Source organism: Micromonospora sp. NPDC018662, from assembly GCF_044391475.1.
GTDB lineage: Bacteria > Actinomycetota > Actinomycetes > Mycobacteriales > Micromonosporaceae > Micromonospora.
Window position 1 is genome coordinate 170,190 of the sequence record NZ_JBISAC010000001.1, and the last position, 56,489, is coordinate 226,678.

Genomic DNA, 56,489 nt, shown 5'->3' on the forward strand with positions numbered 1-56,489 from the left:
CATCCTCTTCGCGCGTCGGGGTTTCACGTGAAACGTACGTGTTGGCCGCGGCCTCGTCCGGGTAGCCCGAGACCGATGGCGTGTCGGCCGGTGTCGCCGTCGCCTCCACGGGTTCGGGGGTGGGCTGGTGCGGTACGGCGGACACCGGTGGCTGCGGTTCGAAACGGGCGGGGATCGCGACGTTCGCGCGCGCCGACGCCGGTCGCGGAGCCGGTGCGTTCACCGGTCCGTCGCTCGGGTCGTGCGGCTCACGGGTCGGCGGCACATTGGCCGGTGCGGACGAGACCGGCCGTACGGCACCCGTCGCCGGTGCCTGCGGTCGGCGGGCCGGGTCGACGGGATGGTGCGGGGATACGTCTCGGGGATCGTCCACCGCCCACTCCTGGTAGCTGGTTTCACGTGAAACGGAACCGTCCGAGGCTCGCCCGCCGGCGCCGGTCAGCCGTGGATCGTCGTACCTGCCGTCGTCATGCACCTGTCATCCCTACCCGCTCCGGATGGTCGGTCCGCATCGTCGATCGGGCCTCCGCTGTGCGCGGTGTCACCGGCCGGCGAGAACGGTCGGGTCGGGTGCCGCCCGGCACCGCCGCTCCACACTATCGACGCGCGGTCAGCCTACGGCCGACGGGCGTGGCGGGTCCATGTCGGGTTGTGATCGATCCGGTCACGTCCCCTGGGGTCCAACGATCGGCCGGGCGTCCGGAAAGCCTTGCCCGATCAGCGGTCCCGATTCCGGTCACCGCGTCGACGACCGCCACGCGAGCGCTTCGGCGCCTTCGGCTTCTTCGGGTTGACCACCCGTTCCCGGACCACCTCGACCACCGTTGCCGCCGGCTCGATCAGCCCGGTCCCGCAGCGGTGCAGCGTGGGCTCACCGCCGCCGAGGCGGGCCACCGCGGCGCCGTGCTCGGTGATCTCCTCGGCCGCGGAGGCGCCCTTGAGTGCCAGCAACCGGCCACCCGGAGCCGTCAACGGAAGGCACCAGGCGGCGAGCCGGTCCAGCGGGGCGACGGCACGTGCGGTGACGATGTCGGCGGAGATCGGGTCGCGGTCCCGAGAACCGGCCGCCGCCTCGTCGGCCCGCCCCCGGAACACCCGGACGGACCGGGTCAGCCCGAGCCGCTGCACCGCTTCGATCAGGAAGGAGACCCGCCGGGCGAGCGGTTCGACCAGGGTGACGGTGAGGTCCGGCCGGGCGATCGCGAGCACCAGGCCGGGCAGCCCGGCACCGGAGCCGACGTCGATCACGCTGGCGCCCTCCGGAATCCGCTCCGCCACCACGGCACAGTTGAGCAGGTGCCGGTCCCAGAGCCGTGGCGTCTCGCGGGGCCCGATCAGGCCCCGGAGCACGCCCTCCGTCGCCAGCAGTTCGGCGTACGCGGCGGCGAGGTCGAGCCGGTCGCCGAAGAGCGCACGCGCGGCTTCCGCCAGGTCCGGCGGCAGCGTCGCGTCGGCCGGATCGGGCGCCGCCACCACGGCGGGCGCGTCCGGCATGGACGGCTCGGTGACGTCCGCCGGTTCCGCGAAGGCCGGTGCGGCCACCACGTCCGGCTCGGCGAAGATCGGGGCGACCGTACCGGCCGGGGCGTCGGAACCCACGGGCTCGGCCTCCGCCGGCGGTTCGCCGGAGAAGGTCGGTGTCACCTCGACGGCGGCGGGTTCGACGCCGTCCACCTCCGCGGGCTCGCCGGAGAACTCGGGGTCGGCCGCACCCCCGGACGCGTACGTCGGGTCGGCGCGGAACGGGTCGGGAGTCGCGTCGGGCCGCACAGCCGGCGGCCCGGGCGGCGTACCACCCGGGCCGGCCACGGCGTCCGCCGTCGTGTCGTCGGAGACCACTGACCTCAGTCCGTAACCGGCCGGACGACGATGCGGCGGTTCGGCTCCACGCCCTCGGACTCGCTCTCCACACCGCTCATCGCGTTGACCACGTCGTGCACGCACTTGCGCTCGAACGCCGACATCGGCTCCAGGCGCACCGACTCGCCGTGCTCCTTGACCTTCTCGACCGCGTTCTTGGCGACCGCGGCCAGTTCCTTGCGCCGCGCGGCCCGGTAGCCGCCGACGTCGAGCAGCAGACGGCTCGGCGTGCCGGTCTGCCGGAACACGGCCAGCCGGGCCAGTTCCTGGAGCGCCTCCAGGGTGGCGCCGCGCTGGCCGACCAGGCTCTGCAGTCGGCCGCCGACCACCTCGACGACCGGCCGGCCGCCGGAGACCAGCTCGTCGATGTCGCCGTCGTAGTCGAGGATGTCCAGCAGACCCTCGACGTAGTCGGCGGCGATCTCGCTCTGCCGGAACAGGTCGCTGTCGGCCGGAGCCTTCTTCTCCCGGGTCCCGGCCGGGGCCTCCTCGGTCTCGGTGGCGTCAGCCGCGGGGTTGTCGTCGTCCACGGACTGGTCGGCGCTGGGGATGCTGGTGTCGGTCACGGTCTCATCTCCGTACTCGCTCGGCCGGACCGTCGAGGTCCGCTTGTCTCCCGGGGGCCGGCGGGAGGTTCGCCGGATGCCCTCGGGCACGTCCGTACGGGCCAGTCTCGCCCGTGATCGCGCGTCGCGCGGTGGTTCCGGCCCGGCGCCGACTCCTCGGGTGGCTGCTCGGGGGACCGGAGGGCCACCGCCGGTCGCGGCGGTGGCCCGGTGGGCTCAGCCCTGCCGCTTGGCGGGGCGGCTGCCGCCCTTCTTCGGGTTGGTCGGCTTGGCACCCGGCTTGGGGCCGGCCACCTTCGGCGCGGCGGCGGGGGCCTTGGCCACCGGCTGGGCGGCCTTGCGGCCGAGCAGACCGCCGGTCTTGGCCGGCTGGGCGGTGGTCTTGCCGGCGGTGGCCTTCTTCGGGGGCACCAGCGGCGGGAACTTCCGCAGCACCCACTGCTGCTGGCCGAGCGTGAAGAGGTTGTTGGTGACCCAGTAGATGATCACACCGATCGGGAAGATCGAGCCCGAGACCAGCAGCGAGACCGGGATGCCGTAGAGCATCAGCCGCTGCACCATGCGCTGCTGCGGGTCCTCCGCCCAGCCGGTCTTGAGGATCATCTGCCGGCTGGTGAGGTAGGTCGTGGCGATCATGATGAGCACCAGGACGCCGGCGATCAGCTTCACCGTGCCGGTGTTCGCGCCCAGCGGGGCCAGGTCGGCGGCGGTGGAGCCGAACCGGCCGGAGATCGGGGCGGTGAAGAGCTTCGCGCTGGACGCGCTGTTGAACTGGTCCGCGGTCCAGCCGTAGAGCGTCTTGCCCGGGTTCGTGGGGTTGAGCCGCTTGAGAGTGTGGAACAGGCCCAGGAAGACCGGGATCTGGAGGAACATCGGAAGGCAGCCCATCAGCGGGTTGGCCTTTTCCTTCCGGTAGAGCTCCATCATCTCCTTCTGGAGCGTCTCCCGGTCACCCTTGTGCTTCTCCTGGAGCTCCTTCACCTTCGGCTGGAGCGCCTGCATGGCCCGTTGCGACTTGATCTGCTTGACGAAGACCGGGAACAGGATCACCCGGACGGTCACCACCAGGAAGATGATGGCGAGGATCCAGGCCCAGTTCGTGCCGATGACCGCGCCGACGGGCACCCCGATGGCGTCCCAGGCCGAGTGCCAGGTCAGCAGGATCCACGAGATCGCGTAGTAGATCCAGTCGAGACTCAATTCTCAGGCTCCAGTCACGTCGGCACGGCGGCGTCCGCCCGGCTCCGGCACCGGGTCGTGTCCACCTGGGTGAAAGGGGTGGCAGCGCGACAGCCGCCGGACCGTCAGCCAGGCTCCCCGCAGCGCACCGTGCCGGGACACCGCCTCCACGGCGTAGGCACTGCACGACGGGTAGAACCGGCAGCGGGCCGGCAGAGCCGGACTTATCCACCGACGGTACGCGATGATGGGTACCAGCAGCATGCGGGCACCGGTAGTCGGCGATGGGGTCGCGGTGCCACCGCTCATCGCGACCGCCGTCCCCGGGGGGCGCGAGCGGCGGCGAGGGCGGCGTCCAGGTCGGCCCCGAGTCGGGCGTACGCCGCGTCGGCGGCCGGAGGCAGGGCGCGTACCACCAGGGTGGTGCCGGCGGGCAACTCGGCCAGGCGTTCCCGGACCAGGTGCCGCAGCCGGCGGCGGACCTTGTTGCGCACCACCGCGCCGCCGACGGCCTTGGACACGACGAAGCCGGCGCGGCGGGGTGCGGAGGTCTCCGCACCGCTGCGCGCCGGCTCCGGCGAGGGTGTCGCGGTGGCGTCGGCCGGCCCGGGGAGCGTCAGGTGAACCACGACGGCGCCGCGGCCGACGCGTCGGCCACCACGAACCGCTGCGGCGAAGTCGCTACTGCGCCGCAGTCGCTGTGCGGCGGCCAGCACGACTGCCCACGTCCCCGTACCGGACCGGTCGGCCTCAGGCCGCCAGGCGGGTGCGGCCCTTGGCGCGACGGGTCGAAAGGATGGCGCGGCCGGCACGGGTGCGCATGCGCAGCCGGAAGCCGTGGGTCTTCGCGCGCCGGCGGTTGTTCGGCTGGTAGGTGCGCTTGCTCACGTCAGGCTCTCCGTTGTCGTACGCCCCGCGCGGCGGATCGCCCGGGGTCCTGTGCTGGTCCAGATCACCTCGACGGTGACCGCTGATCGACGCTGCCCGGTGAGCCGGCCCCCGGTCGTGCGGGGAGGTGGCCACGGGCAACGAGCATCCATCACCCTAGCAGAGGGCGAGAGAGCATCCGCTCCAGCCTACGCAGCACCACAATGACCGTCAAACCTCACCCGCCGGCCCCCGACCTGCGCCGGAACGACGGTCGGCGGGGCCGTTTCCACTGATGTCGTCACCGCCTCCCGGGTGTCGACGGTTGATGGCGCGGGGTTCCCGCTGTTAGCGTGCGCGATTGCGGTCGGCGTCGGGAGCCCGGGTTTGTCGCCGACCGGCAAGACCGGACAAGCTGTTGAATCGTTCGGCACGGTGAACCCGCTTCAGCGCCTCCGCGAATCAGGGGGCAGGTCCGACCCGCGTCCGGTGGGCGGCCACAATCGGTCGGTACACAGGCTGTGGATAACTTGTGGATGACGACCGGTCAGCCGTCCGGGCGGGCGTGAGGATCAGGCGAGGGGGTGGCACGACGTGACCGGAGCGACAGACCTTGCCGCGGTGTGGGCGGCGGCCACCGAGGAACTCGCCGACGAGATCATCTCCGCGCAGCAGCGGGCGTACCTCCGGCTCACCCGGCTCCGGGCGATCGTCGAGGACACCGCACTGCTCTCCGTGCCGGACGCCTTCACCCGGGACGTGATCGAGTCCCGGCTCCGCCCGGCCATCACCGAGGCGTTGAGCCGCCGGCTCGGCCGGCCGATCCAGGTGGCCGTCACGGTGCGCGTCGCCGAGGATCCGGGCGGGCGACCGGCCGGCACGGTCTACCGCAGCGGCCCGGAGCCGCTCCCCGACCGGGACGGCGCGGCCGACCTGCTCCCCGGGTTCGACCGGACCGGCCCACCGCCCTCGTCGGCCTATCCCGCTCCCCGCCCGGAGCCCCAGTACGCGGACACCCGGCCGGAGCATCCGATGGAGGAGCCCGCTCCCCGCCAGCGCACCACGGACGGCGGTCGGCCCCACCTGATCCCGGCCGGCCGGGACGCACAGGACACGCTCTTCGGCGCCGCGTTCGTCGAGCCGCTGCGCGCCGCCCCCGATCGCCGTTCCTTCGACGACCGCCCGGACCTGGCGCCGCCCGTCCCGGACCCGGTCGGGTACGAGCCCCGCTACCGGGAGGCCCCGGGACCGGTCGACTCCACGCCGCTGCGCGGACTGCCCCGCGACGGCGCCACCGACAACGGTCCCGGCCGGGGCGCCCCCGACCACCACCGGCCGGGCGGGCAGGCCGACCGCCGGCTGCCCGGCGGCGTGGAGAGCGGCGGCAACCGGCTGAACCCGAAGTACATGTTCGAGACGTTCGTCATCGGCTCGTCCAACCGCTTCGCCCACGCGGCGAGCGTGGCAGTGGCCGAGTCGCCGGCCAAGGCGTACAACCCGCTGTTCATCTACGGCCACTCGGGGTTGGGCAAGACCCACCTGCTGCACGCCATCGGGCACTACGCCACCACGCTGGGCAACGCCCGCTCGGTCCGGTACGTCTCGACCGAGGAGTTCACCAACGACTTCATCAACTCGTTGCGGGACGACAAGACCAGCGCGTTCCAGCGCCGCTACCGGGACGTGGACATCCTCCTGATCGACGACATCCAGTTCCTGGAGAACCGGGAACGGACCCAGGAGGAGTTCTTCCACACCTTCAACACGCTGCACAACGCCAACAAGCAGATCGTGATCACCTCCGACCGGTCGCCGCGCCAGCTCGCCACGCTGGAGGACCGCATGCGAACCCGGTTCGAGTGGGGGCTGCTGGCCGACATCCAGCCGCCGGACCTGGAGACCCGGATCGCGATCCTGCAGAAGAAGGCGGCGCAGGAGCGGATGTACGCCCCGCCGGACGTGCTGGAGTTCATCGCCTCGCGGGTGTCCAACTCGATCCGGGAACTCGAGGGCGCGCTGATCCGGGTCACCGCGTTCGCCAGCCTCACCCGGTCCTCGGTCGAGCTGTCGCTGGCCGAGGAGGTCCTGCGGGACTTCATGCCGGACGGCGCCGGACCGGAGATCAACGCCGACCAGATCATGGCTTCCACGTCCGAGTACTTCGGGGTGAGCCTGGAGGACCTGCGCGGCCATTCCCGGTCCCGGGTGCTGGTCAACGCCCGCCAGGTGGCCATGTACCTGTGTCGGGAGCTGACCGACCTGTCGCTGCCCCGGATCGGCCAGGCGTTCGGGGGGCGCGACCACACCACGGTGATGCACGCCGATCGCAAGATCCGGCAGCAGATGGCGGAGCGGCGCTCGCTCTACAACCAGATCGCCGAGCTGACCAACCGGATCAAGCAGAACACCTGAGACGCTCGTCTCGTACCCGTCACGACAAGCCCGGCCGGACGACGTTCCGGCCGGGCTTCTTCGTACCCGCCGGGGCGCTCCGGGCGGCGCTCCGGCCGTCCGTGCCCCCCGCTGGTTGACCCTCGACCCGGTGGAGGGCCCAGGATCGGCGTCGTGGTTGTCCACAACTCGTACCGGTTGTCCACACCCCCTGTGTCACAGGCGGTGGACAACCACCCTGTGCACGTGGCCGGTTACCCACAGACTGTGGACAACTCCTGGGGACGAGCCTGTGGACGCCTGGGGACAACCGGGGCGTTGTCCACCGGCGACGGTCCGCCTGTGGGCAGCCTGTTGAAGGTTCTGGGGATGACGGGGGTCGGAGCCGTTCGCGTTGTCCACAGCACTGGGGAGAAAACCGGTGGATTACCGGTGGACAACCGGTGGACAGCGGTGGAAAACCCGGCAGCCGGCGGGGCCTGTGGACCGGGACACGAGTTTTCCCCCTGGTTCTCCACAGCAAAGCCACCGGTGGATAACGGGTCTGACCTGGGCAGACGTAAGTTCTCCACAGTTTGCACAGGTGCGATGAAGACGATGAGTTATCTCTTCTAAACAACAAAAACCAATCATCACCGTTGGACTTCCTGTGGATCGGGCCGGAGCGCTGCCGTCGGCAGTCGACCGGGCACCTGGATCCACGGGGTCGGGCGCACAGCCGATGCCCACGCGCCCTAAGGTGCGATGGGTACCCGCACGGTCGGGCGGGACGGGTGGCAGCGGTCGGCATGAGAGAGTTGTCGCTGACGTCGACGCGGAGGCATTGATGAAGTTCCGAGTGGAGCGCGACGCGCTCGCCGAGGCGGTCGCGTGGACCGCCAAGAGCCTGCCCAACCGACCCTCCGTGCCGGTGCTGGCCGGGGTGATGCTCCGGGTGACCGACGGCAACCTCCAGGTCTCCGGCTTCGACTACGAGGTCTCCAGCCAGGTGACCGTCGAGGTGCAGGGTGACGCGGACGGCGCGGCCCTGGTCTCCGGTCGGCTGCTCGCCGAGATCACCAAGGCGCTGCCGGCCAAGCCGGTGGACATCGCCGCCGTCGGCGCCCACCTGGAGCTGGTCTGCGGCAGTGCCCGCTTCACGCTGCCCACCATGCCGGTGGAGGACTACCCGACCCTGCCGGAGATGCCGGAGAGCGCCGGCACCGTCGACGCCGCCGCCTTCGCCGCCGCCGTGGCCCAGGTGGCCGTCGCCGCCGGCCGCGACGAGACGCTGCCGATGATGACCGGCGTCCGGATCGAGCTGTCCGGCAGCACCATGGCCATGCTCGCCACCGACCGCTACCGCCTCGCGCTGCGGGAGATGGAGTGGCACCCGGACGACCCGGAGATCAGCCTCAACGCGCTGGTGCCGGCCCGCACGCTCAACGACACCGCCAAGGCGCTCGGCCCGCTCGGCGGCCACGTCACCATGGCGCTCTCCGCCGGCGGCGCCGGCGAGGGCATGATCGGCTTCTCCGGTGGCACCCGCCGGACCACCAGCCGCCTGCTCGACGGCGCAAACTACCCGCCGGTGCGGTCGCTGTTCCCGGCCGACCACAACGCCGAGGCCCGGGTGGCGGTCGCCACCCTCATCGAGGTGGTCAAGCGGGTGGCGCTGGTCGCCGAGCGCACCACCCCGGTGCTGCTCAGCTTCAGCTCCGACGGCCTGGTGGTGGAGGCCGGCGGCACCGAGGAGGCCCGGGCCAGCGAGGCCATGGAGGCCACCTTCAGCGGCGACCCGCTCACCATCGGCTTCAACCCGCAATATCTGATCGACGGCCTGTCGAACCTGGGCGCCCAGTTCGCCCTGCTGCGCTTCGTCGACGCCTTCAAGCCTGCGGTCCTTTCCCCGGCCGGCGAGGATGGCGAGGTCATTCCGGGGTACCGGTACCTCATCATGCCGATCCGCGTGTCCCGCTGATCGCCGGTAGCACCACCCTGACGTACGGAGGTAGCAGCACATGCAGCTCGGCCTGGTAGGACTCGGCCGGATGGGCGGCAACATGCGCGAACGGTTGCGCGCCGCCGGGCACGAGGTGGTCGGCTACGACCGCAACCCGGAGCTCAGCGACGCGGCGAGCCTCGCGGAGCTGGCCGAGAAGCTCGACGCACCCCGCGCGGTCTGGGTCATGGTGCCCGCCGGCGTCACCGACGCCACCATCGACGAGCTCGCCGGCGTGCTGGGCGAGGGCGACATCGTCATCGACGGCGGCAACTCCCGGTTCAGCGACGACGCCCCGCGCGCCGAGCGCCTGAACGAGCACGGCATCGGCTACGTCGACGTCGGCGTCTCCGGCGGCGTCTGGGGCCGGGAGAACGGCTACGGCCTGATGGTCGGCGGCGCGCAGGAGCACGTCGACCGGCTCATGCCGATCTTCGACGCGCTCCGGCCCGAGGGCGAGTTCGGCTTCGTGCACGCCGGCCCGGTCGGCGCCGGCCACTACGCCAAGATGGTGCACAACGGCATCGAGTACGGCCTGATGCACGCCTACGCCGAGGGCTTCGAGCTGCTCTCGGCGTCCGAACTCGTGACGAACGTCCCCGGTGTGGTCAAGTCCTGGCGCAAGGGCACTGTCGTCCAGTCCTGGCTGCTCGACCTGCTCGACCGGGCCCTCGACGAGGACCCGGAGCTGGCCGAGCTGAGCGACTACACCGAGGACACCGGCGAGGGCCGGTGGACGGTCGACGAGGCGGTCCGGCTCGCCGTGCCGCTCAACGTGATCACCGCCGCGCTCTTCGCCCGGTTCGCCTCCCGGCAGGACGAGTCACCCGCCCTGAAGGCCGTCGCCGCGCTGCGCCAGCAGTTCGGCGGGCACGCCGTCCACAAGCGCTGACCGGTATCCACAGGCTGTGTACGTCCGCCGGCTCGAACTGGTCGACTTCCGCTCGTACGAGCGGGTCGGCGTCGACCTGGAGCCGGGTCCGAACGTGCTCGTCGGCGCGAACGGCGTCGGCAAGACCAACCTGGTCGAGGCGTTGGGCTACGTGGCGACCCTGGACTCGCACCGGGTCGCCACGGACGCCCCGCTGGTGCGGATGGGCGCCACCGCAGCGGTGATCCGCTGCGCGGTGGTGCACGAGGGTCGGGAACTGCTCGTCGAGTTGGAGATCGTGCCGGGCAAGGCGAACCGGGCCCGACTCGGCCGGTCCCCGGCCCGCCGCGCCCGGGACGTGCTCGGCGCGCTGCGGCTGGTGCTCTTCGCGCCGGAGGACCTGGAACTCGTCCGCGGCGACCCGGCCGAACGCCGCCGCTACCTCGACGACCTGCTGGTCACCCGCCAGCCGCGCTACGCCGGTGTCCGCGCCGACTACGAGCGGGTGGTCAAGCAGCGCAACGCGCTGCTGCGCTCCGCGTACCTGGCCCGCAAGACCGGCGGCTCACGCGGGGGCGACCTGTCCACGCTCGCCGTCTGGGACGCCCACCTCGCGCAGCACGGGGCCGACCTGCTCGCCGGGCGGCTGGAACTGGTCGCCGCGCTCACCCCGCACGTCGCCAAGGCGTACGACGCGGTGGCGGCCGGGCGGGGCGCGGCCGGAATCACCTACCGGCCGTCGGTCGACCTGCCCGATCCGGCCGCCGACCGGCCGGCGCTGGTCGAGGCGCTGACCGCCGCGCTCGCCGCGAGCCGCGCCGCCGAGATCGAACGCGGCACCACGCTGGTCGGCCCGCACCGCGACGACCTGGCCCTCGCCCTCGGTCCGCTGCCCGTCAAGGGGTACGCCAGCCACGGCGAGTCCTGGTCCTACGCGCTGGCGCTGCGGCTGGCCGGGTACGACCTGCTGCGCGCCGACGGGATCGAGCCGGTGCTGGTGCTGGACGACGTCTTCGCCGAGCTGGACACCGGCCGGCGGGACCGGCTGGCCGAGCTGGTCGGTGGCGCCAGCCAGCTCCTGGTCACCTGCGCGGTGGACGACGACGTGCCGGTGACGCTGCGCGGTGCCCGCTACACGGTCGGCGAGGGGACGGTGCGACGTGCCGGATGACGGCGAGGTGCGACTGCCGCCCGCGCGGCTCGGGCCGGGGCGCGACGGTGGGACGGCCGCACGGGCGGGGCGGGGCGAGTCCGCCGCGCGTACCCCCGGAAAGCCGACGGGCGGCGAGCGGGCCGCGGCGCGTACTCCGGGGAAGCCGGCGGGCGGCGAGCCGGGCGCGGCGCCGGAGGGCGCGGCCGGGCCGGAGCTGGCCCGGGCGGTGCTGGACGCGGCGAAGGCCAAGCGTCAGGCCGCGGCCGGCACCCGACGACGCAGCGCGGTCCGCGGCGACGGCGAGAAGCGGCTGCGCGGCTACTCGGGGCCGGGCCCGGATCCGCGCGACCCGCAGCCGCTCGGCGCGGTGCTCGACAAGCTGGTCAAGGCGCGGGGCTGGCAGCAGCCGGCCGCCGAGGCGACCGTCTTCGGCGCCTGGGAGAAGGTGGTCGGCCCGGAGGTCGCCCAGCACAGCCGCCCGGTGAAGCTGGAGGACGGCGAGCTGACCGTGGAGGCCCGGTCGACGGCGTGGGCCACCCAGCTGCGGCTGCTGGCCGGCTCGCTGCTCAAGCAGATCGCCAGCGAGGTCGGCCACAACGTGGTGCGCAAGCTGCACATCCACGGCCCGGCCGCGCCGTCCTGGTCGCGGGGCCCGCGTCGGGTGCGCGGCCGTGGACCGCGCGACACCTACGGCTGACCGGGCGACTCAGACGTCGGCGTAGACGGCGAAGCCGCGCTCCGCGCAGCGCCGGTAGAACGCGGCCAGCACGCTCAGCTCGGCGCAGGTGAAGTTCCACTGCGGCGGATCGCCGCTGTCGTCCCGCAGCTTGTCGAGCCGGCTCTCCAGCCAGCGGAGCTGCTGCTCGGCCAGCCGCCCGTCACCGAGCAGTGCGCGCAGCACCTCGCTGACCGACTCGAACGTCACCGCCTCGCCGTGCGGTCGGTGCCGGGCGACGAACTTCTCCACGCCCTCGGCGATCCAGGAGCAGCCGTCCGGGTCGATCACGGGGTCCTCGTCCTCGGCCGCGTTCTCCGTGGCGTAGAGCACATTCTCCAGGCCGAGGATCAGGTCGACCAGTTCGGTGTACGCGGTGGCCCGCACCGTGCCCGTCTTCGCGATCAGCTCGGCGAGCGCGGCGGTCGGGGCGGAGATGCGTGGCACGTCCACGATTTCGCCGAAGTCCACGAACTCGGCCGGTGCGACCGGATCGTAGAAGCGGCCGGTACGCGGCCAGTGCACCGCGACGTTGTCCAGCCCCATCTGGCGTCACCTCTCACCAAGCGTCTGTCGGACCATCTCAGCGATGGTCCCCGGTCCGGGCGCGAAAGATCAAGACCGCAACGGCGGCGTCGCAAAAGGTACGGCACGTCGCGTTCCGCCGCGACCCCCGGTCCGCGAACCACAGGTGACCGACCCGGGGACCCGGACCGGTCACGGTGGCCGGTGGCACGGCACGGCGTCGGTGGCGTGTAGGGGGAGTCGCGGGCAGCGAGGTTCGTCCGGCTACGGCATTCTCAGCCGCCTCTCCAGGGGTGCCGAGTGGCGGTTTGGTCGGCTGCGCACAGTAAGATTGGAGGCGAGACGAAAGACCCGACACGGAGCGACCGACATGGGCCCCCAGGGCCCTTGATCATTGTGCCGCATCGGGTCCGAGCCGATCGCGATCCGCGGGCAACCGCGGCGCCCGGCGTACACGATCCGTGACCTGGTGATCCCGGGGGCGGCCCGGGCACGCCGACGTCGCGTCCTGTCCGCCGAACCCGCGCCCCGCGCCCACGCGCGGCCGGTGCGAGAAAGTGGCCGAGCGTGGCAGCGGAGGACAACAAGAAGTACGGCGCCGAGTCCATCACCGTGCTGGAGGGCCTGGAAGCGGTCCGCAAGCGGCCCGGTATGTACATCGGGTCCACCGGCGAGCGCGGTCTGCACCACCTGGTGTGGGAGGTCGTCGACAACGCGGTGGACGAGGCCATGGCCGGCTACTGCGACACCATCGACGTGGTGCTGCTGGCCGACGGTGGCGTCCGGGTCACCGACAACGGCCGGGGCTTCCCGGTCGACCTGCACCCCAAGCTGAAGAAGCCGGGCGTCGAGGTGGCGCTGACCGTGCTGCACGCGGGCGGCAAGTTCGACGGCAAGGCGTACGCGGTCTCCGGCGGTCTGCACGGCGTCGGCGTCTCCGTGGTCAACGCGCTCTCCACCCGGATGGCGGTGGAGATCCACAAGGACGGCTTCGTCTGGCGGCAGCGCTACAACCAGTCGAAGCCGACGCCCCTGGAGAAGGGCGAGCCGACCGACCGGACCGGCTCCGCGGTCTCCTTCTGGCCCGACCCGGACGTCTTCGAGACCGTCGACTTCGACTTCCACACCATCTACCGGCGCCTCCAGGAGATGGCCTTCCTCACCCGCGGCCTCACCATCCACCTGCTCGACGAGCGGGTGCCGGAGGACGAGGACGGCAAGCTCCGCGAGGTCACCTTCCACTACGACGGCGGCATCGCCGACTTCGTCCGGCACCTCAACGCCTCCAAGAGCCCGATCCACAAGACGGTGGTCGAGTTCGGGGCCGAGGAGACCGGCATGTCGGCCGAGATCGCCATGCAGTGGAACGAGTCGTACGGCGAGTCGGTCTACACCTTCGCCAACAACATCAACACCCACGAGGGCGGCACCCACGAGGAGGGCTTCCGGGCCGCGTTGACCAGCGTGGTCAACCGCTACGGCGCGGAGAAGAAGCTGCTCAAGGGTGACGAGCGGCTCTCCGGGGAGGACATCCGCGAGGGTCTGGCCGCGATCATCTCGGTCAAGCTGACCGACCCGCAGTTCGAGGGGCAGACCAAGACCAAGCTGGGCAACACCCCGGTGAAGGGCTTCGTCCAGCGGGTCTGCAACGAGTCGCTGGTCGACTGGTTCGACCGCAACCCCGCCGAGGCGAAGATCATCATCACCAAGGCGTCCCAGGCCGCCCGCGCCCGCATCGCCGCCCAGCAGGCGCGCAAGCTGGCCCGGCGCAAGTCGCTGCTGGAGTCCGGCTCGATGCCGGGCAAGCTGGCCGACTGCCAGTCCACCGACCCGCGCGAGTCCGAGGTCTTCATCGTCGAGGGCGACTCGGCCGGCGGCTCGGCGAAGCAGGGCCGCGACCCGCGTACCCAGGCGATCCTGCCGATCCGCGGCAAGATCCTGAACGTGGAGAAGGCCCGGATCGACCGGGTGCTGAAGAACAACGAGGTCCAGGCGCTGATCACCGCGCTCGGCACCGGCATCCACGACGACTTCGACATCGAGAAGCTGCGCTACCACAAGATCGTGCTGATGGCCGACGCCGACGTCGACGGTCAGCACATCCAGACGCTGCTGCTCACCCTGCTGTTCCGCTTCATGCGGCCACTGGTCGAGCTGGGCCACGTCTACCTGGCCGCCCCGCCGCTCTACAAGATCAAGTGGAACAAGAAGGGCGACGACGCCCAGTACGCGTACTCGGACCGGGAGCGCGACGGGCTGATCGCGCTGCGTCAGCAGAAGAAGGCCAACGCCAAGCCGGACGACATCCAGCGGTTCAAGGGTCTCGGCGAGATGAACTACCCGGAGCTGTGGGAGACCACGATGAACCCGGCCACCCGCACCCTGCGCCAGGTCACGCTCGACGACGCCGCCACCGCGGACGAGCTGTTCAGCGTCCTGATGGGTGAGGACGTCGAGGCGCGCCGGTCGTTCATCCAGCGCAACGCCAAGGACGTGCGGTTCCTGGACATCTGACGGACGCGTGCCCGGGCCGGCCGGAGATCCACCGACCGGCCCGGTGGTCCACAGAGTTATCCACAGCCTGGCCGCTTTCCACAGCCGTTATCCACAGCTAGATCACGACTCTGAGTCTGATAAGGGTTAACAGTGACCGATCTTCCCGAGTCCACCCCGAACGAGCCGGAAGCCCCGGAGACACTGGCCGCGGTCGTCCAGCACGACCGCATCGAGCCGGTCGGCCTCGAGGTCGAGATGCAGCGCTCGTACCTCGACTACGCGATGAGCGTCATCGTCGGGCGCGCCCTGCCGGACGTGCGGGACGGGCTCAAGCCGGTCCACCGCAAGATCCTTTATGCGATGTTCGACTCCGGCTACCGGCCGGACCGGGGCTACGTGAAGTGCTCCCGCGTGGTCGGCGACGTGATGGGCCAGTTCCACCCGCACGGCGACTCGGCCATCTACGACGCGCTGGTCCGGATGGCGCAGCAGTGGTCGCTGCGCTACCCACTGGTGGACGGCAACGGCAACTTCGGTTCGCCCGGAAATGACCCGGCTGCGGCCATGAGATACTGCATTACCCCAGATGTCCGCATTCGTACCGCTGACGGCAGCGTGCGGATCGGCGACGTCGTGCCGGACGTCGCGCCGAGCAGCGAGACCGACGTCGAGCTGAAGGTCCGCGACCGCAACGGCGACCTGGTCCGCGCGTCGAAGTTCTTCCACTCCGGCGAGCACCCCACGCTGCGGCTGCGCACCCGTGAGGGGTACGAGCTGACCGGCACCCACAACCACCCGGTGCTCTGCCTGGTGAACGTGGCCGGCGTGCCGACCCTGCTGTGGAAGCTGCTCGCCGAGGTCTCCCCGGGCGACCGGGTGGTCCTCCAGCGCAGCGTGCCGGACGAGATCGGCTACCCGATGCTGGAGCACGTCGAGGCGGCCGTCCTTGCCGGCGCGTTCGTGTCCGAGGGGTGGGTGTCCGAGAGCCGGGCCGGATTCGACAACGTGGACCGGGAGTTCTTCGTTCGGGTCCTCGCCGCCTACGACCTCGCGGTGGGCGGTCCCCGGTATGTCTCCGAGCGGGTCATCGCCTCCGGCAGCACGCTGCACGAGCTCGACGTGCAGAACCTTTCCGCGCTGCGCGCGAGCGTGCTGGGCGAGCTGGTCGGCGCGCGCAGCGCCGCCAAGTTCGTGCCGGAGTTCGTCTGGCGTGGGCCGGCCGCGGTGAAGCGCGCCTTTCTTCAGGCACTGTTCGAGGGCGACGGATCGTCGTCGTTGCTGCCGCGCCACACCATCCAGGTGTCGTACTCGACGCGCAGCGAGCGTCTGGCCCGCGAGGTGCAGCAGCTCCTGCTGGAGTTCGGTGTCATCAGCCGGCAGTGCCGGTACGACGACGGCGAGATCAAGGTCGTGGTCACCAACCGGCGGGACGTGCGGATCTTCGCCGCCCAGGTCGGTTTCCTCGGCCGTAAGCAGACCAAGCTGGAGTCGGAACTGGCCCAGGTGCCGGCGAGCAGCACCGCGCTCTCCGGCGACATGGTGCCGTTCGTCGGTGACTTCATCCGCGAGCACGGCGCCACGCGGTGGACCGAGCGCGACTGGCTGCGCCGGCACAACGTGGACCGGGTGGAGCGGTGGGAGCGGGACCGCGACGAGATCGCCGCCCGGATCACCGAGCCGGGCATCCTCGACGTGGTCGAGCCGTTGGTCGACGGCCGGTTCTACTACGCCGAGGTGACCGAGGTCACTGATGCCGGAGTTCAGCCGGTCTACAGCATCCGGGTCGACACCGACGACCACTCCTTCGTCTCCGACGGGTTCGTCAGCCACAACACCGAGTGCAAGCTCGACCCGCTGGCCATGGAGATGCTGCGGGACATCGACGAGGACACCGTCGACCTCCAGGACAACTACGACGGCCGGGCCAAGGAGCCCACCATCCTGCCGTCGCGGATCCCGAACCTGCTGATCAACGGCTCCGAGGGCATCGCGGTCGGCATGGCCACCAAGATCCCCCCGCACAACCTGCGGGAGATCGGCGCGGCGGTGCAGTGGTGCCTGGAGCACCCGGAGGCCGATGAGGCGACCACGCTGGAAGCCCTGCTGGAGATCGTCAAGGGCCCGGACTTCCCGACCTACGGCCTGATCGTGGGCCAGCAGGCCATCCAGGACGCGTACCGGACCGGGCGCGGCTCGATCCGGATGCGCGCGGTGGTCGAGGTGGAGGAGGACAAGCGGGGCCGGCCGGCACTGGTGGTCAGCGAGCTGCCCTACCAGGTCAACCCGGACAATCTCGCCGAGCGGATCGCCGAGCTGATCAAGGAGGGGAAGCTCGCCGGCATCGCCGACATCCGGGACGAGTCCTCCGGGCGTACCGGCATGCGGATCGTGCTGGTGCTCAAGCGTGACGCGGTCGCCAAGGTGGTGCTGAACAACCTCTACAAGCACACCCAGCTCCAGGAGACGTTCGGCGCCAACATGCTGGCGCTGGTCGACGGCGTGCCGCGCACGCTGAACCTGGCGCAGTTCATCCGCTACTACGTCGAGCACCAGATCGAGGTGATCCGCCGGCGGACCGCGTTCCGGCTGCGCAAGGCGGAGGAGCGGGCGCACATCCTGCGCGGCCTGAGCAAGGCGCTGGACGCGTTGGACGAGGTGATCGCCCTGATCCGGCGTTCACCGACGGTGGAGGACGCCCGGCAGGGCCTGATCCGGCTGCTGGAGATCGACGAGGTCCAGGCGACCGCGATCCTGGACATGCAGCTGCGCCGGCTGGCCGCGCTGGAGCGGCAGCGGATCCTGGACGACCTGGCCAAGCTCGAGGTGGAGATCGCCGATCTCAAGGACATCCTGGCGAAGCCGGAGCGGCAGCGGAAGATCGTCTCCGACGAGCTGGGCGAGATCGTCGCGAAGTGGGGCGACGAGCGGCGGACCAAGATCGTGCCGTTCGACGGCGAGGTCTCCATGGAGGACCTCATCGCCCGCGAGGACGTGGTCGTGACGATCACCCGCACCGGGTACGCGAAGCGGACCAAGGTCGACCTGTACCGGTCGCAGCGGCGTGGCGGCAAGGGCGTGAGCGGGGCGACGCTCCGGCAGGACGACATCGTGAGCCACTTCTTCGTATGCTCTACCCACGACTGGATCCTGTTCTTCACGAACAAGGGTCGGGTCTACCGGGCGAAGGCGTACGAGCTTCCCGAGGCCAGTAGGGTGGCCAAGGGCCAGCACGTGGCCAACCTGCTCGCGTTCCAACCGGACGAGCAGATCGCGCAGATCATCGAAATCCCGAACTACCAGGTGGCGCCCTACCTGGTACTGGCCACGAAGAACGGCCTGGTGAAGAAGACGCGGCTCGAGGAGTTCGACTCCAACCGTTCCGGCGGCATCATCGCGGTCAACCTGCGCGATGAGGACGAGCTGGTCGGTGCGGTGTTGGTGGCTCCGGAGGACGACCTGTTGCTGGTTTCCAAGAACGCGCAGGCGATCCGCTTCAACGCCACCGACGAGGCGCTGCGTCCGATGGGCCGGGCCACCTCGGGGGTGATCGGCATGCGCTTCAGCGGCGAGGACGAGCTGCTCGCCGTGGAGGTCGTCCGGGAGGGCCTGGACGTGCTGGTCGCGACGAACGGGGGGTTCGCGAAACGTACCCCGATCGAGGAATACCCGGTCCAGGGCCGGGGAGGTAAGGGCGTGCTGACTGCGAAGATCACCGAGCGGCGCGGTGGTCTGGTCGGCGCGGTCGTGATCGATCCGGAGGACGAGCTGTTCGCCATCACGAGCAACGGCGGCGTCATCCGGACTCCGGTGAAGCCTGTACGCCGTACGCGTGACCGGAACACAATGGGGGTCAAGCTGATGGACCTCCCGGACGGCGTGACTATCGTGGCGATTGCTCGCAATGCCGACGAGCCTGACGAACAGGACTAGTTGATGACGGAGACACAGGCGAAGTCGGGGAACAAGGGGACCTCGGCCACCCCGGTCGACGAGGAGGCCGCGCAGGGCGGTACACCAGCGACCGGCCGTGCGGCCGTGGGTCGGGCCACGGTCCCCGCCGACGCGCCTGCCCCGAAGTTCACCCGGGCCCCCGGCATGGCCCCGCCTCCCGACAAGCCGGCCGAGGGTTCGGAGTCCCGCGACTCGACCGAGACCAAGGTCGACGCGCCGACGTCGGCCGAGGGCTTCGCTGCTCTCGGCGCGCCGAAGCCCGCCACGAGCACACCGCCGACCAGGCCGACAGCGACCGCCCGTGCCTCCACCGGCACGACCGGCACGCAGCCGCGCATCGGCGCCGGCCTGGGCACCGCCCCGAAGGGGGCACCCGAGGCCACCGGCCCGGCCGGCGGCGCCCCGGGGCGCCCCGCCAACGGGGGCGGCCTGCCGCCGGGCATCAGCGGCGCGGCGGCGGTCGGCGCCGCGCGCGTGGGTGAGGCGGTACGCGCCGCGCGTACCTCGGTCAGTTCGGCCGCGTCGCGCGGGCCCCGCCGGGCCCGGTTGAACCTGAAGCGGATCGACCCGTGGTCCGTGATGAAGTTCGCCTTCGCGGTCTCGGTGGTGCTCTTCATCGTGGTGGTCGTGGCCACGTCGGTGCTCTACCTCGCGCTCGACGCGATGGGCGTGTTCAAGAGCGTCAACGACAGCCTGACCGATCTGGTGAACGCCGGCGGCGGTTCGGGGGGCGGCGGGTTCCGCATCACCGCGAAGGGCGTGATCCTGACGTCCGCGCTGATCGGCCTGGTCAACGTGGTGCTGTTCACCGCGCTGGCCACGCTGAGCGCGTTCGTCTACAACGTCTGCGCCGACCTGGTCGGCGGGATCGAGCTGACGCTCGCCGAGCGGGACTGATACAGACCGACGCCGGGGCGCCGCGTAAAGCGGTCGCCCCGGCGTCGTGCGTCCGGGTAGGTTCGAGACGTGATGGCGCGGGTGTTTCCGCCAGGGGACCCCGATTTGGGCGCGCTGACGGGGATGGGTTAACCTTGCTCGTCGCCACGCGGGGCTATAGCTCAGTCGGTTAGAGCGCAGAGCTGATAACTCTGAGGTCGCTGGTTCGATTCCAGCTAGCCCCACCGCACATCGTCCGACGGTCGTCGAGCGCGAGGGGTCAATCCCATGTTCAAGAAGCTCCTGATCCTGGCCGGCATCGTCGGGGTGGCCGCCGTCGTGGCCAAGAAGGTCAAGGCGTCGAACGACGAGCGCGCCCTGTGGCACGAGGCCACCACCGCCCCCGACCTGCGCTGAGCGCCGTCTCGGGGCCCTAGCTCAACTGGCAGAGCACTGCCTTTGCAAGGCAGGGGTTAGGGGTTCGAGTCCCCTGGGCTCCACCAGCACTTTCCTCGGTTGATCTCGGGTCCGAGGACAGCCATTCGTACAGCCAAGCGTTTCACGCTGTCCAGTGACCAGCCCGCGCCGAGCAATGTGCTCATCTGCGAAGCACCTCGTTTCGCAGATGAGCAGGCGTCCCCGGCCCAGGTGAAGGCAGGGGTAGGGGTTCGAGTCCCCCGGTTTCCACCCGAAACGGATACCCGAACGGAGGGGTGCAAGGTCGCGGAAACGCAGGCCACGGCCGATGTCGTGGTCGCGCTGCCGGACGGCGGCCGGACCATGCACCGGGTGGTGGATTTGTGGATCAGTTCTGGCCGGGGCTTGCTACGGGTAGTCCTGCTTCCTTGGCGCATTCGAGTAGCCGCCGGTCGTAGGTGACGAAGGCGGTCAGTGCCGTGCCTGACTCGTTGGTCAACACCTGGGCGGTGGCCAGGTGGATGGCGTCGAGGCTGCGGAGCGTCGGCTCGGCGAACGCGGCTGCGGTCGCACGGATCGTGCTGTCGATCTCCAGTCGGAACAGCCGGCCGACGGCAGCCGGCACTCCGATCAACGCTTGCGGAGCTGAACGGCGCAGCGCTCGGGGCACTTCCACCTCGACGAGGGCGGAGGAGACCAGCGGCACGTCGTCGTGCGAGTTGAGCCAAGAGACAAGGTCGGCGCTGTAGATCTCCTGCCGAACCAGCTTGACGACGGCAGCTGAATCGAGATAGATCACCAGCGCTCCTCGTCGCGCATCGCAGCGAGCGAAGCTGCCACGTCCACCTTTTCGTCACCGAGCTTCGGTGGAAGTGGCACAGAGCCGCCGCCGGTGGGGGCGACGGCTCGTCCTGCCGCTACCAACTTGGCCAGTATCGACCTGTCGTCGCCTACCGGAACAAGTCGCGCGATCGGGTGTCCCCGGTCGGTGATCTCGACGGTTTCGCCGCCACTCACGCGAGCCAGCACCTGGCTCGTGTTCTGGTTCAGCTCTCGGACACCGATGCGTTCCATGACACGAGTGTAGAACTAAATGTTCTACGGTCCTAGCTCCTGGCGTCACCCGGGCTGCCTGTTCGCCGACCAGAGAGGTCAACGAGTTCCAGGTCATGGCGAATGGCCGGCGGTCCGGTGGAGTCGTCTCGGAACCATCGCGCAAGCCGTCACGCCGTCTCTTCCTCGCCCGACACCTGATCGACGACCGCGGCAGCCCGCCGCGGGAAGATCAGCCGTTGTCAGCCCTCGGAATCGGTTGTCCCGCGCAACCACAGCCCCACACCTGCCAGGCCGCAGGCGGCTCCTGCGATCGCGATGGCAGCTTGCGCCACGTCTGGGATGTCGTCCCGGAACGGGAAAGCGCGCGAGGCGACCAGCGCCAGGAACGCTACGACCAGAAGGACGGCGGCAAGGGCGCGCTGACGAGTCATGGATGCCTTCCGCGGGCGAGGTTGGCGATGGTGATCTCCATTCGTATCAGGTGCAGTGCGTTCGCCGCCTCATGGACATCCCCATTGTAGGCAAGTAATGACTTGCCTATAGTGGCTGACGTGGGTGATCTGTACCAGGCGCTGGCCGACCCCACCCGCCGGCTGATCCTCGACGAGCTGACCGAGCGCGACGGTCAGACGCTGTTCGAGATCTGCGGCCGGTTGGCCACCCGGCACCAGGTCGGCTCGTCCCGGCAGGCGATCTCCCAGCATCTCGACGTGCTGGAGGCCGCCGGCCTGGTCGTCACGCGCCGGCAGGGCCGGTACAAGTTCCACCACCTCGACACCCGGCCGCTGCGCGCCATCGCCGAGCGGTGGCTCAGGCCCGAACCCACCCGGGAGACCTCATGAGAATCAACCTGACCAGCGTGTACGTCGACGACCAGGAGAAGGCCCTGCGCTTCTACACCGACGTGCTGGGCTTCGTGAAGAAGACGGACGTGCCGACCGGCGAGCACCGCTGGCTGACCGTCGTCTCGCCGGACGCCCCCGAGGGGGTCGAGCTGCTGCTGGAGCCGGACGCCCACCCGGCCGCCAAGGCGTTCAAGGAGGCCCTGGCGGCCGACGGCATCCCGTTCACCCAGTTCGCGGTGGACGACGTCGCCGCCGAGCACGACCGGCTGCGGCAGCTCGGCGTGCTGTTCACGCAGGAGCCGGTGGACATGGGCCCGGTGGCCACCGCCGTCTTCGACGACACGTGCGGCAACCTCATCCAGATCGCCCAGTACAGGTAACGTCCGTGCCCGTCTGGCGAAGTCCGCTGCTGGCCGACACCGTGGCGGGGCTGGAAAGAGAGATCCGTGGTGCCTGGGAGCTGCTGCTGCGCGAGCTGGACGTGGCTCCCGGGTCCCCGGAGGAGACCGAGCTGGCCTGGCTGGTCGTGGGCGATCCTGCGGCGTACGACTGGCGGACGGTGGACGGTGCGCTCGACCGACTGACGTGTCCCGCCTGCGGAGCCCGGTTGACCGGCGGGCCGGTGACCTGCGAGCAGTGCGAGTTCCACCACCGGATGCGGTTCGGGGCGCGGGAGGTCGACCGTCCGCACGTGACGCCCGGCAACGAGCATGCGGTACGGGTGGCGACCGCGGTGGTACGCACCCGGGAGCGGTACTCCCCCCGGGCGCGCGTGGGCTACGAGCTGGCGCTGCCGGAGCTGGTCGCGGGCGCGTTGCCCACCACTCCGCAGGCTCAGGCGGCCAAGGCGCTGATCAACAGGCTGACCGATGACGAGTGTGACCGGGTGGCGAGCTTCGCCGAGGTGGAGGCGCTGGCGAAGGGGCGCTGAGTTCCGTTGGTCACCCCAACCGGTCGAGGAGGTCGCGGCTGCGGGTCACCACCAGCGCGGTCGCCTCGGCGTCGTACGACGGGAGCGAGCTGTCGGTGAACAGGTGCCGGTCGCCGGGATAGACGAACAGCTCGGCCCGGTCCGGACCGACGATCGAGACCAGTTCGCGGGCGGCGTCGACGTCGCCCTCCAGCCCGAAGAACGGGTCCCGCTCCATGCCGTGCACCTGCACCGCCACGCCGTCGGGCCAGGGGCCGAGCGCCCATTCGCCGGTGACCGGCAGGCAGGCTTCGTAGAGCAGGGCGGCCCGCGCGCCGGGTCGGGTCTGGGCGAGTCGCTGGGCGATGGCGGCGCCCCAGGAGACGCCGGTGTGGACCAGGTCGGGGCGCAGGTCCGCGGCGATCTGGTCGGCGCGCTGGTCGAGGACGTCGGCGCCGATGCGCTTGACCAGCGCCGAACCCTCCTCGACGCTGGCCGGACGCTCGCCGTCGAAGAGGTCGGGGACGTGCACGGTGTGCCCGCCCGCACCGAGGGCTTCGGCGAGGGCGCGTACGCCGTCGGTGAGCCCTTGCAGGTGGTGGAAGAGGAGGATCTCGGCCATCTCTAGACTCCTGATTGTCGGACCAGAATCATCGAACGAACCAGAATGTTAGAACGGTCGAGAAATGTCGGTCAATAAGCGGGTCCCGGACTACGACCTTGACGACCTGCTCGTGGTCTCCGCACCCGAGCAGTTGCGTGCGCTCGCCGATCCCCTGCGGGGCACCCTGCTGGAGTTGCTGCTGGAGCGCGCGGCCACGGTCAACGAGCTGGCCCGGGCCGTGGGCCGGCCGAAGAGCAGCGTGGCCTACCACGTGAACCAGCTCGTCGACGCCGGGTTGCTGCGGGTGGTGCGTACCCGCCGGATCCGGGCCATCGAGGAACGCTTCTACGGCCGGGTCGCGCGCACGTTCTACGTCGGCACGCTCAACCGGCCGGAGGACCGGCAGGTCGTCGCCCGGATCAACGGTCTGGCCGAGGCCGCGGCGGAGGCCGCCGCCGCACACGCCGCCGACGAGCTTCGGTGCACGCTGGTGCACGCGCGCATCCCGGTCGAGGACGTGCGGGAGTTCTGGGCGGAGGTGCAGGCGCTGGCCCGGCGGTTCGCCCAGATTCCCCGCGCCGGCGACCAGGTGTACGGCTTCGCCGCCGGCCTCTACCCCACCGACGCGCCCACCCTCCCCGATGCGGAGCACCCCGCCGACTGACGGTGCGGCGGGGCCGGGACGGGGCGGCGAGCGGGGCAGGCTAGCGTCGCAGCGTGAGCACCGGAACCCCGCGCGTCCTGCCGGCCGGCAGTGGCATCGACGAGGCCGCCGCCGTCCTGCGCGCCGGCGGGCTGGTCGCCTTTCCCACCGAGACGGTCTACGGGCTGGGCGCGAACGCGCTCGACGCCCGGGCCGCGGCGCGGATCTTCGAGGCGAAGGCCCGGCCCAGCTTCGACCCGCTGATCAGCCACCTGGCCGACGCCGCCGACCTGCCCGGGCTGGTCGGCGCCGTGCCGCCGGCCGTGGCCGCGCTGGCGGAGCGGTTCTGGCCCGGCCCGCTCACGCTGATCGTGGACCGGCCGGCGGCGATCCCGCCGATCGTCACCTCCGGCCTGGACACCATGGCCGTCCGGGTGCCCGACGAGCCGGCCGCCCGGGCGCTGATCGCCGCCGCCGGCGTGCCGGTGGCCGCGCCGAGCGCCAACCGGTTCGGGCAGCTCAGCCCCACCCGGGCCGAGCACGTGGTGGCCGGGCTGGGCGGCGCGGTGGACGTGGTGCTCGACGGCGGGCCCACCCGCTGCGGCATCGAGTCGACCATCGTGGACGCGCGGGGCGAGCGGCCGGTGGTGCTGCGGCTGGGCGCGCTGCCGGTCGAGGCGCTGGTCGAGGCGGTCGGACCGGTCGACGTACGCCAGGGCAGTTCCGGCCAGCCGGTCGCGCCCGGGACGCTGGCCGCGCACTACGCTCCGCGTACCCCGTTGCGGTTGGGTGCGGCGGGCGCGCGCGACGGCGGCCGACGGGGATTCCTGGCCTTCCGGGAGCCGCCGGCGGACGGCGACTGGGCGGCGGTGGAGGTGCTGTCTCCCGCCGGTGACCTGCCGGCGGCCGCCGCGCGCCTCTTCGACGCGCTGCACCGGCTGGACGCGGCCGGGGTGACCGAGATCGTCGCCGAGCCGGTACCCGACGAAGGGGTCGGGCGGGCGATCAACGACCGGCTGCGCCGGGCCGCCGCCACCTGGCAGTAGGGCGTCCGTCAGGACGAGCCGGGCTGCGGCAGGCGGTCCACCAGCCGGGTCAGCGCGCCGTTGGCGAACGTCGCGCCGAGCGCCGAACCGGTGGCGATGGTCCAGCCCACCGGGCCGAGCGGTGTGCAGCCGAAGAACTGGCTGACCCCGGGCGTCTGCACCACCAGGACCAGCACGCCGACGGACGCGGCGGTGGCGGCCAGCACGGTGGGGCTGGTGCCGCCGGCCAGCACGGTCTGGCCGAGCTGGGTGCCGATCAGCGAGGCGAGCGCGACGGTGCCGGCCCGGCGTTGCGTGCCGGTCCACCGGGCCAGCGTCCAGCCGGCGGTCGCGCCCAGCGTGGTCGCCGCCGCGCGCAGCCCGATCTCCCGGGTCATGGTGGCGCCGAGCGACGAGTCGGGGCCCTCCCGCAGCAGGTGGTCGGCGCGGTCGTCGGCCGGCGGCCGGACCGCGATGGCCAGCGCCGGCGCCAGGTCGGTGAGCAGGTTGACCAGCAGCAGTTGCCGCCCGGTCAGCGCGGACCGGCCGGTCGAGGCGGCGGTCAGCACGCTGAACGCGATCTCGCCGAGGTTGCCGCCGACCAGGATGCTCAGCGCGTGCCGTACCGACGACCACATGGCCCGCCCCTCGACCAGCGTGGCGATGATCGTCTCCAGCCGGTCGTCGGTGACCACCAGGTCGGCGGCGGCGCGGGCGGCCGGGGTGCCGCGCTGGCCGAGCGCGATGCCGACGTCGGCCAGCCGGATCGCCGGGGCGTCGTTGGCGCCGTCGCCGGTCATCGCCACGGTCCGGCCCTGACGCTGCAACGCCTGGATGATCCGTACCTTGTGGGCGGGCGTGCAGCGGGCCACCACGTCGGTGGCCATCAGCCGCTCGGCGAGCGCGGCGTCGTCGAGCCGGTCCAGGTCGGTGGCGGTCACCACCCGCTGCTCGCCGTGGTCGGGACTGATGGTGGCGGCGATCGCCTCGGCGGTGGCCGGATGGTCGCCGGTGATCATGACGGTGTGCACGCCGGCGGCCCGGATCCGCGCCACCGCCGGCCGGGCGCTCTCCCGCACCCCGTCCGCGAGCGTCAGGAAGCCCACGAAGACCAGCCCGTCGACCTGCTCGTCGGTGACCGCGTCGGTGGACACCTGACACTCGGCCACGGCGAGGATGCGGTGCCCGGCGCCGGCCCGGCCGGCCAGCATGGCCTGCACCTCGTCCCGGCCGGCCGCGTCCAACGGCCGGTCACCGGCCGCCGTCCGCCGGGACGCGCAGCGCGGCAGCACCGACTCGGGCGCGCCCTTCACGCTGAGCAGCGACCCGTCGGCGGTGCGGCCGACAGTGGCGCTGTAGCCCCGGGACGGCTCGAACGGCAGCCCGCCGGTGGCGGTCCACTCCGCCGCCCCGGTGCGCTCGGTCACCCCGGCCGCGTTCGCGCCCCGACGTACCGCGCGGTCGGTCTGCTGCGGCAACTCGTCCGGGTCCGCGGCGGCCGGCGTGGCCCGCAGCGCCGCGGCCAGCGTCGACCGGAGGGGCTCGTCGTCGAGGCGGTCCGCCGGGGCGTACCGGTCGTCGCCGGTGCCGACGCCGGCCAGCAGCAGCTTCCCCTCGGTCAGGGTGCCGGTCTTGTCGAAGCAGAGCACGTCGACCCGGCCCAGCGCCTCGATGGTGCGGGGGTTGCGGACCAGCGCGCCGTGCTCGGCCAGCCGCCGCGCCGCCGCCAGCTGCGCGGCGCTGACCAGGAACGGCAGCCCCTCCGGCACCGACGCCACGGCCAGGTTCGCGGCGGTCGCCGCCGTCTCGGCCAGGGGTACGCCCCGCAGCAGCCCCGCCCCGGCCACCGCGATCGCCGACCCGGCCGCCAGCGGTACGGCGGTGCTGGTCAGCTTCCCCAGCCGCGCCTCCACGCCGCTGACCGGCGGGGTCTGCCGGGCCAGCGCCAGGCTCCGCCCCGACTCCGTCGCCGCGCCGGTGGCCACCACCACGGCGGTGCCGTGCCCGGCGGCCGCGGTGGTGCCCTCGAACAGCATCGAGTGCCGCTCGGCGATCGCGGCCGCGACCACCGGGTCGGGGCTCTTCGCCACCGGCAGCGACTCACCGGTCAGGGACGACTCGTCGGCCTCCAGCCCGTCGCTGGTCAGCACCCGGCAGTCGGCCGGTACGGCGTCACCGGAGGAGATGCTGATCACGTCACCGGGCACCAGGTCCTCGGCGGGGACCACCCGTTCCGCGCCGTCGCGCCGCACCCGCGCGGTGACCGCCGAGCGGGACAACAGTTCGGCCAGCGAGCGTTCGGTGTTGCGCTGGTGCACGGCGCCGATCAGCGCGGAACCGCCGACTAGGCCGCCGACCAGGGCCGCGTCGACGAGTGAGCCGAACGTGGCGGAGAGCACCGCGCCGGCGGCCAGCACCGGGGTGAGCGGGTTCGACAGCTCGTCGACGAACGCGCGGAGCAGCCCGGCCGGCCCGTGCGCGTCGCCGGCCGCGGCGCCCCGGCGACGGTCCGCCTCCTCGTCGGTCAGCCCGCCGGGGCGGGTGCCGAGCTGGTCGAGGACGGTCTCCACCGGCATGAGGTGCCAGGCGGTGAGCGCGGGCACCGGGGTGCCGGTACGGTCCGGCAGCCGGTGTGCCCGGAACACACCGTGCGCGAACGCGACCGCGGCGGCGCCGTTCACCGCCGCCATGGTCCGGCCGGGTAGCTGCCGCCGGTCGGCGGTGAACGCGCCGAGCGCGCCGAGCCCGCTGCCGGCCATGGCGATCCGGATGTTCTGCCCGGTCATCCGGCGCGCGACCCCGGCGGCGTCGACGAGCAGGGCCGGGATGCGCAGGTCGTCGCCGACCAGCAGGTGTGCGCCCCACGGGGGCAGGTCGTCGGGCGCGGACACGCCGAGACCGCAGTCGGCGGCGGCGAGCGCCGGCCGGTCGCCGGAGACCACCAGCACCACCGCGCCCTCGCGTTGCAGGTCGCGTACCGCGCCGGCGAGCCGGGCCCCACCCGGCACCCGCCGGTCCGCGTCGTCGTGGCCGCCGTCCGCGGCGCCGCCGATCACGAGCCGGAAGCCGGCCTGGCGGGCGGCGGACATGAGCGCGTCCACCCCGGGGGCGGGTTCCGGCTCGACCCGCAGCACGGCGGCGAGCCGGCCGCCCTCGGCCAGTCCGAGCAGCCGTCCGCCGTCGGCGCGCAGCCGTTCGCTGTCCGGGGTGTCCCCGGGATCCTCGACGTCCAGGTGGTCCAGCGGCCCGATCCGCCAGCCGCCGTCGGCGCGTACCGCGTCCGGGTCGGCGGGGTCGAAGAGGGCGAACGCCCGGGCGGCCACCTGGCCGGTGTCGGCGCCGGGCAGCGGCGCCAGGTCGGCGAGCACGCCCCGGTCGGAGCCGAGCACCGCCGCGTCCAGCAGCACCGTGTCGATCCGGTCCAACTCGCGCAGCACGCTCCGGTCCATCGCGATCACGCCGCGCCGGGCCAGCATCCGGCCGAGCTGCGCCGCGTACCCTTCGCGTCCGCTGCCGGGTGCCTTGGACAGCGAGGAGAGCGCCAGCGCGGCGGCCCGCTTGCCGCCGGCCACCGGGAGCGCCGCCGCGCCGGCGGCCGCGCCGGCCGTGAGCATCCGCTGGACGTAGCGCTCGGCCTGGCCGTCCGGGACCGGGCAGGGACGCTCGCCGTCCGGCACCCGCGCGACCGCCCGCTCCGGGTCGCCGGTCAGCCCCGGTTCGGCCCGGCTCCAGGCGGCGAGTTGGGCGCGCGCCTCACCCCACTGCACCACCCGCTGCGCGCCGTCGAGCACGATGCCGGCCCAGCCGCCGGTCAGGCCCTGCACCACCGCCTCGGCCAGCGGGAAGAACACCTCGGCGCGGGGGTCGGCGCGCAGGCCCCGGTCGGCCAGCGCGTGCAGCTTCGGGTGCAGGTCGACCGCGGTCAGCAGGCCCGCGACCTCGCCGGGGACGGGCGTGAACGGCAGGATCCGGGTGGCCGCGGAGATGGTCAGGCCGAGCGCGTCGGAGGCCAGCGCGCCGAGCGTACGGGGGGTGCGGGGCCCTTCCTCGGGCGGATGCGGCGGCGGGATCTCCGGGTCCGGCTCGTACGGGCAGGTGTGCTCGGCGCGCGCCACCGTGTCGATGAGGTCCCGCAGCTTCGGCGCCGGTTCCCGGGTGGCGACCACCACCCGGCCGGAGGGCGCGTTCACCCGCGCCCAGGCCACCCCCGGGACGGCCGCCAGCGCCGCCTCGACCTGCCGGGCCAGCCGGTCCCCGCCGTCCTGACAGACACCGTGCACCTCGATGTGGTGCCGGCCGTCGGCGGACCACACCCGACGGCGGGTCAGACCGGTCACCCGGGCCAGCCGGGTGGCGGCGGCACCGACGGCGCCCGCCGCCTCGGCGATCCCGGGCGGCACGGGGGCACCCGGCAGGGCCGACCCGACGGTACGGGCGACCCGCGCGACCGCGTCCGGCACGGCGGCCGGCGACAGCAGGAGACCGGCGAAGCCGTACGCCATCTCGCCTCCCGGACTCGTCCCGGCGGCCCGACTTCCCGGCGCGGCGTCCGTTATGCCCTCCGGGAGGGGGAAGTTTCCCCACTGCCCGGGGCATGGACGCCGGGGGCGGTGGAATGCCGGTCGGGTCGATGCCGTCGTCGCAACCGGGGAGGCTGGGATGAGCACGCTGACACGACACCTGAGCGGCTCGCGGGAGATGGTCCGGGCGTACAGCCGGCGGGTGGACGTCCCGCTGCTGGGTGAGGTGGCGGTGCCCCCGCCGGACAAGTTGGCCTACTACGCCGGCATCGGGGTGCTCACCGCGCTCCAGGTCATCGAGTGGCCGCTGGCCCTGGTCATCACCGCCGGGCACGTCCTGGCCGACCAGCACTTCTCCGGTCTGGTGAAGGGCGTGGGCGAGGCGCTGGAGACCGCCTGACGAGACCGGGCCCACAGTTGACCTCAACCGCGGTTGAGGGCCCAGGCTGGGCTCATGACGATCGCCGCCACCGCCGTAGCGGAGGACCGGAACCTCTGGTCGCCGCGCCTGCGTGCCATGACCGTGGGCAGCGTCGCCCTGGTGTCGCTGCTCGCGTTCGAGGCACTCGCGGTGGGCACCGCCATGCCGACGGTCGCGCGCCACCTGGACGGGCTCGGCCTGTACGCGCTGGCCTTCGGCGGCCCGTTCGCCTCCGGCGTGGTGGCGATGGTGGCGTCCGGCATCTGGTGCGACGCGCGCGGGCCACGGCCGGCGATGTGGCACGGGGTCGCCTGGTTCGTCACCGGACTGGCGGTGGCGGGCGCCGCCACGACCATGGGGATGCTGGTCGTCGGGCGGGTGGTGCAGGGCTTCGGCTCCGGCCTGCTCTCCGTGGCGCTCTACGTGATCGTCGGGCACACGTACCCGGAGCGGCTGCGGCGGCGGATGTTCGCCGCCTTCGCCGCGGCCTGGGTGGTGCCGTCGCTCGTCGGTCCGGCGTTGGCCGGCCTGATCGTGGAGCACCTGGGCTGGCGCTGGGTGTTCCTCGCGGTGCCGGCGGTCGCGGTGCCGGCGGTGCTGCTGATCCAGCCGGGGTTGCGGACGCTGGCCGGCACCGTGCCGACCAGGCCGCCGGCCGGTGCGCTGGCCCGGGTGGGCTGGGCCTGCGGTGCCGGGGCGAGCGCCGCGCTGCTGCACTACGGGGGGCAGCAGCGCGGCGCGTTCGCCGCCGGCCTGATCGGCGTGGCGCTGGCCGGGTTGCTCGCCTGCGTACCCCGGTTGCTGCCGCCCGGGTTCCTGCGGGCCGCGCGCGGGCTGCCGACGGTGATCGGCCTGCGCGGGCTGGCGTCGGCCGCGTTCGTCGGCGCGGAGGTGGTGATCCCGCTGATGCTCTCCCGGGAGCGCGGGTTCACACCCACCGGTGCCGGGTTGGTGCTCACCGTCGGGGCGCTCTCCTGGTCGGTGGGGTCGTGGGCTCAGGGGCGGATCGCCGCGCCCCGCTCCGCGGCCAGCCTGCCCCGGGCCGGGCTGGCCTGCATCGCCGTCGGCACGGCGGGCGTCGCGTCGGCGCTGCTGCCGGGAGTTCCGGTGGCGCTCGCGGTGTCCGCCTGGGCGGTCGCCGGCCTCGGCATGGGACTGCTCTACCCCTCGCTGTCGGTGCTCACGCTGGAGCTGTCCGCCCCGGCCGAGCAGGGCCGGAACTCCTCGGCGCTGCAACTGGGCGACTCGCTGGCGGCCGCCACCGTGCTGGCGCTGACCGGGGCGCTGCTGGCCAGCGGGTCGTCACCCGGCCCGGCCAGCTACGCGGCCACGCTCGCCGTGGCGGCCGGCTGTGGCCTGCTCGGCCTGCTGCTCGCCGGCCGGGTGACCCCGTCGACGGCGGGCTGACCGCGTTCGCGGCCGACATGCACACGCTGCGTGATGCCCGCGCCGGAAGGTGTTGCTCGGCAGCGGTATACCTCTCCGGCATAATTATGCCTCCTTGTCATACCGCTCCGGGCCGGTCGTCTTCCGAGCGGGCGACACGCCCGAGCGGTCACGAATCGCCCCGGCATCCCGTCCCACCGTCGGCCGGACCGAACCGGCCCGGCGCGGGCCCGACGGGCTCCGCTTCGACGAGGCGGCCCGGAGCTGGTTGGCCGCCCGAGGGTCCCGCCGGCCGCTGCTGCCGGTGCGGATTCCCGGTCGGCTCGGCCGTGAGCTGCGCGCCGGTGCCCTCACCACGACCGCCAGGCCGACCGGCGTCCGGACCTGGGCCGACCACCTCGCTGACACGTACGGGGGAACCGGACGAAGATGAGACCGGATCGCGTCCGCTGTCGACCTACCGTGATCCCATGCTCGTCTTCGTCGCCACCGTGGTGCTCTACGTCTTCGGCTTCGTCTTCCTCTACGGCGTGATCCGGGTCGGCGTCCGGCACGGCATCCAGGATGCCGAGGCGAACCGCCCCGAGCCGCTGCAACGCCGCCAGCTCACCGAGGTGTGAGGCCCCACCCTGACGAGCGGATCGCGGGCGCGGGTGCGAGGATCGCACCCGTGATGGGGACGCTGAAGACCGAGTCGGCCCGGCTCCGGCTGGATCTGCTGGCCCCGCCGGTCGCCGCGGCGGTGGAGCGGTGGCCGGACGAGGCACCGGTGGACGTGGACGACGTGCTGGTCGCCCCGATCGACGCCGACCTGGCCGACACCGCGGCCTTCTGCGCTGCGTACGAGGTGGGGCTGGCGGAGTCCGCCAACTGCGTGGTGGTCGCCGGCAAGCGCGGCGGCGAGACCCGGTACGCCGCCTGCATCGTGCTCGCCACCACCCGGGTCGACGTGAACGGCGTGGTCCGCAAGCTGCTCGACGTGCGCAAGGCGAGCTTCGCGCCGATGGCCGAGGCGGTGGAGCTGACCGGGATGGAGTACGGCGGGATCACCCCGATCGGGCTGCCCGAGGAGTGGCCGATCCTGGTCGACGCACGGGTGATCGCCACGCCCCACGTGATCATCGGGTCGGGCGTACGGCGCAGCAAGATCGCCGTGCCCGGGCCGGCGCTCGGCGCGCTGCCCGGGGCGCAGGTGGTGGACGGGCTGGCCCGGCCCGCCTAGCCGCTCACCCGCATCGATCTTGTTCCACGTGAAACATCACCGGGCTGCCTCGCGCTGCGCGACCTCACGCAGCGCGGCGAGCAGCGTCTCCGGCTCCTGGGCGCCGGTCACGGCGTACTTCCCGGCCAGCACGAACGTCGGCACGCTGGAGACGCCGAGCTGGTGCGCGGCGCTCAGCTCGGCGGCCACCTCGCGGCGGCCGAGGTTCGACGTCAGGTAGCGGCGCGCCTCGGTCTCGTCCAGCCCCGCCTCACCGGCGAGCGCGACCAGCACGTCGATCGAACCGACGTCGAGGCCGTCGAAGAAGTGCGCCCGGTAGAGTCGCTCGACCGTCTCGGCGGCCCGACCGTGCTCGGTGGCGAACCGCACCAGCCGGTGCGCGTCGAACGTGTTCGCCGCCACCGCGCGGTCGAACCGCAGGTCGAGTCCCGCGCCCGCGGCGACACCGGAGACGTGGGCGGCCATGCCCTCGGCCTTGTCCCGGCCACCGAACTTGTCAGCGAGCGCGTCGAGCAGCGGCCTCGGCTCGGTGACCGGTGTCGGGTCGAGCTGGAACGGCCGGTACCGGACGGTCACCTCACCCTCGTACGAGTCGAGGGCCTGCTCGAGCCGGCGCTTGCCGATCCAGCACCAGGGGCAGACGACGTCGGCGTAGATCTCGATCTCCATGACCAGCGACAACCCGCCGGTCAGGCGATCTGTTCCCGGACCTGCCGCTTCAGCCGGGCCAGGATGGCCGTGCCGCCGCGTACCCGCAGCGGGCTGATCGCCTGGGCCAACCCCATCCGTTGGTAGAGGTCGTCCGGCACGGCCAGCACCTGGTCGGCGCTCGCCCCGGCCAGCCCCTCGGCGAGGATGCCGGCGAACGCCCGGGTGGTGGGCGCCTCCGGCGGGCAGTCGAAGACCGTGGTCACCGTCTTGTCCGGGTTCACCTCGGCGCGCAGGAAGAACGCGGTCTGGCACTCGGGGACCTGCTCCAGCTCCTCCCGGTCGACGCCCGCCGGCAGCGGCGGGATCACGTCGGCGAACTCCAGCAGCATCTCCAGCACGACGTCGCGCGGGGCGGCGGCGAACTCGTCGACGATCTCGGCCAGCTTGGTCGGCATCTCGGGCATGTGTCGAGGCTATCCGCCGCCGCCTTTCACGCGTTCGGGGCGGCCTGGCTGATGTCGCTGAGCGCCGACTGGGGGTCGAGCTGCATGGCCAGATCGCCGAGGGAGACGATGCCGACCAGCTTCCGATCGCTGTCGCAGACCAGCACCCGGCGGATGTTGCGCTCGCGCATCAACGCGGCCGCCTCGTTCGCCGTGCAGTGCTGCTCGATCATGACGACCTCACGCGTGATGATCGACCCGATCGTGGTGGTGCCCGGATCGGCGCGCTCGGCGACGGCCCGCACCACGATGTCCCGGTCGGTCAACATGCCGGCGAGCGTGGCGCCGTCGGTCACCACCACGTCGCCGATGTCCGACTCCTTCATCACCCGGGCCGCCTCGTCCAACGGGGTCTCCGCGGAAAGGTAGACAACCTGCTTCGTCATCACGTCACTGACGCGGTACATGAGAGCCTCCGAACGCTACGGTCGATCCGATTGCGGTACCCGGTGGGGCGATCGCTACACCCGGTTGCGGCGCGTCGCGTCCAGTTCGCCGAGCACGCGCTCGACGACGGCCTCCACCGACAGCTCGGTGCGCTCACCGGTGGCCCGGTCACGCAGCTCGACGTACCCGTCGGTGAGGCGGCGGCCGACCACAACGGCGCGCGGGATGCCGATCAGCTCGGCGTCGGTGAACTTCACCCCGGCGGAGACGTGCGAGCGGTCGTCGACCAGCACCCGCAGGCCCGCGGCGGCGAGCCGTCCGCCGAGCTCCAGCGCCGCGTCGAGCTGCGGCCCCTTCCCGGCCGCCACCAGGTGTACGTCGCACGGCGCGACAGCGGCCGGCCAGACCAGCCCGCGGTCGTCGTGGTGCTGCTCGGCCACGGCGGCGACCGCCCGGGACACGCCGATGCCGTAGCAGCCCATGGTGGGCCGGACCGGCTTGCCGTCGGAGCCGAGCACGTCGACCGCGAACGCGTCGGTGTAGCGGCGGCCGAGCTGGAAGACGTGCCCCACCTCGATGCCGCGCCGCATGGTCAGCTCACCGTCCGCGCAGGCCGGGCAGGGGTCACCGGGCCGCACCTCGGCCGCCTCGATGGTGCCGTCGGGCCCGAAGTCGCGCCCGCACACCACGTCGGTGGCGTGCCGCCCCGGCTCGTTCGCCCCGGTCAGCCACGTGGTGCCGGGGACCACCCGGGGGTCGACCAGGTAGCGGATCCCGTGCTTGGCCAGGATCTGCGGCCCGAGATAGCCACGCACCAGCTCCGGGTGCGCGGCCCAGTCGTCGAACACGGCCACGGTGGCCGGGGCCAGCACCGCCCCGACCCGTTTCAGGTCCACCTCGCGGTCCCCGGGCAGGCCGACGACCAGCAGCTCGGCGCGTTCGGCGCCGGGCCGGCGGACGGCCAGCACCACGTTCTTCAACGTGTCGGCCGCCGTCCAACCGGTACGCCCGGCGAGCGCGCGGGCGTTCGCCAGGTCGACCAGGGCCGCGATGGTCGGCGTCTCCGGGGTGTCGTGCACCTCCGTGGCAGGATGGGCGTCCGGGTCGCCGGCGGCCGGGGCGCGGGTCACCACCGCCTCCGTGTTGGCCGCGTAGTCGCAGGCCGTGCAGCCCACGTAGGTGTCCTCACCGACCGGCGTGGCGGCCAGGAACTCCTCGGACGCGGAGCCGCCCATCGCCCCGGACATCGCGCGCACCACGGTGAAGTCCAGCCCGAGCCGGGTGAAGATCCGCTGGTACGCCTCGCGGTGCCGGGCGTAGGCGGCCCGGAGCCCGGCCGGGTCCAGGTCGAAGGAGTAGGCGTCCTTCATCAGGAACTCGCGTCCGCGCAGCACGCCGGCCCGGGGGCGGGCCTCGTCCCGGAACTTCGTCTGGATCTGGAACAGCGTCACCGGGAAGTCGCGGTAGGAGTGGAACAGGTCCTTCACCAGCAGCGCGGCCATCTCCTCATGGGTCGGCGCCAGCAGGTGCTCGGCGCCCCTGCGGTCGGCGAGCGTGAAGATGTCGTCGCCGTACTCGGTCCACCGCCCGCTGGTCCGGTAGGGCTCCGCCGGCAGCAGCGCCGGGAAGTGCACCTCCTGGTCGCCGATCGCCACCATCTCGTCCCGGACGATCGCGGTGATCCGGTCCAGCACCAGCTTGCCCAGCGGCAGCCAGGTGTAGCCGCCCGGCGCGGCCCGGCGGACGTAGCCGGCGCGGAGCAGCAGCCGGTGGCTCGGCACCTCCGCGTCGGCCGGGTCCTCGCGCAGGGTCCGGAGCAGCAGGGTCGACATGCGCAGCAGCATTGCCGCAGCGTACGGCGACCACGGCCGGCGACGCGATCCGTTTCGGGGCCGATGGGGTAGGAAGGCCGGTATGAGTGACCGACCGCGATTCTCGTTGACGTCGACAGTGCTCGACGCGCCGTCCGCCCAGGAACTCGCCGTGTTCTACGAGCGGCTGCTCGACTGGCCGCGACGCGAGGACGAGCCGGACTGGGTCGTGCTGGCGTCCCCGGACGGCGGTGCCACGCTGGCGTTCCAGGACGAGCCGGCGTACGTACGTCCGGTGTGGCCGGCCGGGCCGGGCGATCCGCCGATGATGCTCCACCTCGACATCAAGGTCGACGACCTCGACGTGGCCTCGGCGTACGCGGTGTCGCTCGGGGCCACGCTGGCCGACTACCAGCCCCAGGACGACGTGCGGGTGCACCTCGACCCGGTCGGTCACCCGTTCTGCCTCTATCTCTGACCGGCCGCCGGCTCGGATCGCGGCGCCCTTCACCGACGTGACGGTGGAGCGTTACCTGGACGAGCTGCCGGTCCCCGCCGTGGCACCGGTGCTGGCGTACCTCGCCAGCATGGTCGGGCCGCTCACCGCCGCGCAGGAGTCGGCCGCCGGGAACGTGGTCCGGGCCCGCATCGAGGCGGCGGGCACCTTCCGGGTACGCAAGCACACGGTGTTGATCAGCGCGACGCGTAGCCCTCGCTGACCCGGACGAAGGCACGCCAGGCGTCGGCGGTGAAGGTGAGCACGGGACCGGTCGGGTCCTTGCTGTCCCGCACCCCGACCACCCCGACCAGATTGCCCGCCACCTCGACGCATTCGCTCTGGCCGCTGCGGGTGGACTTCCGCCAGATCGCGTCGGTCAGCTCCATGACTCGACCACTTCCTTCATCAGCTCGATCGACGACGGGGCGAGGTTTGATCGTTGAGCGGCCTACGAACTTGATGGCGTGAATGGGTCGCGGTCGGCGCTGACCCGCACGAAGGCGCGCCAGGCGTCGGCGGTGAAGGCGAGCACGGGACCGGTTGGGTCCTTGCTGTCCCGCACCCCACCATCCCGACCAGATTGCCCGCCACCTCGACGCAGTCGCCCTGCGTGCCGCTGCGGGTGGACTTCCGCCAGATCGCCCCGGTCAGCTCCATGAGGTCATCACTTCCTTCATCAGCTCGGCCGACCGTTGGCGCGGAAGCGCCTCGCTCCGGACACTCTCCCATCTGGACAGCAGAGCACGAGCGTCCCGAACTCCTCCTGACTCAGCTCGGCCTTCAGCCGCAGCCGGCGGAGTTGTGCGCGGATCAGTTCGGCGGTCGGCTCGTTCTCCACCCGTCCCCCTCGATCAGCCGTGCGGCTCCCGGATGCTCCCCGCACCGGGCCCGACGGCTTCCGAGCGTAGTGACCCGATCAGCACACTGTCACGCATGAACCTGCCCGTACCCCGGCTCGGGCCGCACCCGGACCGACCGCGCGCCTGCCCGCCGGGCCACCCGGCGCACCTGCCGATCCGGCCGCTGTGGCTCTGCCGCGCCTGCGGCTCCCCGTGGCCCTGCGCCCCGGCCCGTCTCCTGCTCACCGCCGAGTACGCCGACCATGCGGTCGACCTGGCCGTCTATCTCTCCGGGCTCTACCACGAGGCCACCCACGACCTGTTCCGGCTCAACCCGCACGACGGCCCCTCCCCACGCGAGCTGTTCGACCGCTTCGTCGGCTGGGGGCCCTATCGTCGGGGCGCTGCGGGGCGGGGCTGACCGCGCCGTCGGGGATACGATCCACCGAGTGTCCGGAGACTTCGACCTGACCATGGACGAGTTGCGTGTCGTGGCGCACTACGTGGTCCGGCACGCCGAGGATGTCCTGCCGGTCTTCGAGCAGGCCGTACCCGATGATCCGCGGCCCCGGGCGGCGATCGACGCGGCCCGAGCGTTCGTCGACGGCGCCGACCGGACGCGACGGCAACGCGTGACGTCCATGGACGCCCACCGGGCGGCCCGGTCCGCGCCCACCGAGGCCGCGCGCCTGGCCGCGCGATCAGCAGGCGACGCGGCGGCGGCGGCGTACCTGCATCCGCTCGCGCAGGCCAGCCAGGTCGGCCACATCCTGCGGGCCGCCGCGAGCGCGGCGCACATCGGGGAGTTGGCGGCGGGCGGTGACCCGGCGGTCGGCGACGCCCTGCTGGGCCGCTCGCGGCGGTGGGCCACGCCGGTGCTCGTCGACGTGCTCCGCCGCTACCCGCCAGCGACCGGCGGCAGCAGCCGGGTCGCCCGGCTGATGAGCACACTGGACGATGCCCTGCGCGCGGGCGGGACGGAGCACACGTCGTGATCCTGCCGGCGGTACGGGACCCCCGGTTCGTGACGATCCGTCGGGGCGGGACGCTCACCGACGACGACCACCGGTTGCTCGCGCTCTGGGCCGCCGACTGCGCGGAGCACGTCCTCGGCCTCTTCGAGACGGTCCGGCCCGACGATCCGCGTCCACGTGCGGCGATCGAACACATCCGGGCCTGGGTACGCGGCGAGGTCACCATGATGGTGTCCCGCGCGGCCGGCGGTCACGCCATGGGCGCGGCCCGGGACCTGCGGGGATCCGCCCGGCACGCCGCGTACGCGGCCGGTCAGGCCGGAGCCGTCGCCCACGTCGCCGCGCACGAACTGGGCGCCGCCGCGTACGCCATCAAGGCGGTACGCGCCGCCGCGCCGCCGGGGGAGGCGGACGCGGCGGGCCGACGCGAGTGCCGGTGGCAGCGCGACCAGCTCCCGCCGGCGATCCGTGAGCTGGTCCTCGACGACCAGCGGCTGCGCAACGACATCTGCTGGTCGGTGTTCGCGGACTGAGCCGCCGGGACCGACCACTCGGCGGCGGCAACCATCGAGCGGCGAGGCGACGTCTGGGGAGGCATCAGACCCGACGCACCACTGACCCGAAGGATCGGCTCGTGTGGACCCTCTCCTGAGTGAGTTCGACTCGTTCGTGCGCACCCGCACACCGGCGCTGCTGCGCTCGGCCTACCTGCTCACCGGTGACCAGCACCTGGCCGAGGATCTCGTCCAGTCCGCCCTCGCCCGTACCCACCGCTCCTGGAGCCGGCTGCACGACAGCGGCAACGCGGAGGCGTACACCCGAAAGATCATGTACCACCTCCAGGTCTCCTGGTGGCGACGTCGCCGGGTGGCCGAGTCGATGACGGGCGACCTGCCCGAGCCACGCGGAGGCGACTCGGGCCCCGACCACGCCCAGCAGACCACGCTCCGGCTCACGCTCCGGGCCGCGCTGGCCCGGCTGTCCGCGAAACAGCGGGCCGTGCTGGTGCTGCGGTTCTTCGAGGACCGCACCGAGACCGAGGCCGCCGAGCTGCTCGGCGTCACCGTCGGCACGGTCAAGAGCCAGACCTCGAAGGCGCTGGCCAAGCTGCGCACCGTCGCCCCGGAACTCGCCGAGCTGTACGTCATGGAAGGAACCGTCCGATGAACCAGGACCGACTGCGTCTCGACCTGGCCGACCTGGCCGAGGAGGTCACCCCGGTCGACCTGCGGGACCGGACGCTGCGTACCTCCCGCCGGCTCGGCATCCAGCGGGCCGTCGCCACCTCCGCCGCCGCGCTGCTGGTGCTGGCCGCCGCGACCGGGACCGCGCTCGCCATCCGGCCGGACGCTTCGGGGCCCGCGCCGGCCGTCCCGTCGGTGACCAGCACCCCGCCGCCGGTCGAGACCACCCCGACGCCGCCGGTCGAGCCGTCCCGCACGCCGTCGAACGGTCCGAGCACGAGCGCCGGGCAGCCGCAGTCGCCGCTGACCGGCACCCGCTACTACCTGGAGCAGACGTCCACCCGGTCCCGGATCCACGCGGTCCGGGGCACGCGGGACCAGGTGGTCCACGAGGTCGTCCACTCCGGCGGTCGCTGCGCGGCCAACACCGTCAGCGTCTCGCCGGACGGCACCCGGGTGGTGTGGGTGCAGGACAGCACCGACAACAACATGAGCGGCGTCCTGCTGATCGCCACCGTCGGGAAGGAGGGGGCGAGGACGCTGGCCGAGGGGATCAGCTGCCTCGGCAGCCGGCCGCTGCGCTGGCAGGGCGGCTACCTGCTGATGGTGCAGAAGAAGAACGGCCAGTCCGTGCTGCTGGACGTACCGGCTCGCCAGCCGGTGCCCGGCGATCCCGGCCAGGAGACGGATCGCTGCTGGTCCGCCGACGGCACCTGGCTGGCCGCCGTGTCGGAGGGTGAGCCGTACGTCACGGACGGCACCCGGACGCGGCAGTACACCTACACGCCGCCGAAGCAGGAGGCCGACAAGTGGGGCGGCTGGGAGGCGCGCAGCGTCTCCATGGACGGCCGGTACGTGGCGGTGGGCTGGATCGGCACCGACCCGTCCCGCCGGGACGGCAGCTTCGCGGTGGTCGACACCATCACCGGCAAGGTCGTCGACGTGCCCGGCACGGGCGAGGTGCGCTCGGTCCTGTTCAACGCCGACGGCACCGTGCTGCTGCGGCGGGGAACCGGCATCACGGTCCTCGACCGCGCGTTCGCGCCGCTCGGGACGGTGACCGAGCCGGCACCGGCCCGGAACCGGGCGCTGCTGGCGTACGTGCCCTGAGCTGATCATGACGTCGGGCGGTCCACCGGGTGGACCGCCCGACCGTCGAGACGTCCACCACGTCCGGGCCCGGGGGGCGAGCGGAAGCGCACCGGGCGGTGACAGACTGGACGACGCTTCTGCGGGGGACGTCGGAGGGAGGCGCCGTGCGCTGGCGCAGCTTCGTGGCGGTGGGCGACAGCTTCACCGAGGGCATGGACGACGCATATCCGGACGGCAGCTACCGAGGTTGGGCCGACCTGGTCGCCACCCGGCTCGCCGCCGAGGCCGGCCCCGACTTCCGCTACGCCAACCTGGCCATCCGGGGCCGGTTGTTCCCGAACGTCGTGGCCGAGCAGGTGCCGGCCGCGCTGGCCATGAAGCCCGACCTGATCAGCTTCGCGGCCGGCGGCAACGACGTGCTGCGCCGCAGCTTCGACCCGGACGTCTTCGTGCCGCGCTTCGACGCGGTGGTCGGGCGGCTGCGGGCCCGCGGCAGCGACGTGGTGCTGTTCCGGTTCGCCGACGTGATGGCCCGGCTGCCCGGCCAACGGCTGGTCGCGCCCCGGGTGACGCTGCTCAACCGCGCCGTCGGCGAGGTCGCCGAGCGGCACGGCGCGATCCTGGTCGACCTCTACGCCGACGAGTCGTACCTCAACCCGATGCTCTGGAGCACCGACCGGCTGCACCTGTCGGCGGCCGGGCACCGGCGGGTCGCCGCGCAGGTGCTCGCCGCGCTCGGTGTCGGCTGCGAGGAGGAGTGGCTGATGGTGCCACCGCACCCGGCACCCACGCCGTGGCTCGCCGCCCGCCGCGCCGACCTGCGCTGGGCCGGCCGGCACCTGGCACCGTGGATCAAGCGCCGGCTGACCGGCCGCTCCTCCGGCGACTTCGTCACCGCCAAGCGGCCGGTGCTCGGTCCGGTCGACGGCGGCTGAGCGGTGCGCACCGTCCACGTCGCGGACCTGCTGCGGCTCACCCTCGAGGACGAGCCCCGCGCCGGGCTGGCGGTCCTGGTGGGCGGCGACCGCGTCGAGGCGGTCGCGCCGCTGGGTGAGCTGACCGGCGCGTACCCCGGGGTGCGGGTGCGGCGGTGGGCCGGCACGCTTGGGCCGGCGCGGGTGCACGACGGCCCGCTGCCGCCCGCGCCGACGCCGCGGGAGCGGGTGCACGCGCTGTTCCGGCTCGGTGTCGCCGCGGTGCTCGACGCCCACCTCACCGATCCGGCGCTCCGTGCCGCCGCGACCCGCAACGGGGTGGCGGTGCTGCCCGCCGACCGGCCCCCGACACTGGTGGTCGGCGGGCGGGCCGACCTCGCCGTGTGCGACGCGGACGGCTCCTGCCGGGCCACCGTGTTCGCGGGGCGGCTGGTGCACCGCCGCGCCTGACCGTCCGTCCGCCGGACAGTCGGACTTCCTCGTCGTCCGTCCGGTATGGCATCTCCATCATTGATCGGGATCGCCCGATGTCCGTCCGGCTGGATAGCATCCGCTGCCCCCGTCGATCGAGTACGGGGTGAGATCGGGGAAAGGTGGATGAGGGATGACCCTCATGCCTGAGAGAAATCCACTTCGGACCGGCGGGCGGACCATGCTCGCCGCCGCGCTGTCCATGGTGGTCGCGGCCGGAACGGTCGTCGCCACCGCGGCGCCGGCCGCCGCGTACGACATCCGTTACGAGACCAACACCTCCTGGGGCTGGACGGACTCGAAGACGCCGGACAAGAACAACCTGAAGCGTGCCGGCGACCTGCCGGTCGGCACCTGGATGGACGCCAAGGGCCACCCGCACACGTCGCGGGCCTACTTCACGTTCGACATCTCCCGTTACCGGGGCGCCGACATCGAGCACGCGGTGCTCGACGTGAAGGAGACCGCTGGCGCGGACTGCACCAAGCGTCCGAAGATCGAGTTGTGGCGGACCGCGCCCTACACCGCGAAGTCGAGCTGGCGTAAGCCCCCGGCCGACCTGGGGCTGGTCGACACCCGCCAGCTCACCACCCAGACCGTCTGCCCGGCGCCTCGGGTGGAGTTCGACGCGAGCGGGGCGCTGCGCCAGGCGCTCGCCGAGGGCCGGTCGACGCTGACGCTGTCGCTGCGCCTGCCGGCCGACGCGGAGCAGGACCCCACGCTGGCCCGCAAGTACGCCAGCCGGGCCGGCATCTCCATCGACTACAACTTCCGGCCGGGCGTGCCGACCGAGCTGCAGACCACGGCCGGCACCGCGTGCACGACCGCCGAGCCGTACCAGGTGGTGCGCTCCCCCATGCTGTCCGGCGTGGTGCACGACCGGGACCGGAACGACACCGGCGGCACCGACCAGCTCACCGTGTCGTTCGCGGCCTGGCCGGTCGACCAGCCGGACGCGCGGGTCGAGCGGACGGACTACGCCCGCGACGGCGAGCGTGCCCTCGGCCGGTTCGACCAGATGTGGCCGGTGCCGTTCGAGCACGACCGGACGTACGCCTGGCAGATGCGGGCCGCCGACAGCCGGGCCACCGGCGACTGGAGTCCGGTCTGCTACTTCCGGTACGACGTCCGAGGCCCGGCGACGCCGCCCACGGTGACCTCCACCGACTTCCCGGACGACCACGAGTCGCACCCGGGCCTGCCGGGCGCGTTCACGTTCACGGCCAACGGCGCGACGGACGTCGTGACGTACGGCTACTCGTTGAACTACGGCAGTGAGAAGACGGTCGGCGCGGACCGGGTGGGTGGCTCGGCAACCGTCACGCTGACGCCCGGACGCCTCATGAACACGTTGCGCGTGTGGAGCCTGGACGCGGTCGGCAACCGCTCGGCGAACACCGACTACACGTTCTTCGCCGAGGACGTGTCGCCGATCATCGACGGCCGACTCGACGAGATCGGGGTGCCCACCACGTTCCAGGTGCGCCCGCAGGTGGACGGCGTGGTGCGCTACCGCTACGGCCTGGACGGCGACCCGGAGCGGACGGTGGACGCCGCCGCCGACGGCACCGCCGCGTTCACCGTCACCGCGACCCGCGGCGGCTACCGCACGCTCACCGTCACCGCCGTCACCGCCGGCGGTGTGGAGGTCACCGGCACGCGGGAGTTCCACCTGCCCACCGAGCCGAAGATCTCGGCGACGGTCTACGAGGAGTACACCCCCCGCGGAGGGCCGGGCGTGTCCGGCGTCTTCACGTTCACGCCGCGCCTGCCCGGCACGGTCCGCTACCGCTACCGCTTCAACGACCAGGAGGCCACGGTCCAGGCGGGCGCCGACGGCACCGCCTCGGTCACCTGGACGCCGACCGACGCGGGCTGGGTGGACCTGGCCGTGTGGAGCGTGAGCCGGGACGGCACCGAGTCGGATCCGGCAACCTGGTTCTTCGGGGTACGGGACCTGCGTCCCGCCGTCTCCGGCGACCCGTACCGCGCCGACTGGCCCATGGGTGGCCCCGGCCAGCCGGGCGAGTTCAGGTTCACCTCGGAGGTGTCGGAGACGGTGGCCTTCCGCTACCGGTTCGACGACGGCGCCGAGCAACGCGTCGAGACGGGCGACCGGGCGACCGTCACCTGGACGCCCGACGAGGGCGGGCCGCACACGCTCACGGTTCGGGGGGTTGCCGCGGACGGCACCGTCTCGCCCGAGCGCGTCTGGACCTTCCTGGTCGACGACGCCCCGCTGGTCGACTCGGCGGAGTACCCGCAATATCGGAGCAGCGGCCTGCCCGGGACCGCCGGGACCTTCACCTTCACGCCGCAGCGGTCGAACGTCGTCCGATACCACTACTGGTTCGAGGACGGGGAGATGACGACTGTCGACGCCGCGTCCGACGGCACCGCCGCCGTCACCCTGACCCCGCGGAGTGCCGGCTGGCACATGCTGATCGTGATCGCGGAGACCGCTGACGGCACGCGTACCGAGCAGCGCGAGTACCAGTTCACCGTCCGCGATCCGCAGCCGCGGGTCATCTCGTACCTGTACAGCGAGTGGGGCGCGAACGGCGGCATCGGGGTGCCGGGTGCGTTCCGTTTCGACTCGGACCTGCCCGACACCGTGGCGTACCTCTACCGGCTCAACGGAGGGCCGGAGCAGACCGTCGAGACCAACGACGGTCCCGCCGCCGAGTTGACCATCACCCCGGACCGGGCCTTCCGGAACACGCTCACCGTCCGGGCCCGCTCGGCGTCCGGGGAGCTGTCCCCGGAGGTGAGCTACTCCTTCCTGGTCAGCAGCGTTCCGGGAGTCAGCTCGACGACCTACCCGCTCGGCGGGTCGGGCGGCGGCCCGGGAGTGCCGGGCGTCTTCACGTTCACCCCCGGGATGCCGGACGTCGACCGGTACGTCTACCAGTTCGACAACGGCCCGGAGACCACCGTGCCCGCGGGCGCGGACGGGTCCGCCTCGGTCACCCTCACGCCGACCGAGACGGGCTGGCACACGCTCTCGGTGTACGCGATCGACAAGGCCGGCAACCAGTCGGACCCCGCGTACCAGTGGTTCATCGTCGAAGGCTGAGCACGTGATCGCGCCGGCCCCACCACCTCCGGACGAGGCGGTGGGGCCGGTGTCACATCCGGCGCGTCCGATCCGGCGTACCTTGGGGATCATGCCTGTGCCGAGTGATCCGCATCCCCGCCTCCAGTCGTACGCCGACCCGCAGCGCCTGGTCACCACGGAGTGGTTGGCCGAGCATCTCGGCGACGAGGGCCTCGTGGTGGTCGAGTCGGACGAGGACGTGCTCCTCTACGACACCGGTCACCTCCCCGGCGCCGTCAAGGTCGACTGGCACACCGAGCTGAACGACCAGGTCACCCGCGACTACCTGGACGCCGCCAGCTTCGCCGAGCTGTGCGCGGCCAAGGGCATCGGCCGGGACGACACGGTCGTCTTCTACGGCGACAACTTCAACTGGTGGGCCGCGTACGCCCTCTGGGTCTTCTCCCTGTTCGGCCACGCCGACGTGCGGCTGCTCGACGGCGGCCGGCAGAAGTGGATCGCCGAGGGGCGGGAGCTGACCCGCGAGAAGGTCAGCCGGCCGCGTGCCGACTACCCGGTGCCGGAGCGCGACGACGCGCCGATCCGGGCCTACCGGGAGCAGGTCATGGCGCACGTGGCGGCCGGCCGGCCGCTGGTCGACGTGCGGTCGCCGGGTGAGTACACCGGCGAGATGCTGCACATGCCGGACTACCCGCAGGAGGGCGCGCTGCGCGGCGGGCACATCCCGGGCGCGGTGAGCAAGCCGTGGAAGTCCGCCGCGAACGACGACGGCACCTTCAAGTCGGCCGACGAGCTGCGGGCCATCTACGCCGACCAGCTCGGGTTGAGCCCGGCCGACGACGTGGTGGCGTACTGCCGGATCGGCGAGCGGTCCAGCCACACCTGGTTCGTGTTGCACCACCTGCTCGGGTTCCCGCAGGTGCGCAACTACGACGGCTCGTGGACCGAGTGGGGCAACCTGGTGCGGGCGCCCGTCGTCAAGGGCGACCAGCCCGGCGGCCTGACCCGCTGAGCGTGCGGCCGGTCCTCGTTCCGCGACGGGGACCGGCTGGTCACGGTCGGGTCAGGTAGCGCTGGATCGTCGGGCCGACCCATTCGACCAGCTCGTCGGTGTCGAGGTCGACCACGGGGGGCAGCCGGACCACGTACCGGGTGAGGGCGAGGCCGAGGATCTGGCTGGCGACCAGCCCGGCCCGACGGGCGGCGGTGGCCGGGTCGGCGCCGGACCGGGCCACCGCGGTGGCGAGCTGGCCGGCGAAGATGCCGCGCATGCGCTCGGCCGCGCCCGGGTTGGTGTGGGCGGCCCGGAGCAACGCGACGAGCGTGCCGTCGGCCTCCCAGCGGCGCAGGAAGTGCCGGGTCAGCGTCTCGCCGAGCCGCTCCGGCGGCACCTGGGCGAGGTCGGGCAGGTGCAGGTCGAACTCGGCCGCTGCCGCGAAGAGTCCCTCCTTGCTGCCGTAGTAGCGCATCACCATGGACGGGTCGATCCGGGCGTCGGCGGCGATGGCCCGGATGGTGGCCCGGTCGTAGCCGTCGGCGGCGAAACGTTCCCGGGCGGCGTGCAGGATCGCCGCCCGGGTGGCGTCGGAGCGGCGGGTGCGGGTGGCCGGATCGGTCATGTCCACGACAGTAGGCCAACAAGCGTTGACATCGATCCTAGAGTGAGGTCAACAGGTGTTGGCAAACGGTTGTTGACCGAACCGGAGGTGGAGCGATGCTGCCCGAACACACGGACGTGCTGGTCGTGGGCGCCGGGCCGACCGGCCTGGCCGTGGCCGTCACGCTGGCCGGGGGCGGGGTGACCACCACAGTGGTCGACCGGCTGGCCGAGCCGCCGGTCACGTCGCGGGCCGCGGTGGTGCACGCCGGCACGCTGGAGGTCCTGGACCGGATCGGGGTCGCGGGCCCGCTCGCCGACCGGGGTCTGCACTCGGCCCGGTTCAACGTCCGCGACCGGGACCGACTCCTGCTCACCGTCGACTTCGACCGGTTGCCGTCCCGCTACCCGTACGCGCTGCTGATCTCGCAGGCGGAGACCGAGGCGGTGCTCGTCGACCGCCTCACCGCGCTCGGTGGGCGGGTGCTGCGGCCGTACGAGCTGACCGGGCTGGACCTCGACGGCGATGGCTCCACCGCCCGGTTCGCCGGTGGCGGCGCGGTCCGGGCCCGCTGGGTGGTCGGCGCGGACGGGATGCACAGCCGGGTCCGTGACCTGGCCGGCATCGGCTTCGGCGGGCCGGCCGACCCCGGTGAGTCGTTCCTGCTCGCCGACGTGCGGGTGGACAGCGTGCTCCCACGCGACCAGGTCAACCTCTTCCTGTCGCGCGGTGGGCCGCTGGTCTGGGCGCCGCTGCCCGACGGCACCGTGCGGCTGGTCGCCACCGTGGCCGACGCGCCACGCGAGCCGCGGGCGCACCATTTCCAGGCGCTGCTCGACGAGCGCGGCCCGGTCCGGCGGCCGGACCGGGTCACCGAGGTGGCGTGGGCGTCCCGGTTCCGGATCCACCACCGGATCGCGAGCCGCTACCGGTCCGGCCCGGTGCTGCTCGCCGGCGACGCGGCGCACGTGCACAGCCCGGCCGGTGGGCAGGGGATGAACCTCGGGCTGCGCGACGCGGTCGCCCTCGGCGAGGCGCTCGTCGTCGGCCCGGAGGCCCTCGACGGGTACGCTGCCGACCGCCGTCCACGGGCCGAGGAGGTGCTCGGCTTCGCCGCCGGGCTCACCCGGCTCGCCGCCGCCCCGCCGCCCCTCCGCCCGCTGCGAAACCTCCTGCTCCGGACCGTCGACGTGCTCCCCCCGGCCCGTCACCGGCTGGCCGTCCGCCTCGCCGGCTTCGAACCGGCCCCCATCCCATCCCAGTGATCATGAAGTTGGCGGCGACAATCCGGACGCGGTCTCCGGCCAACGTCATGATCGGGGACGGGGAGGGCCATGCCGGTGGCCGGTCGGGGAGCAACCGGCGGGTAACCACGGGTCCCCCGCCTGGCAGGCGAGGTCTAGGCTGGTCCGGTGGCGGTGGAACAGCAGGCGCGGGGGGCGACGGGCACGACCCGGCGCCGGTCCCGGCGGGACGAGATCCTGGAGATCGCGGTCGGCCTCTTCGCCCAGCGGGGCTACCACGGTGTGTCGATGGACGACATCGGCGCGGCGGCCGGCGTCACCGGGCCGGCGCTCTACCATCACTTCGCCGGCAAGGAGGCGATGCTGGTTGCGGCGTTGGTGCCGGTCAGCGAAGGGCTGCTCGCCGGCGGCAAGGAACGGGCCGCCGGCCACCCGGACGACCCGCGCGGCGTGCTGGAGTCGCTGATCGACTTCCACGTCGAGTTCGCGCTGGCCAACCCGGCGGTGATCGCGCTGCACCTGCACGAGCTGGACCGCCTCCCGGACGAGCCGCGCCGCCGGATCCGCCGGCTCCAGCGGATGTACGTCGAGGAGTGGGTCACGGTGCTGACCGCGCTGCACCCCGGCCTGCCGGACGGCGCCGCCCGGGTGCTCGCCCACGCCGCGTTCGGCCTGATGAACTCCACCCCGTTCCTCGGCGGCGAGGTGGACCGTCGGCGCCGGGCCGAGCTGCTGCGCGGCGCGACCCTGGCGGCCCTGCTGGCCCCCACCGATCCCACCTGACACGCCGCACGCGCCTTAACGCATGTTAAGAAGGGGCCCTGGCTATACATCAGGCGTTAAGAAGGGGCCCTTCCTTGCCGAACATGTTTGATTCGCTGCTGGTGGCCAACCGTGGGGAGATCGCGCGGCGGGTGATCCGTACGGCCCGTCGGTTGGGGGTGCGGGCCATCGCGGTGCACTCGGAGGCGGACGCCGACCTGCCGTTCGTGACCGAGGCCGACGAGGCGGTCTGCGTGGGCCCGGCCAACCCGGCCCAGAGCTACCGCAACGTGGAGGCGATCCTCGCCGCCGCCCGGAGCACCGGCGCGCAGGCGATCCACCCCGGCTACGGCTTCCTCTCGGAGAACGCCGACTTCGCCCGTACCGTCGAGGGGGCCGGCCTGATCTGGGTCGGGCCCGGCGCGGACGCGATCACCGCGATGGGCGACAAGATCAACGCTCGGAACCTGATGGCGGCGGCCGGTGTCCCGGTCGCGCCCGGCACCACCGAGCCGGCGGCCGACCTGGACGCGGCGGTCACGGCCGCCGCGGAGATCGGCTACCCGGTGATGGTCAAGGCCGCGGCGGGTGGCGGCGGCATGGGCATGGGCGTGGCCGCCGACGAGGCCGCGCTGCGCACCGAGTACGACAAGGTCCGCGCGTTCGCCGAGCGCATGTTCGGCGACGGCTCGGTGCTGATCGAGCGGTACTTCCCCCGGGTACGCCACGTCGAGGTGCAGATCCTCGGCCTGGCCGACGGGCGGGTGGTGGCGCTCGGCGAGCGCGAGTGCTCGGTGCAGCGGCGCAACCAGAAGCTGGTCGAGGAGTCGCCCTCCCCGGCGGTCTCGGAGGAGCTGCGGGCGCGGTTCCTGGCCGCGGCGGTCCGCGCCGGCGAGGCGGTGAACTACCGCAACGCGGGCACCGTCGAGTGCCTGCTCGACCCCACCACCCAGGAGTTCTTCTTCCTGGAGATGAACACGCGCCTCCAGGTCGAGCACCCGGTCACCGAGTACGTCTACGGCGTCGACCTGGTCGAGGAGCAGTTGCGGGTGGCGGCCGGCCTGCCGCCGACGTTCGACCCGGACGCGCTCACCCCGCGCGGGCACGCCATCGAGCTACGGATCAACGCCGAGGACCCGAAGCGGTTCCTGCCCGGCCCGGGCGCGATCACCACCTGGAACGAGCCGTCGGGCACCGGCGTACGGGTGGATTCCGGCTACGTCGCCGGCAACACCGTCACCCCGTTCTACGACAGCCTGCTGGCCAAGCTGATCGTCAGCGGCGCCACCCGGGCGGAGGCCGTCGAGCGGGCCCGGGCGGCGGTCGCGCAGTTCGAGGTCGTCGGCCCGAAGTGCAACCTGCCGTTCTTCGCCGAGCTGCTGGAGAACCCGGAGTTCCGCTCCGGCGACTACGACACCGGCATCGTCTCCCGAATGCGCTGATCGTCGACCCAAGTGAGGTGAACTGATGGCGGAACTGCCAGCTTCCGTGAGCATCCGGGAGGTCGGCCCCCGGGACGGGCTCCAGAACGAGGAACCGATCCCGACCGACGCGAAGGTGCGACTGCTCGACGCGCTGTCCCGGACCGGGGTACGCCGGATCGAGGCCGTCTCCTTCGTGCACCCGAAGGCGATCCCGCAGATGGCCGACGCCGACGAGGTGTGGCAGCGGGCGGCGAAGGTCGACGGCGTGCGCTACTCGGCGCTGGTGCCGAACACCCGGGGCGCGCAGCGGGCCCTGGCCGCCGGCTTCACCGAGATCGAGGTGGTGGTGTCGGCCAGCGACACGCACAACCGGCGCAACGTCAACCGTTCGACCGACGAGTCGCTCGACGACATCGCCGAGCTGATCGCGCTGCTGCATGACGCGGGCGCGACCGCCGAGGTGATCGTGGCGACCAGCTTCGGCTGCCCCTACGAGGGGGACGTCGACCCGGCGCGGGTGGCCGCCATCGTGGACCGGGTGGTCCGGGACGGCGCGGACCGGGTCGCCTTCGGCGACACCACCGGCATGGGTACGCCCCGGCGGGTCCGTGAGCTGGTCACCGCCGTCCGGGACCGCAACGCGCACGTGCCGGTGCTGCTGCACTTCCACAACACCCGGGGCACCGCCCTGGCGAACATGCTGACCGCCATGGAGCTGGGGGTCACCGAGTTCGACGCCAGCGTCGGCGGCCTCGGCGGCTGCCCGTACGCCCCGGGCGCGAGCGGCAACCTGGCCACCGAGGAGGCGGTGCACATGTTGCACGACATGGGCGTCGACACCGGCATCGACCTGGACGCCCTGATCGGGGCGGCCGAGCTCGCCGAGCACCTGCTCGACAAGAAGCTCCCGAGCGGCGTCCTCCGCGCCGGCCCCCGCACCCGCCTCACCCCCCTCCCATCCTGACCCGTCCCTCCCTCTACCTGTTGATCAAGGAGTTTGCGTCCTGATTCGGGGGGCGGCCGACGTAAACTCCTTGATCAACAATTCGGGCGGGTGGGGTGCGGGGCGCGGTGGGGTCGCCGGGGAGGGCGGGGGTGGGGTAGCCTAACGATCGTTCAGGTTGGTGGGTGGCAAAGGGAGTCGGCGTGACGCTCGACGGTGAGGCACTGGAGCAGCTGCGCAAGCGCGCCCGCGCCGGCGGTGCGGACAAGTACCACGCGGCCAACGCCGCCAAGGGGAAGCTCTTCGCCCGCGAGCGGGTCGCCTACCTGGTCGACGAGGGCTCCTTCGTCGAGGACGGGCTCTACGCCAACGCCATGGCCGACGGGTTGCCCGCCGACGGCGTGGTGACCGGCACCGCGACCATCGACGGCCGACCGGTCTGCCTGATGGCGAACGACTCCACGGTCAAGGCCGGCAGCTGGGGCGCGCGCACCGTCGAGAAGATCATCCGGATCATCGAGCGGGCCTACTCGACAAGCGTCCCGATGGTCTACCTGGTCGACTCCGCCGGTGCCCGGATCACCGACCAGGTCGACCTGTTCCCGGGCCGGCGCGGCGCCGGCAAGATCTTCTGGAACCAGGTCCGCGCCTCCGGGGCGATCCCGCAGGTGTGCGCGCTGTTCGGACCGAGCGCGGCGGGCGGGGCGTACATCCCGGCGTTCTGCGACGTGGTGGCCATGGTCGAGGGCAACGCCAGCATGTATCTCGGCTCCGACCGCATGGTCGAGATGGTCACCGGTGAGAAGACCACGCTGGAGGCGATGGGCGGCGCCAAGGTGCACTGCGCCGAGTCCGGTGTGGGCCACTTCCTCTGCAAGACCGAGCACGACGCGCTCGACGTGGTGAAGACCTACCTGTCGTACCTGCCGTCGAACTGGCGGCAGGCCCCGCCGGCCGCCGAGGCGATGCCGGCGCCGGAGAAGGCCGACCTGGCCGCGCTGGTCCCGGCCAGCGAGCGGCAGGCGTTCGACATGCGCCGGTACGTCAAGGGCCTGCTCGACTCCGGCAGCTTCTTCGAGATCCAGGCGCTCTGGGCCAAGGAGCTGACCATCGGCTTCGGCCGGCTGGACGGCCAGGTCGTCGGCGTGGTCGGCAACAACTCGATGTTCAAGGGCGGCGTGCTCTTCGTCGACTCGGCCGACAAGGCGACCCGGTTCGTGCAGCTCTGCGACGCGTTCAACGTGCCGCTGCTGTTCCTCAGCGACGTGCCCGGGTTCATGGTCGGCAGCGCGGTGGAGAAGCAGGGCATCATCCGGCACGGCGCGAAGATGATCACGGCGATCTCCGAGGCGACCGTACCCAAGATCTGCGTGGTGGTCCGCAAGGCGTACGGCGCGGGTCTCTACGCGATGGCCGGCCCCGGCTTCGAGCCCGACGCCACCATCGCGCTGCCCACCGCGAAGATCGCGGTGATGGGCGCGGAGGCCGCGGTCAACGCGGTCTACGCCAACAAGATCGCCGCCATCGAGGACGAGACCGAGCGCGCCGCCTTCGTCGCGGCGAAGCGCGAGGAGTACGAGCGCGACATCGACGTCGTCCGGCTCGCCAGCGAGCTGGTGGTGGACGCGATCGTCGAGCCGCACGAGCTGCGCGCCGAGCTGGTCCGCCGGTTCGCCGCTGCCCGCACCAAGAACCGCGATTTCTCCACCCGCCGCCACGGCGTCACCCCCGTCTGACGGTAAGGAAGGGCCCCCGCTTAACGCCTGGTGTATAGGAAGGGGCCCCTCCTAACGCTTCAGCCGCTCCCGGCGTCACGAGCGCCCGGCGGCCCGCCCCTTCCAGGAGGATCGACATGGACTACCGGCTCGACGAGGAGCAGCAGGCGCTGCGGGAGAGCGTGCGGGACTTCGCCCGCGAGGTGGTCGCCCCGGTGATCGGCGAGCACTACGAGAACCACACGTTCCCGTACGAGATCGTCCGCCAGATGGGCAAGATGGGGCTGTTCGGGCTTCCCTTCCCGGAGGAGCACGGCGGCATGGGCGGCGACTACTTCGCGCTCTGCCTGGTGCTGGAGGAACTGGCCCGGGTCGACTCCAGCGTGGCCATCACGCTGGAGGCGGCGGTCTCGCTCGGCGCGATGCCGATCCACCGGTTCGGCACCGCGGAGCAGAAGGAGCGGTGGCTGCCGAAGCTGCTGAGCGGTGAGGCGCTGGCCGGCTTCGGGCTGACCGAGCCGGGCACCGGCTCGGACGCGGGCGGCACCCGGACCCGGGCGGTGCTCGACGAGGCGACGAACGAGTGGGTGATCAACGGGTCGAAGGCGTTCATCACCAACTCCGGCACCGACATCACCGCGCTGGTCACGGTCACCGCGGTCACCGGCACCAAGCCGGACGGCAGCAAGGAGCTGTCCACCATCATCGTGCCGTCCGGCACGCCCGGCTTCACGGTCGCGCCCGCCTACTCCAAGGTCGGCTGGAACGCCTCGGACACCCACGAGCTGACGTTTGACGACTGCCGGGTGCCGGCGGCCAACCTGCTCGGTGAGCGCGGCCGGGGCTTCGCCCAGTTCCTGCGCATCCTCGACGAGGGCCGGATCGCCATCGCCGCGCTGGCGGTCGGCCTGGCCCAGGGCTGCGTGGACGAGTCGATCACGTACGCCAAGGAGCGCCAGGCGTTCGGCCAGCCGATCGGCAACTACCAGGCCATCCAGTTCAAGATCGCCGACATGGAGATGAAGGCGCACACAGCCCGGCTGGCCTACTACGACGCCGCCGCCCGGATGCTGGCCGGTGAGCCGTTCAAGCGGCAGGCGGCGATCGCGAAGTTGCATGCCAGCACCGTCGCGGTGGACAACGCCCGCGAGGCGACCCAGATCCACGGCGGCTACGGCTTCATGAACGAGTACCCGGTGGCGCGCTTCTGGCGCGATTCCAAGATCCTGGAGATCGGCGAGGGCACCAGCGAGGTGCAGCGCATGATCATCGCGCGCGACCTCGGCATGTGACCGAACGCCCGACTCAGCCGTCTGTCGGATATCGGCGTCGTACGGTCGGGTGGTTGACGATCGACTGTAGAGCGTCGGATCCCCTCCGTACTCTTCGTGCCCATGACTCCCGAGCATGATCGTTCGCGGAGCCCGGGCGGGCGGACGCCGTTGTCCGATCTGTTGCGCGGGCACCGGCTCGCCGCCGGCCTGACCCAGGCCGAGTTGGCGGGCCGGGCCGGCGTGGGGGTGCGGACCGTCCGCGATCTGGAGCGCGGGCGGGCGACCCGGCCCCAACGCACCACCGTCGACCTGCTCGCCGACGCGCTCGCCCTGACCGGCTCGGCCCGCCGGGAGTTCGTCGCCACCGCCCGCCCGGTGGCGGCCTCCGCACCGGTCGCGGTCGACCCCGATCCGGGTACGCCGATCACGCTGCCCCAGCCCGTGCCACTGCTCGGCCGGGAACGCGACACCGCCGAGGTGGCCGCCCTGCTCGACGCGCATCCGGTGGTGAGCCTGGTCGGGCTCGCCGGGGTCGGCAAGACCGCGCTCGCGCTCTCCGTCGCCCACGCGGTCGCGGCCCGACACCCGGCCGGCGTGGTCGGCATCCTGGTCGGCGACGGCTCGGACGCCGCCGACGTGCTCGCTGCCGCGGTTGCGGTGTTCGGCGTGAGCCGGCTCGCCGACCTGCCCTGCCGGCTCGGTGGGCGGCCGGCGCTGCTGCTGGTCGACGCCGTCGAGCGGGCGCCCGGGCCGGTGGCCGAGGCGCTGCGGTCGCTGACCGCTGCCGCGCCGACCCTGCGGGTCCTGGCCACCGGTCGCCGCCCGGTCGGGTTGTCCGGCGAGCTGGTCCGCCCGGTGGCGCCGCTCGACGTGCCACCGGCCGGCGTCGAGCCGGCCGACCGGGCCGAGCTGGACCGCTGGCCCGCCGCAGCGCTCTTCGCCGCCCGGTTCACCCAGGCGCGACACGCACCGCCCACGCCCGCCGAGCTACCGGCGCTCGCGGCGCTGGTCCGCCGCCTCGGCGGCCTGCCGCTGGCGATCGAGCTGATGGCCGCGCGGGGCCGCATCCTCGACGTCACCGAGCTGCTGGACCGGTACGGCGACCGGGTCCTCGACCTGGCCGGCGGGCGTCCCGGCTGGGCACCCGCCGATCCGGCCGCCGGCACGGTGACGCTGCGGGAGGCGGTCGCGACCAGCTACCACCTGCTCGCTCCGGCCGAACGCGCGGCGCTGCGCCGGCTCTCCGCCTTCCGCAACCGCTGGTCGGTCGCGCTGGCCGAGGAACTGCTCGCCGACGGGAGCGACGGCTGGGACGTGGTACCGCTGCTGGACCGACTGCGGGAGCTGGGCCTGCTGAGCGTCCGGGGCACCGGCCCGTTCCGGTTCCGGCTGTTGGACGCGGTCCGCGACTTCGCGGCCGAGCAGGCCGACCTGGCGGGCGAGACGGCGGGGATCCGGCTCCGCCACGCGTCGGTGATCGCCGCGCTGGTCCGGCGTACCGCGCCCGGCCTGGTCGGCACCGAGTTGCCCGGCACCGTGCACCTGCTCGACGAGGCGACCGGTGACATCGCCGCCGCGCTGGCGTACGCCGCCGAGGAGGCGCCGGCCACCGCGTTGCTGCTGGCCGCCGCGCTGCCCCGGTGGTGGCGGTTGCGCGGGCGGGACGTCTCCGGCCGCCGGTGGCTGCGCCGGCTGCTGGCCGATCCGCGTACCGCCGACGCGCGCCCGGTGCTGCGGGCCTGGGCCCTGCTCGGGGCCGCGCGGTTGGCCGCCGAGCACGGCGCGGGGCCGGAGGAACTACCGGCGGCCCGGGCGGCGCTGGCCGTGTTCGCCGAGGTCGGCGACGTGACCGGGGAACTGTCCGCCCGGTCGGTGCTCTGCGCGGTGCTGCGCGGGCTCGGGGCCCACGACGAGGCCCGTGCGCAGGCCGAGGCGGCACTGACGCTGGCCACCCGGCACGGCCGGGTACGCGAGATGGCGGTCGCTCAGTCCCACCTGACCTGGCACGACGTACGCGTGGGGGAGCTGGCCGGCGCCCGGCGGCGGCTGGCCACTGTCGACCGGTTGGCGGCGCAGTGCGGCGACCAGCGGCTCCGTCTGCTGGCCCGGGCCGATCTGGCCGAGCTGACCCGGTTCGAGGGCCGCTACGCCGAGGCGGCCGAGCAGGGGCGGCGGGCGGCGTCCGCGCTCGTGGAGCTGGGTGATCCGGGCCGGCGTCGCCGGACCATGGGCACGGTCGGGCTGGCGCTCGCGCTCCAGGGGCGGGACGACGAGGCGCTTGCGGTGGTGGCCGAGCTGTGGCCGTCCGGCCCGGTGCCGGGTCCGCGTCGCGCGCCGGCCGTCGAGCGGTGGGAACCGCCCGGCGTGGGCCGGGACGCCCACACCGAGGATGCGCTCCGCGCGTTGATCGAGGGCCAGGTGGCGTTGCAGCGGGGAGACCGCGAGCTGGCGGCGGAGTGGTTCGCCTCGGCGGCGGAGGCGGCGGCCGGGGGCGCGGACCGGCGGGACCTGGTCGAGGCGCTGGTGGGGTTGGCGGCCAGCACCGGGGATCCGGCCGTGCTGGACCGGCTGGACCGGGCGCGGCAGATCACCGGCGTCAACCTGTTGCCCCGCGAGGAAGAGTTGCTCTATGCGCTGTCCGCGCA

Annotated in this window: 55 protein-coding genes, 2 tRNA genes and 1 pseudogene (2 of these 58 cut by a window edge); 38 read left to right on the forward strand and 20 right to left on the reverse strand. The window is 72.7% G+C overall.

Translation table 11 applies throughout. The features are described from left to right. The 7 genes from ACH495_RS00815 to rpmH form a co-directional block, all read right to left on the reverse strand. Nucleotides 1-475: the 5' end (the start) of an AAA family ATPase gene (locus ACH495_RS00815; protein WP_396855703.1), read on the reverse strand. Its footprint begins 872 nt before the window's first position; the window shows 475 of its 1,347 coding nt (coding positions 1-475); the start codon lies at nt 473-475; its stop codon lies off the left edge, out of view. Between the two features lie 242 nt (nt 476-717). Further along, entirely contained in the window at nt 718-1,494 is a 777-nt protein-coding gene (gene rsmG, locus ACH495_RS00820) for a 16S rRNA (guanine(527)-N(7))-methyltransferase RsmG (RefSeq protein WP_396856483.1), read from the reverse strand. Nucleotides 1,495-1,844: 350 nt separating this feature from the next. Then, complete coding sequence (locus ACH495_RS00825; protein ID WP_396855704.1) at nt 1,845-2,426, reverse strand: protein jag; 582 nt, start codon at nt 2,424-2,426, stop codon at nt 1,845-1,847. Between the two features lie 216 nt (nt 2,427-2,642). Continuing rightward, complete coding sequence (gene yidC / locus ACH495_RS00830; protein WP_396855705.1) at nt 2,643-3,626, reverse strand: membrane protein insertase YidC; 984 nt, start codon at nt 3,624-3,626, stop codon at nt 2,643-2,645. Between the two features lie 3 nt (nt 3,627-3,629). Further along, nucleotides 3,630-3,869, reverse strand: a complete 240-nt coding sequence (gene yidD, locus ACH495_RS00835; RefSeq protein WP_233220212.1) for a membrane protein insertion efficiency factor YidD — start codon at nt 3,867-3,869, stop codon at nt 3,630-3,632. Between the two features lie 41 nt (nt 3,870-3,910). Further along, nucleotides 3,911-4,321, reverse strand: a complete 411-nt coding sequence (gene rnpA, locus ACH495_RS00840; protein ID WP_396855706.1) for a ribonuclease P protein component — start codon at nt 4,319-4,321, stop codon at nt 3,911-3,913. Nucleotides 4,322-4,355: 34 nt separating this feature from the next. After that, complete coding sequence (gene rpmH / locus ACH495_RS00845) at nt 4,356-4,493, reverse strand: 50S ribosomal protein L34 (protein ID WP_091061882.1); 138 nt, start codon at nt 4,491-4,493, stop codon at nt 4,356-4,358. 573 nt (nt 4,494-5,066) lie between these two features. Between rpmH and dnaA the strand changes: the two genes are divergently transcribed. From dnaA to ACH495_RS00870, 5 genes are all read left to right on the forward strand, one after another. Then, nucleotides 5,067-6,884: a chromosomal replication initiator protein DnaA gene (dnaA, locus tag ACH495_RS00850; RefSeq protein ID WP_396855707.1), complete on the forward strand. Its 1,818-nt coding sequence runs from the start codon at nt 5,067-5,069 to the stop codon at nt 6,882-6,884. 805 nt (nt 6,885-7,689) lie between these two features. Further along, nucleotides 7,690-8,823 carry a DNA polymerase III subunit beta gene (dnaN, locus tag ACH495_RS00855; protein WP_396855708.1) on the forward strand — a complete coding sequence of 378 codons (1,134 nt, stop codon included), beginning with the start codon at nt 7,690-7,692 and terminating at the stop codon, nt 8,821-8,823. Nucleotides 8,824-8,863: 40 nt separating this feature from the next. Next, entirely contained in the window at nt 8,864-9,736 is an 873-nt protein-coding gene (gene gnd, locus ACH495_RS00860) for a phosphogluconate dehydrogenase (NAD(+)-dependent, decarboxylating) (RefSeq protein ID WP_396855709.1), read from the forward strand. A gap of 16 nt (nt 9,737-9,752) precedes the next feature. Beyond that, nucleotides 9,753-10,886 carry a DNA replication/repair protein RecF gene (gene recF, locus ACH495_RS00865; RefSeq protein ID WP_396855710.1) on the forward strand — a complete coding sequence of 378 codons (1,134 nt, stop codon included), beginning with the start codon at nt 9,753-9,755 and terminating at the stop codon, nt 10,884-10,886. Beyond that, nucleotides 10,876-11,565, forward strand: coding sequence for a DUF721 domain-containing protein (locus ACH495_RS00870; protein ID WP_396855711.1), 690 nt, complete (start codon nt 10,876-10,878; stop codon nt 11,563-11,565). The genes recF and ACH495_RS00870 overlap by 11 nt, the downstream gene beginning before the upstream one ends. A 9-nt stretch (nt 11,566-11,574) precedes the next feature. Here ACH495_RS00870 and ACH495_RS00875 read toward each other — a convergent pair whose 3' ends face one another. Continuing rightward, complete coding sequence (locus ACH495_RS00875) at nt 11,575-12,129, reverse strand: hypothetical protein (RefSeq protein WP_396855712.1); 555 nt, start codon at nt 12,127-12,129, stop codon at nt 11,575-11,577. A 546-nt stretch (nt 12,130-12,675) separates the two neighbouring features. On the opposite strand from ACH495_RS00875, the gene gyrB reads away from it, so the two are divergent. The 6 genes from gyrB (at nt 12,676) to ACH495_RS00905 (ending at nt 19,934) form a co-directional block, all read left to right on the forward strand. Continuing rightward, entirely contained in the window at nt 12,676-14,622 is a 1,947-nt protein-coding gene (gene gyrB / locus ACH495_RS00880) for a DNA topoisomerase (ATP-hydrolyzing) subunit B (protein ID WP_343444277.1), read from the forward strand. A gap of 132 nt (nt 14,623-14,754) precedes the next feature. Continuing rightward, nucleotides 14,755-18,534 carry an intein-containing DNA gyrase subunit A gene (gene gyrA / locus ACH495_RS00885; protein WP_396855713.1) on the forward strand — a complete coding sequence of 1,260 codons (3,780 nt, stop codon included), beginning with the start codon at nt 14,755-14,757 and terminating at the stop codon, nt 18,532-18,534. Between the two features lie 3 nt (nt 18,535-18,537). Then, on the forward strand, nt 18,538-19,452 hold the full coding sequence (locus ACH495_RS00890) for a DUF3566 domain-containing protein (protein ID WP_396855714.1): 915 nt from the start codon (nt 18,538-18,540) through the stop codon (nt 19,450-19,452). 150 nt (nt 19,453-19,602) lie between these two features. Beyond that, nucleotides 19,603-19,676, forward strand: a tRNA-Ile gene (locus tag ACH495_RS00895). Nucleotides 19,677-19,719: 43 nt separating this feature from the next. Further along, nucleotides 19,720-19,848: a DLW-39 family protein gene (locus tag ACH495_RS00900; RefSeq protein ID WP_013283222.1), complete on the forward strand. Its 129-nt coding sequence runs from the start codon at nt 19,720-19,722 to the stop codon at nt 19,846-19,848. Between the two features lie 10 nt (nt 19,849-19,858). Further along, nucleotides 19,859-19,934 (forward strand) — tRNA-Ala (locus ACH495_RS00905). Nucleotides 19,935-20,236: 302 nt separating this feature from the next. Here ACH495_RS00905 and ACH495_RS00910 read toward each other — a convergent pair. The 3 genes from ACH495_RS00910 to ACH495_RS00920 form a co-directional block, all read right to left on the reverse strand. Next, a complete protein-coding gene (locus tag ACH495_RS00910; protein ID WP_396855715.1) occupies nt 20,237-20,647 on the reverse strand; it encodes a type II toxin-antitoxin system VapC family toxin in 411 nt (136 codons plus the stop codon). Next, nucleotides 20,644-20,922: a type II toxin-antitoxin system Phd/YefM family antitoxin gene (locus ACH495_RS00915; RefSeq protein WP_396855716.1), complete on the reverse strand. Its 279-nt coding sequence runs from the start codon at nt 20,920-20,922 to the stop codon at nt 20,644-20,646. Before ACH495_RS00915 ends, ACH495_RS00910 begins: the two co-directional genes overlap by 4 nt. Nucleotides 20,923-21,143: 221 nt before the next feature. Next, nucleotides 21,144-21,335: a hypothetical protein gene (locus tag ACH495_RS00920; RefSeq protein WP_396855717.1), complete on the reverse strand. Its 192-nt coding sequence runs from the start codon at nt 21,333-21,335 to the stop codon at nt 21,144-21,146. Between the two features lie 108 nt (nt 21,336-21,443). Here ACH495_RS00920 and ACH495_RS00925 point away from each other — a divergent pair, with 108 nt between their 5' ends. From ACH495_RS00925 to ACH495_RS00935, 3 genes are read left to right on the forward strand one after another with little or no spacing between them, the layout of a single operon-like run. After that, on the forward strand, nt 21,444-21,746 hold the full coding sequence (locus tag ACH495_RS00925) for an ArsR/SmtB family transcription factor (protein ID WP_396856484.1): 303 nt from the start codon (nt 21,444-21,446) through the stop codon (nt 21,744-21,746). Next, nucleotides 21,743-22,129: a VOC family protein gene (locus ACH495_RS00930; protein ID WP_396855718.1), complete on the forward strand. Its 387-nt coding sequence runs from the start codon at nt 21,743-21,745 to the stop codon at nt 22,127-22,129. Before ACH495_RS00925 ends, ACH495_RS00930 begins: the two co-directional genes overlap by 4 nt. A gap of 5 nt (nt 22,130-22,134) precedes the next feature. Further along, on the forward strand, nt 22,135-22,680 hold the full coding sequence (locus ACH495_RS00935) for a hypothetical protein (protein WP_396855719.1): 546 nt from the start codon (nt 22,135-22,137) through the stop codon (nt 22,678-22,680). A gap of 10 nt (nt 22,681-22,690) precedes the next feature. Here ACH495_RS00935 and ACH495_RS00940 read toward each other — a convergent pair whose 3' ends face one another. Continuing rightward, nucleotides 22,691-23,281, reverse strand: a complete 591-nt coding sequence (locus ACH495_RS00940) for a dienelactone hydrolase family protein (protein WP_396855720.1) — start codon at nt 23,279-23,281, stop codon at nt 22,691-22,693. A gap of 64 nt (nt 23,282-23,345) precedes the next feature. On the opposite strand from ACH495_RS00940, the gene ACH495_RS00945 reads away from it, so the two are divergent. Next, nucleotides 23,346-23,927 carry an ArsR/SmtB family transcription factor gene (locus tag ACH495_RS00945; protein WP_396855721.1) on the forward strand — a complete coding sequence of 194 codons (582 nt, stop codon included), beginning with the start codon at nt 23,346-23,348 and terminating at the stop codon, nt 23,925-23,927. A gap of 77 nt (nt 23,928-24,004) precedes the next feature. Next, nucleotides 24,005-24,952 (forward strand): L-threonylcarbamoyladenylate synthase, encoded by a 948-nt coding sequence (locus ACH495_RS00950; protein WP_396856485.1) that lies wholly within the window; start codon nt 24,005-24,007, stop codon nt 24,950-24,952. A gap of 8 nt (nt 24,953-24,960) precedes the next feature. Here ACH495_RS00950 and ACH495_RS00955 read toward each other — a convergent pair whose 3' ends face one another. Beyond that, complete coding sequence (locus ACH495_RS00955) at nt 24,961-29,433, reverse strand: HAD-IC family P-type ATPase (RefSeq protein ID WP_396855722.1); 4,473 nt, start codon at nt 29,431-29,433, stop codon at nt 24,961-24,963. 157 nt (nt 29,434-29,590) lie between these two features. Between ACH495_RS00955 and ACH495_RS00960 the strand changes: the two genes are divergently transcribed. The 4 genes from ACH495_RS00960 to ACH495_RS00975 all read left to right on the forward strand — a co-directional run bounded on the left by ACH495_RS00960 (nt 29,591) and on the right by ACH495_RS00975 (nt 32,480). Beyond that, nucleotides 29,591-29,851 (forward strand): hypothetical protein, encoded by a 261-nt coding sequence (locus tag ACH495_RS00960; protein ID WP_281933880.1) that lies wholly within the window; start codon nt 29,591-29,593, stop codon nt 29,849-29,851. Between the two features lie 54 nt (nt 29,852-29,905). After that, on the forward strand, nt 29,906-31,279 hold the full coding sequence (locus ACH495_RS00965; RefSeq protein ID WP_396855723.1) for an MFS transporter: 1,374 nt from the start codon (nt 29,906-29,908) through the stop codon (nt 31,277-31,279). Nucleotides 31,280-31,728: 449 nt separating this feature from the next. Then, entirely contained in the window at nt 31,729-31,878 is a 150-nt protein-coding gene (locus ACH495_RS00970; protein ID WP_199199841.1) for a hypothetical protein, read from the forward strand. A gap of 53 nt (nt 31,879-31,931) precedes the next feature. Then, the gene (locus ACH495_RS00975; protein WP_396855724.1) at nt 31,932-32,480 is read left to right on the forward strand and encodes a YbaK/EbsC family protein; all 549 of its coding nucleotides are present in this window, start codon (nt 31,932-31,934) and stop codon (nt 32,478-32,480) included. Nucleotides 32,481-32,516: 36 nt separating this feature from the next. Here ACH495_RS00975 and ACH495_RS00980 read toward each other — a convergent pair whose 3' ends face one another. Genes ACH495_RS00980 through ACH495_RS00995 form a run of 4 tightly spaced genes read right to left on the reverse strand, consistent with a single transcriptional unit; the run spans nt 32,517 to nt 35,865 of the window. Further along, a complete protein-coding gene (locus tag ACH495_RS00980) occupies nt 32,517-33,149 on the reverse strand; it encodes a DsbA family protein (protein WP_396855725.1) in 633 nt (210 codons plus the stop codon). Between the two features lie 20 nt (nt 33,150-33,169). Next, nucleotides 33,170-33,595 carry a SufE family protein gene (locus ACH495_RS00985; protein WP_396855726.1) on the reverse strand — a complete coding sequence of 142 codons (426 nt, stop codon included), beginning with the start codon at nt 33,593-33,595 and terminating at the stop codon, nt 33,170-33,172. 26 nt (nt 33,596-33,621) lie between these two features. Continuing rightward, nucleotides 33,622-34,041 carry a CBS domain-containing protein gene (locus tag ACH495_RS00990; protein WP_396855727.1) on the reverse strand — a complete coding sequence of 140 codons (420 nt, stop codon included), beginning with the start codon at nt 34,039-34,041 and terminating at the stop codon, nt 33,622-33,624. Between the two features lie 54 nt (nt 34,042-34,095). Continuing rightward, nucleotides 34,096-35,865, reverse strand: coding sequence for a proline--tRNA ligase (locus ACH495_RS00995; RefSeq protein ID WP_396855728.1), 1,770 nt, complete (start codon nt 35,863-35,865; stop codon nt 34,096-34,098). Between the two features lie 70 nt (nt 35,866-35,935). On the opposite strand from ACH495_RS00995, the gene ACH495_RS01000 reads away from it, so the two are divergent. Continuing rightward, nucleotides 35,936-36,310 (forward strand): VOC family protein, encoded by a 375-nt coding sequence (locus tag ACH495_RS01000; RefSeq protein ID WP_396855729.1) that lies wholly within the window; start codon nt 35,936-35,938, stop codon nt 36,308-36,310. Between the two features lie 37 nt (nt 36,311-36,347). Next, complete coding sequence (locus ACH495_RS01005; RefSeq protein ID WP_396855730.1) at nt 36,348-36,551, forward strand: hypothetical protein; 204 nt, start codon at nt 36,348-36,350, stop codon at nt 36,549-36,551. On the opposite strand, the gene ACH495_RS01010 is transcribed toward ACH495_RS01005, so the two are convergent. Together ACH495_RS01010 and ACH495_RS01015 are read right to left on the reverse strand one after the other, a co-directional pair. Next, entirely contained in the window at nt 36,526-36,717 is a 192-nt protein-coding gene (locus ACH495_RS01010; protein ID WP_396855731.1) for a DUF397 domain-containing protein, read from the reverse strand. The two genes, ACH495_RS01005 and ACH495_RS01010, sit on opposite strands and share 26 nt — an antisense overlap. 62 nt (nt 36,718-36,779) lie before the next feature. Next, nucleotides 36,780-36,988: pseudogene (locus ACH495_RS01015) on the reverse strand (DUF397 domain-containing protein). Between the two features lie 276 nt (nt 36,989-37,264). Here ACH495_RS01015 and ACH495_RS01020 point away from each other — a divergent pair. The 9 genes from ACH495_RS01020 to ACH495_RS01060 all read left to right on the forward strand — a co-directional run bounded on the left by ACH495_RS01020 (nt 37,265) and on the right by ACH495_RS01060 (nt 45,896). Beyond that, nucleotides 37,265-37,591: a hypothetical protein gene (locus ACH495_RS01020; protein WP_396855732.1), complete on the forward strand. Its 327-nt coding sequence runs from the start codon at nt 37,265-37,267 to the stop codon at nt 37,589-37,591. Between the two features lie 28 nt (nt 37,592-37,619). After that, nucleotides 37,620-38,165 (forward strand): putative immunity protein, encoded by a 546-nt coding sequence (locus ACH495_RS01025; protein ID WP_396855733.1) that lies wholly within the window; start codon nt 37,620-37,622, stop codon nt 38,163-38,165. Continuing rightward, nucleotides 38,162-38,677 carry a putative immunity protein gene (locus tag ACH495_RS01030; RefSeq protein ID WP_396855734.1) on the forward strand — a complete coding sequence of 172 codons (516 nt, stop codon included), beginning with the start codon at nt 38,162-38,164 and terminating at the stop codon, nt 38,675-38,677. The genes ACH495_RS01025 and ACH495_RS01030 overlap by 4 nt, the downstream gene beginning before the upstream one ends. 103 nt (nt 38,678-38,780) lie before the next feature. Then, nucleotides 38,781-39,311 (forward strand): SigE family RNA polymerase sigma factor, encoded by a 531-nt coding sequence (locus ACH495_RS01035; RefSeq protein WP_396855735.1) that lies wholly within the window; start codon nt 38,781-38,783, stop codon nt 39,309-39,311. Continuing rightward, nucleotides 39,308-40,438, forward strand: coding sequence for a hypothetical protein (locus ACH495_RS01040; RefSeq protein ID WP_396855736.1), 1,131 nt, complete (start codon nt 39,308-39,310; stop codon nt 40,436-40,438). Before ACH495_RS01035 ends, ACH495_RS01040 begins: the two co-directional genes overlap by 4 nt. Before the next feature lie 146 nt (nt 40,439-40,584). Next, nucleotides 40,585-41,355, forward strand: coding sequence for an SGNH/GDSL hydrolase family protein (locus tag ACH495_RS01045; RefSeq protein ID WP_396855737.1), 771 nt, complete (start codon nt 40,585-40,587; stop codon nt 41,353-41,355). A gap of 3 nt (nt 41,356-41,358) precedes the next feature. Further along, a complete protein-coding gene (locus ACH495_RS01050; RefSeq protein ID WP_396855738.1) occupies nt 41,359-41,805 on the forward strand; it encodes a hypothetical protein in 447 nt (148 codons plus the stop codon). Between the two features lie 163 nt (nt 41,806-41,968). After that, nucleotides 41,969-44,902, forward strand: coding sequence for a hypothetical protein (locus ACH495_RS01055; protein ID WP_396855739.1), 2,934 nt, complete (start codon nt 41,969-41,971; stop codon nt 44,900-44,902). A gap of 91 nt (nt 44,903-44,993) precedes the next feature. Next, on the forward strand, nt 44,994-45,896 hold the full coding sequence (locus ACH495_RS01060) for a sulfurtransferase (RefSeq protein ID WP_396855740.1): 903 nt from the start codon (nt 44,994-44,996) through the stop codon (nt 45,894-45,896). A gap of 40 nt (nt 45,897-45,936) precedes the next feature. Here the strand turns inward: ACH495_RS01060 and ACH495_RS01065 are convergent, their stop codons facing one another. Then, nucleotides 45,937-46,509, reverse strand: coding sequence for a TetR family transcriptional regulator (locus tag ACH495_RS01065; RefSeq protein WP_396855741.1), 573 nt, complete (start codon nt 46,507-46,509; stop codon nt 45,937-45,939). Nucleotides 46,510-46,598: 89 nt separating this feature from the next. Here ACH495_RS01065 and ACH495_RS01070 point away from each other — a divergent pair, with 89 nt between their 5' ends. From ACH495_RS01070 to ACH495_RS01100, 7 genes are all read left to right on the forward strand, one after another. Next, the gene (locus ACH495_RS01070) at nt 46,599-47,747 is read left to right on the forward strand and encodes an FAD-dependent monooxygenase (protein ID WP_396855742.1); all 1,149 of its coding nucleotides are present in this window, start codon (nt 46,599-46,601) and stop codon (nt 47,745-47,747) included. A gap of 147 nt (nt 47,748-47,894) precedes the next feature. Further along, nucleotides 47,895-48,509 (forward strand): TetR/AcrR family transcriptional regulator, encoded by a 615-nt coding sequence (locus tag ACH495_RS01075; RefSeq protein ID WP_396855743.1) that lies wholly within the window; start codon nt 47,895-47,897, stop codon nt 48,507-48,509. Nucleotides 48,510-48,592: 83 nt separating this feature from the next. Continuing rightward, nucleotides 48,593-49,930 (forward strand): acetyl/propionyl/methylcrotonyl-CoA carboxylase subunit alpha, encoded by a 1,338-nt coding sequence (locus tag ACH495_RS01080; RefSeq protein WP_396855744.1) that lies wholly within the window; start codon nt 48,593-48,595, stop codon nt 49,928-49,930. 34 nt (nt 49,931-49,964) lie between these two features. After that, the gene (locus ACH495_RS01085; protein WP_396856486.1) at nt 49,965-50,876 is read left to right on the forward strand and encodes a hydroxymethylglutaryl-CoA lyase; all 912 of its coding nucleotides are present in this window, start codon (nt 49,965-49,967) and stop codon (nt 50,874-50,876) included. 182 nt (nt 50,877-51,058) lie between these two features. Further along, nucleotides 51,059-52,591, forward strand: a complete 1,533-nt coding sequence (locus ACH495_RS01090) for an acyl-CoA carboxylase subunit beta (RefSeq protein ID WP_396855745.1) — start codon at nt 51,059-51,061, stop codon at nt 52,589-52,591. 116 nt (nt 52,592-52,707) lie between these two features. Then, complete coding sequence (locus ACH495_RS01095; RefSeq protein WP_396855746.1) at nt 52,708-53,862, forward strand: acyl-CoA dehydrogenase family protein; 1,155 nt, start codon at nt 52,708-52,710, stop codon at nt 53,860-53,862. A 102-nt stretch (nt 53,863-53,964) separates the two neighbouring features. Then, nucleotides 53,965-56,489, forward strand: partial view of an ATP-binding protein gene (locus tag ACH495_RS01100; protein ID WP_396855747.1) — the 5' portion only. 25 nt of this gene lie beyond the right edge of the window; the window shows 2,525 of its 2,550 coding nt (coding positions 1-2,525); the start codon lies at nt 53,965-53,967; the stop codon falls past the right edge of the window.

Excerpts from the sequence above, each read along its gene's own strand:
- ACH495_RS01010 (WP_396855731.1), bottom strand. The coding sequence starts at position 36,717 with ATGGAGCTGACCGACGCGATCTGGCGGAAGTCCACCCGCAGCGGCCAG.
- ACH495_RS00915 (WP_396855716.1), bottom strand. The coding sequence starts at position 20,922 with ATGGAACGCATCGGTGTCCGAGAGCTGAACCAGAACACGAGCCAGGTG.
- ACH495_RS01040 (WP_396855736.1), top strand. The coding sequence starts at position 39,308 with ATGAACCAGGACCGACTGCGTCTCGACCTGGCCGACCTGGCCGAGGAG.
- ACH495_RS00900 (WP_013283222.1), top strand. The coding sequence starts at position 19,720 with ATGTTCAAGAAGCTCCTGATCCTGGCCGGCATCGTCGGGGTGGCCGCC.
- ACH495_RS00990 (WP_396855727.1), bottom strand. The coding sequence starts at position 34,041 with ATGTACCGCGTCAGTGACGTGATGACGAAGCAGGTTGTCTACCTTTCC.
- ACH495_RS00940 (WP_396855720.1), bottom strand. The coding sequence starts at position 23,281 with ATGGCCGAGATCCTCCTCTTCCACCACCTGCAAGGGCTCACCGACGGC.
- ACH495_RS00975 (WP_396855724.1), top strand. The coding sequence starts at position 31,932 with ATGGGGACGCTGAAGACCGAGTCGGCCCGGCTCCGGCTGGATCTGCTG.
- ACH495_RS00875 (WP_396855712.1), bottom strand. The coding sequence starts at position 12,129 with ATGGGGCTGGACAACGTCGCGGTGCACTGGCCGCGTACCGGCCGCTTC.
- ACH495_RS01020 (WP_396855732.1), top strand. The coding sequence starts at position 37,265 with ATGAACCTGCCCGTACCCCGGCTCGGGCCGCACCCGGACCGACCGCGC.
- ACH495_RS01055 (WP_396855739.1), top strand. The coding sequence starts at position 41,969 with ATGCCTGAGAGAAATCCACTTCGGACCGGCGGGCGGACCATGCTCGCC.
- ACH495_RS00985 (WP_396855726.1), bottom strand. The coding sequence starts at position 33,595 with ATGCCCGAGATGCCGACCAAGCTGGCCGAGATCGTCGACGAGTTCGCC.
- ACH495_RS01000 (WP_396855729.1), top strand. The coding sequence starts at position 35,936 with ATGAGTGACCGACCGCGATTCTCGTTGACGTCGACAGTGCTCGACGCG.
- ACH495_RS00920 (WP_396855717.1), bottom strand. The coding sequence starts at position 21,335 with ATGACTCGTCAGCGCGCCCTTGCCGCCGTCCTTCTGGTCGTAGCGTTC.
- ACH495_RS00960 (WP_281933880.1), top strand. The coding sequence starts at position 29,591 with ATGAGCACGCTGACACGACACCTGAGCGGCTCGCGGGAGATGGTCCGG.
- ACH495_RS01095 (WP_396855746.1), top strand. The coding sequence starts at position 52,708 with ATGGACTACCGGCTCGACGAGGAGCAGCAGGCGCTGCGGGAGAGCGTG.
- dnaN (WP_396855708.1), top strand. The coding sequence starts at position 7,690 with ATGAAGTTCCGAGTGGAGCGCGACGCGCTCGCCGAGGCGGTCGCGTGG.
- rsmG (WP_396856483.1), bottom strand. The coding sequence starts at position 1,494 with ATGCCGGACGCGCCCGCCGTGGTGGCGGCGCCCGATCCGGCCGACGCG.
- ACH495_RS01060 (WP_396855740.1), top strand. The coding sequence starts at position 44,994 with ATGCCTGTGCCGAGTGATCCGCATCCCCGCCTCCAGTCGTACGCCGAC.
- ACH495_RS00930 (WP_396855718.1), top strand. The coding sequence starts at position 21,743 with ATGAGAATCAACCTGACCAGCGTGTACGTCGACGACCAGGAGAAGGCC.
- ACH495_RS00995 (WP_396855728.1), bottom strand. The coding sequence starts at position 35,865 with ATGCTGCTGCGCATGTCGACCCTGCTGCTCCGGACCCTGCGCGAGGAC.
- ACH495_RS00965 (WP_396855723.1), top strand. The coding sequence starts at position 29,906 with ATGACGATCGCCGCCACCGCCGTAGCGGAGGACCGGAACCTCTGGTCG.
- yidD (WP_233220212.1), bottom strand. The coding sequence starts at position 3,869 with ATGCTGCTGGTACCCATCATCGCGTACCGTCGGTGGATAAGTCCGGCT.
- ACH495_RS01070 (WP_396855742.1), top strand. The coding sequence starts at position 46,599 with ATGCTGCCCGAACACACGGACGTGCTGGTCGTGGGCGCCGGGCCGACC.
- gnd (WP_396855709.1), top strand. The coding sequence starts at position 8,864 with ATGCAGCTCGGCCTGGTAGGACTCGGCCGGATGGGCGGCAACATGCGC.
- ACH495_RS00980 (WP_396855725.1), bottom strand. The coding sequence starts at position 33,149 with ATGGAGATCGAGATCTACGCCGACGTCGTCTGCCCCTGGTGCTGGATC.
- ACH495_RS00890 (WP_396855714.1), top strand. The coding sequence starts at position 18,538 with ATGACGGAGACACAGGCGAAGTCGGGGAACAAGGGGACCTCGGCCACC.
- ACH495_RS00955 (WP_396855722.1), bottom strand. The coding sequence starts at position 29,433 with ATGGCGTACGGCTTCGCCGGTCTCCTGCTGTCGCCGGCCGCCGTGCCG.
- ACH495_RS00970 (WP_199199841.1), top strand. The coding sequence starts at position 31,729 with ATGCTCGTCTTCGTCGCCACCGTGGTGCTCTACGTCTTCGGCTTCGTC.
- ACH495_RS01080 (WP_396855744.1), top strand. The coding sequence starts at position 48,593 with ATGTTTGATTCGCTGCTGGTGGCCAACCGTGGGGAGATCGCGCGGCGG.
- ACH495_RS00945 (WP_396855721.1), top strand. The coding sequence starts at position 23,346 with ATGTCGGTCAATAAGCGGGTCCCGGACTACGACCTTGACGACCTGCTC.